The following is a 57,537-nucleotide window of genomic DNA, read 5'->3' on the forward strand; positions in this document are numbered from 1 at the left end:
GCGGCCGTGCCGACCCCGCCGGCACCGGCGTGGATCAGCACCCGCTGCCCGGCCGCCAGCCGGCCCAGATCCACCAGCCCGTAGTACGCCGTGAGCGCGACCACCGTCGCGGCGGCCCCGTCGACCTCGCTCCACCCCTCCGGCACCGGCGCCAGCAACCGGGCGTCGGCCACGGACACGGGCGCGAACGACGTGTCCAGCGTCCCCATCACCCGGTCACCGACCGCGAACCGGGTCACCCCCGGGCCGACCTCGGTGACGACACCGCTGCCCTCGCTGCCCAGCCGCGCCCCGCCCGGATACATGCCGAGCGCGATGAGCGTGTCCCGGAAGTTCATCCCGGCCGCGCGCACCGCCACCCGCACCTGACCGGCCGCGAGTCCGGCCGTTCCCTCGCTGTCGGGGACGAGCGCGAGACCGCCGAAGGAGCCGGGTTCGGTGACGTCCAGCCGCCACTGCTCATGACCGGCCGGCACGTCGAGCGCCTGCCCGGCGGCACGCTCCAGCCGACGGCCGTGCACGACGCCATCCCGGAGCGCCACCTCGGGCTCCCCGGCGGCCAGCGCCGCGTCGACACCCGCCGAGGTGAACCGGTCGACGACGTCGACGAGCACCATCCGCCCCGGCTCCTCCGCCTGCGCCGACCGCAAGAGTCCGGCGAGCGCCGCATGCGCCGTACCGGTCGCGGTGACCGGGGTACCCGGCACGGGCGCCGCCCCCCGCGTCACGACCACGAGCACCCCGGGCCGCTCCTTCGCCAGCCACTCCTGGACCAGCCCGAGCCCCCAGACGCAGGCACGCTCGGCGGCCTCGGCCTCCTCACCGGCGACAGCCTCGACAGGACACACCGCGACGACGGCGGAAGGGGACCCCTCGACCTCGTCGAAGGTCTCATGCACCGGCACGCCCTCAGGGCCACCGGCACCGACAGCCGCGTAGACACCGGCAGCCGGACGACCCTTGGCCAGCTCGGGCCAGACGACCGTCAGCAGCGAGCCGCTCGCACCGCCCGGCGCGGTCAACTGCCCCGCGCTGACCGGCCGGAAGGCCAGCTCACCGACGCTGACCACCGGCGCCCCCAGCGCATCGACGGCGTACAGCGTCAGTCCGCCGGAACCGGACCGCGCGAGCCGGACCCGCAGACTCGTGGCCCCGGTCGCGTGCAGGGCGACATCGGACCAGGAGAACGGCAGACCCGCCCCCTGACCGTCCGGAAGCAGACCGGCCGCGTGCAACGCGCCGTCCAGCAGCGCCGGATGCAGCAGGAACGCGGCACTTCCCGACTCGGTCCCGGTCTCGACCTCGGCGAACACCTCACCGCCGCGCCGCCAGGCGGCCCGCAACCCCTGGAAGAGCGGACCGTACCGGAAACCGGCCTCGGCCATCCGGGCGTAGGCCCCGTCGAGATCGACCGGCTCCGCGCCGGCCGGCGGCCACACGTCCAGGCCGAACTCCGGCTCGGGCTCGGGCCTCGGGCTGAGCACCCCGCTGCCGTGCCGGAGCCACGCCTCTCCGTCCGCGCCGTCGGGCCGCGAGTGGAAGCGCACGGCTCGCCGCCCCTCCTCGTCCGGCTCGTCCACGGCGACCTGAAGATGCACGCCACCGGACGGCGGCAGGACCAGCGGCGCCTCCAGCACGAGTTCGTCGAGCCCGGTGACCCCCGCCTGCTCACCCGCCCACAGAGCCAGCTCCACGAAGGCGGTGCCGGGCAGCAGCACCGTGTCGAACACCGTGTGATCCGCGACCCACGCCTGCTCCCGCGTCGACAACCGGCCGGTGAACAGGAACCGTTCACTCTCCGCCGGCTCCACGACCGCCCCGAGCAGCGGATGCCCGGCACGCCCGAGACCGGACGCGCCCGCGTCCCCTGCCCGCGAGACCGGCAACTCCGTCCAGTACCGGTGGTGTTGGAAGGCGTAGGTCGGCAGCTCGACGCGCCGGGGTGAACTTCCCTCGAACCAGCGGGTCCAGTTGATGGATGCGCCGTGGGTGTGGGCGTGGGCGAGGGAGAGGAGGAGGCGGTGGAGTCCGCCTTCGTCGCGGCGGAGGGTGCCGGTGGTGGTGACGGTGTGGCCGGTGTCGTCGGCGGTTTCCTGGACGGCGGTGGTCAGGACGGGGTGGGGGGTGACCTCGATGAACAGGGTGTGGCCCTGTTCGAGGAGGGCGCGGGTGGTGTCCTCGAAGCGGACGGGTTGGCGGAGGTTGCGGAACCAGTACCCGGCGTCGAGCCCTGTGGTCTCCGTCCGCCCCGCACTCACGCACGAGTAGAACGCGGTCCCCGACTCCCGGGGCGACACGTCCTTCAGCAGCTCCGCCAACTCCTCGCGTACGGCGTCGACGTGGGCGGAGTGGGAGGCGTAGTCCACGGCGATCCGCCGCGCCCGCACCCCGTCTGTTTCGGCCCAGGCGAGAAGTTCGTCGAGTGCTTCGGTGTCACCCGCGACGACGACGGAGGTGGGTCCGTTGACGGCTGCGAGGTCGATCCGGCCTTCCCAGCGGGCGAGTTCCTCGCGCACACGGTCGGCGGGGAGCTGGACGGAGACCATGCCGCCCTTCCCGGAGATCGCGAGAATCGCTTTCGACCGCAGAGCCACCACCCGCGCACCGTCCTCCAAAGACAGTGCGCCCGCGACCACAGCCGCCGCGATCTCCCCCTGCGAATGACCCACTACAGCCGCCGGTTCGACCCCGTAGGACCGCCACACCTCGGCCAGGGACACCATCACCGCCCACAGCACCGGCTGGACCACGTCCACCCGCACCAACTCACCCTGCTCCCGCAGGACATCAGTCAGCGACCAGTCCACGAACTCCGACAGCGCCGCCTCGCACTCGGCCATCCGTGCCGCGAACACCGGAGAGGAGTCGAGGAGTTCGACCGCCATCCCCGTCCACTGCGATCCCTGGCCGGGGAACACGAACACCACACCCCCCGAGCCCACCCGCCCCCGCACCACACCCGGATCAGCAGACCCCGCCGCGACAGCGGCAACCCCCCGCACCAACTCCTCCCGCCCGGCCCCCACCACCACCGCACGGCACCCCAACCCCCCACGCGACACAGCAAGAGAAGCCGCGACGTCGAGCGGGTCCAGCTCTGCGTCGAGGTGTTCCACGAGCCGCTGCGCCTGCGCCGCCAACCCCGCCTCGCTGTGCGCCGACAACACCCACGGCACCGGCAGAGCGCCCGTACCGGAGTCCGTCGTCTCCTCGGCCTCGTCCCCCTGCTCCAGCACAAGATGCGCGTTGGTGCCGCTGATCCCGAACGAGGAGACACCGACCCGACGAGGACGCCCGGTCTCCGGGAACTCCCGCGCCTCGGTCAGCAGTTCCACCGCCCCGGCCGTCCAGTCGACCTCCCTGCTCGGCTCGTCCACATGCAGCGTCTTCGGCAGCACCCCCTCCCGCAGCATCAGCACCGTCTTGATGACGGCCCCGACGCCGGCGGCGGCGATGGTGTGACCGATGTTGGACTTCAACGACCCGAGATACAGCGGCCGTTCGGCGGGCCGGTACTGTCCGTACGTCGCGAGGACGGCCTGTGCCTCGATGGGGTCCCCGAGCCGCGTCCCGGTCCCGTGCGCCTCGACCGCGTCCACCTCGTCCGGGGCGAGCCCGGCGTTCGCGAGCGCGTCGCGGATGACGCGTTGCTGGGAGGGGCCGTTGGGGGCGGTCAGGCCGTTGGAGGCGCCGTCCTGGTTGACCGCGCTGCCGCGTACGACCGCCAGCACCGGGTGTCCGTTGCGCCGCGCGTCCGAGAGGCGCTCGACCAGGAGCACCCCCACCCCTTCGCCCCACCCGGTGCCGTCGGCGGCCTCGGCGAACGCCTTGCAGCGGCCGTCGGAGGCCAGACCGCCCTGGCGCGCGAACTCCGGGAAGATGCTGGGCGTCGCCATGACGGTCACCCCGCCGCTGAGCGCCATGTCGCACTCGCCGGAGCGCAGCGCCTGCACGGCGAGGTGCAGGGAGACCAGCGAGGAGGAGCAGGCGGTGTCGACCGTCAGCGCGGGCCCTTCGAGGCCGAGCGTGTAGGCGACCCGGCCGGACATGACGCTGCTGGTCATACCGGTCAGCGACGGCGGGTCGTCGGTGTCCTGGAGCATCGTGAGGAGTCCGACGAAATCCTCCGAGCCGCCGCCGAAGTAGACGCCGGTCCGGGAGCCGCGCAGGCTCGCAGGGTCGAGCCCCGCTCGTTCCACCGCCTCCCAGGAGGTCTCCAGAAGCAGCCGCTGCTGGGGGTCCATGGCGAGCGCCTCGCGCGGGGAGATCCCGAAGAACTCGGCGTCGAAGCCCGCCGGGTCGTCGAGGAAGCCGCCTTCGAGGGTGGTGGAGGAGTTGATGCCGTCCGTGTCCGCGTACAGGTCCTCGACCGGCCAGCCTCGGTCCCGGGGCATCGGGCCGACGCCGTCCCGGCCCTCGGACACCAGCCGCCACAGGTCGTCGGGGCCGGTCACGCCGCCGGGGAAGCGGCAGGCCATGCCGACGATCGCGATCGGCTCCCGGCCCTTGCTCTCGCTCGCCGTCAGCCGCTCGCGCAGGTCGCGGGCGTCGGCGACGGCCCGCTTGAGGTAGTCGCGCAGACGGCTCTCGTTGCTGTCGGACTCCTCGACGGCGGATGTGCTGGACATGCGGGCGTCACTTCCTCGGGGCGGGGAGAAGGCAGGGGCTCGGCGGGGGTGTGCGGCGCGGGGGTTTCTAGCGGTATCCCTCGTCGACCAGCGCGAACAGGTCGTCGTCGGACAGGTCCTCGTCGACGGCCGTCTCCGGTTCCCGCAGGTTCTCCCAGAGCCGGCGCAGCCGTTCGTCGAGGAGGTCGCGTTCGGGGTCGTCGGCGGGGACCTCGGCGAGTGCCGCGGTGAGCGTGGCGAGTGCCGCGAGCGCGTCCTGAGCGCGGGAGGCCGGGGGAGGAGCGAGCCCTTCCAGCAGCAGGGCGGCGACGGCCTGCGGGGTCGGGTGGTCGAAGACGAGGGTCGCGGGGAGCCGCAGACCTGTCGCGGAGGCGAGGCTGTTGCGCAGTTCGACGGCGGTGAGGGAGTCGAAGCCCAGTTCGCGGAAGGTGCGGTGCGCGGAGACGGCTCCCGGGGTGCCGTGGCCGAGGACGGTCGCGGTGTGCCGGTTGATGAGGTCGAGCAGCAGGCGGTCGCGTTCCGCGTCGGACAGCGCCGTGAGGCGTGCGGCCAGGTCGGGCTCTGCCGTGCCGGGACCGGTGGCGGCGCGGCGCAGCAAGGGCGCGCGCACCAGCCCCCGGAACAGGGGCGGCAGGGTGCCGGCCTCGGCCTGGGCGCGCAGTGCGGCCGGTTCGAGGGCGATGGGGGCGAGGGTGTCGGTGTCGGCGCCGAGCGCGGCGTCGAAGAGGGCGAGCCCGTGTTCCGGGGTGAGCGCGCGCAGCCCCGAGCGGGCGATGCGGCGCTGGTCGGTGTCGGAGAGCGCGGCCGTCATGCCGCCGGAGGTCTCCCAGGCGCCCCAGGCCAGCGAGAGCCCCGCGTGTCCGGCGGCGCGGCGGCGGGCGGCGAGCGCGTCCAACGAGACGTTCGCGGCGGCGTAGTTGGCCTGGCCGGGGTTGCCGGTGAGCCCGGACGCGGAGGAGAACAGCACGAACAGCGCCGGGTCGTGGCCGAGTTCACGCAGCACCTCGTCGAGGTTGACGGCGGCGTCCGTCTTCGGCCGCAGCACGTGATGGAGCTGTTCCTCGGTGAGCCCGGTGGCGAGTCCGTCGTCCAGGATGCCGGCGGTGTGCACGACGGCCGTCACCGGCCGGTCGAGGCCCGCGAGGACGGCGTGGAGCGTGTCCCGGTCGGCGATGTCGCAGGCGAGCGTGGTGACGTCGGCCGCTCCGGCGTCCCGCAGCGTCCGCTCCAGCTCCGACGCGCCCGAGGCGTCGGGTCCGCGCCGGCTCAGCAGCAGCACGTGCCGGGCGCTGTGGCGTTGCACCAGGTGCCGGGCGAAGAGGCCGCCGAGGTTCCCGCTCGCGCCGGTCACGACGAACGTGCCCTCCGGGTCCGGCGCCGCGGGCATCGTCAGCACGGCCTTGCCGACCAGCTTGGCCTGGCTGAGCGCGCGGAACGCGTCCCGGGCGCGCCGCACGTCCCACGTGGTGACCGGCGGAGGTGTCAGCGCGCCCTCCGCGAACAGGGCGAGCACCGCGCGCAGCATCTCCCGCATCCGGTCCGGCGGCGCCTCGTTGAGGTCGTACGCCGCGTACGCGACCCCCGGATGCGAGGCTGCCACGGCCTGCGGTTCACGGATGTCGGTCTTCCCCATCTCCAGGAACCGTCCGCCGCCCGGCAGTAGCCGCAGCCCGGCGTCGACGAACTCCCCGGCCAGACAGTCGAGTACGACGTCCAGTCCCGTACCGCCGGTGGTGGCGAGGAAGTGGTCGGCGAAGTCGAGGGTGCGGGAGTCGGCGGTGTGGGCGTCGTCGAGCCCGGCCGCGCGCAGCACGTCCCGTTTGCCGGAGCTGGCCGTCGCGAACACCTCGGCACCGAGATGCCTCGCCAGCTGCACGGCGGCGGTCCCGACCCCGCCCGCACCCGCGTGCACGAGGACCTTCTGCCCCGGCCGCACGTCCGCGAGGTCCACGAGACCGTAGTAGGCGGTCAGATAGGCGACGGGTACGGCGGCGGCCTGCGTCCACGTCCAGCCGTCCGGCATCGGCGCGAGCCAGCGGTGGTCGGTGACGGCGACGGGCCCGAAGGCACGCGGCGCGAGCCCCACCACCCGGTCACCGGGCCGCAGTTCGGGTACGCCGGGGCCGACCTCCCGTACGACCCCGGCGAGTTCACCCCCGAGGCCGCGCAGCCCCGGAACCATCCCGAGGGCGACGACGACGTCCCGGAAGTTGACGCCCGCCGCGCGCACGTCGACGCGGACCATGCCCGGAGCGAGCGGCGCGGTGACGTCCTCGGCGGCCGGTGCCGGTGAGAGGTCGGCGATGGTGCCGCTGTCGCCGGTGCGGTCGAGGACCCAGGGGCCGTCGGCGGGCGGGAGCATCGCCGGGTGCGTGGAGAGGGGGACCAGGCGGGGGGTGTGGACGGTGCCGGCCCGCAGGGCGAGTCGGGGTTCGGGCAGTGCGGCGGCCCGCGTGACGGCGGTGGCCGACGCCGGGTCGCCGTCCCAGTCCAGCACGGTGATCCGGCCCGGGTTCTCGTGCGCGGCCGAGCCCAGCAGCCCCCATACGGCTGCGGCGGCGAGGTTCGGCGCGGGGTCGTCGTGACCGACCCGTACCGCATCGCGGACCAGCACGACCAACTGCTTCTCGTGGCCCTCGCCGATCCAGTCCCGTACGACACCGAGCGCGTGCTCGGTCGCCTGGTGCACGGCCTCGGCGTCCTCGCCGGGGGTGTCGAGGGAGACGAGGACCGCATCGGCGTCGGTCCCGTCCTCCTCGACGTCCGACAGTTCAGCCAGTTCGGGCAGGACGCCCGGGGCCTTCGACCACCGCTCGTGCGGGACGGCGGGGGAGTCCGGCAGGGCCAGCTCCTCCCATCCCGGCAGGTGCAACCCCTCGGCCGTGTCGGGAGCGCTGGGCGTGGGCGTGAGGTTCGTCGGGGCGGCGCGCACGGTCAGGGAGTTCACGGTCGCGACCGGGGTGCCGGCCGGGTCCGCGAGGGCCAGCGCGAGCGTGTCGGCGCCGGTCGGCGTGATCCGTACCCGCAGCGCCGTCGCACCGGTCGCGTGCAGGGTGACGCCGTCCCACACGAACGGCAGCCGGCCCCCCTCACTGCCCTCGGTGAGCGCGCCGCCCGCGTGGACCGCCGCGTGCAGGGCCGCGTCGAACAGCGCCGGATGCAGGGCGAACGCGTCCGCGTCACCTGACACGGCCTCCGGCAGGACGACGTCGGCGTACACGTCGTCGCCGAGCCGCCACGCCGCCCGTACACCCCGGAAGGCCGGTCCGTAGGCGAAACCCCCGGCCGCGAGGTCGTCGTACAGGGTCTCGGCGGGCAGCGCCACCGCTCCCGGCGGCGGCCATTCCGTGCCCGACTGCTGTGCGGGTGGGGCGAGTTCGGTGCCGAGGGTGCCTTCCGCGTGGACGGTCCAGGTGTCGTCGTCGGCGTGTTCGGGCTGGGAGGCGACCGTGAAGGTGCGGGCGCCCGTGTCGTCCGGTGCGGCGAGGACGGCCTGGACGCGGACGCCGCCGGACGGTGGGAGCAACAGGGGTGCCTGGAGGACGAGTTCACCGACCGTGAGCGTGGCGGCGCCGGTCGCCGAGAGGCGGGCCGCGTGCAGGGCGAGGTCGACGAAGGCGGTGCCCGGGACGAGGACCGTGCCGCCGACGGCGTGGTCGGCGAACCAGGGGTGGGTGTCCAGGCCGAGCCGTCCGGTGAGGATGTGCAGCCCCGTCCCGGCGATCGTCGTCGCTCCGGTCAGCAACGGGTGCCCGGCCGCCGCGAGTCCGGCTGCGGTACGTCCGGTTCCCGGTTTGGGGCGCAGCCAGTAGCCGCGCCGCTGGAAGGCGTACGTCGGCAGCGGGACCGTGCCCGCGCCCCGGCCGGCGTAGAACGCGGGCCAGTCGACGGTGGCGCCGCCGGTGTGCAGCGCGGCCAACGCGGCGACGAGGGACCGTACTTCGTAGTGGTCCCGGCGCTGGGCGGCGACGCTCAGGACGTCACCGGACTCCGTCAGCGCGGTCAGCGCGCCGTCCGGACCCAGCTCGAACTGGGCGGTCGTCCCCGCCTCGCGCAGGGTGCGCAGCACGTCGTGGAAGCGGACCGTGTCGCGGACCTGGCGGGCCCAGTAGTCGGGGTCGGCCCACTGGTCCGGCTCCTGGAGCCGGCCGGTCACGCTGGAGACGACCGGGACGGCCGGTGGCCGGAAGTCCAGCGTGCGCACGACGGACCGGAACTCCTCCAGCATCGGTTCCATGAGCGGCGAGTGGAAGGCGTGCGACACCCGCAGCCGCCGGGTGCGCCGGCCGATCCCGGCGAAATGCTCGGCGATCGCCTCGACCGAGGCCGTCGTCCCCGAAGCCACCACCGACCGTTCTCCGTTGACGGCGGCCAGCGCGACCGTGTCCTCCTGCCCCGCGAGCAGCGGCGCGACCTCCGCCTCGGCGGCCTCCAGCGCCACCATCGCGCCGCCCTCCGGCAACGCCTGCATCAACCGGCCGCGCGCGGCCACCAGTCGACTCGCGTCCGCGAGGGACAGCATCCCCGAGACGTGCGCGGCCGTCAGCTCGCCGATCGAGTGCCCGGCGAGCTGACGCGGGACGACACCCCAGCCGGTGACCAGCCGGTACAGCGCGACCTCCAGGGCGAACGTCGACGCCTGCGTGTACTGCGTCTCGTCGAGCAGCGCCGCCTCCGCGCTGCCGGGCCCGGCGAACATCAACTCCTTGAGCGGACGCCCGAGATGAGGGTCGAGGTGGGCGCAGACCTCGTCGAGCGCGGACGCGAACACCGGGAAGGCGTCGTGCAACTCGCGTCCCATGCCTGGACGTTGTGCGCCCTGGCCGGTGAACAGGACGGCGAGGGTGCGCTCTTCGGCGCGGCCGGTGAGGAGACCCGGGGCGGGGTCGCCGGCGGCCAGCGCCTTGAGGGCCGTCAGCAGCGTGTCCGGGGAGTCCGCGACGACGGCCGCGCGCTCTTCGAGGGCGGCGCGGGTGACGGCCGTGGAGTGCGCGACATCGAGCAACGGCATGTCGGCACCGGTGAGGTGCTCGTACAGAGCCGTCGCCTGGGCCTTCAGCGACTGCGGGTCGCGGGCCGACAGCAGGACCGGCAGCACCGGCAGCACGGGTTCGCGTGCCGCGTCCGGCTCCTGCGGGGCGGGTGCCTGCTCCAGGACGACGTGCGCGTTGGTGCCGCTCACCCCGAACGAGGAGACAGCCGCACGGCGCGGGCGGTCCACGGCGGGCCACGGACGGGCCTCGGCGAGCAGCTCCACCTGTCCCGCGCCCCACTCGACCTGCGTGCTCGGCGCGTCGACGTGCAGCGTGCGCGGCAGCCTGCCGTGCCGGATCGCCATCACCATCTTGATGATTCCGGCGGCCCCGGCGGCGGCCTGCGTGTGCGCCAGGTTCGACTTCACCGCCCCCAGCAGCAGTGGCTGCCCCTCCGGCCGCTCCTTTCCGTACGTCACCAGCAGCGCCTGCGCCTCGATCGGGTCCCCGAGCGTCGTCCCCGTACCGTGCGCCTCCACCGCGTCCACGTCGGCGGCCGTCAGCCGGGCATCGGCGAGCGCGGCCCGGATGACCCGCTGCTGCGAGGGCCCGTTGGGCGCGGTGAGCCCGTTGGACGCGCCGTCCTGGTTGACCGCGCTGCCCCGGACGACGGCCAGCACCCGGTGGCCGTTGCGCACGGCGTCGGACAGCCGCTCCAGCACCAGCAGCGCCGAACCCTCACCCCAGCCGGTGCCGTCGGCGGCGTCCGCGAACGACTTGCAGCGCCCGTCGGCCGCGAGCCCCCCTTGCCGGGAGTTCTCGATGAACGTCGACGGCGTCGACATCACCGTCACCCCGCCCGCCAGCGCCAGATCGCACTCACCGGCCCGCAGCGCGCGGCCCGCCAGATGCACCGTCACCAGCGAGGACGAGCACGCCGTGTCGACGGTCAGCGCCGGCCCCTCGAAGCCGAACGCGTACGCGACCCGGCCCGAGACGACGCTCCCGGCGACGCCGGTGCTCAGGAACCCCTGCACCTCGTCCGGCATCGTCGACAGCTCACCGGCGTAGTCGTGGTACATCAGCCCCGCGTACACCCCGGTACGGCTGCCGACCAGCGAGTCCGGAGCGATACCGGCGTGCTCCAGGGCCTCCCACGCGGTCTCCAGGAGCAGCCGCTGCTGGGGGTCCATGGCGAGCGCCTCGCGCGGGGAGATCCCGAAGAACGACGCGTCGAACTCGTCGGCGTCGTACAGGAACGCGCCCTCGCGGGCGTGGCTCGTGCCGAGGGCGTCGGGGTCCGGGGCGAACATCGCGTCCAGGTCCCAGCCGCGTCCCGTCGGCATCTCGCCGACCGCGTCCCGGCCCTCGTCGACCAGCCGCCACAGCTCGTCGGGGCCCGTCACACCGCCGGGGAAGCGGCAGCCGATCCCGACGATCGCCAGGGGTTCGCTGCCGGCGTCCTCCAACTGCTTCACCCGGCGGTGCGTCCTGCGGAGGTCACCGGTCAGACGCCGGATGTATTCGACGAGCTGTGCCGCGTCCGTCGGTGTCGCGTCCGTCGGTGCTGCGTCCGTCACAGAGAACCCCCGGGGGATCGGAGAGTCGGCGGGCTGGATGGCCCCGCCGTCCTGCGTACGAGGTCCCACCGAAGAGACTGGGCGCGCGGTCCGTGCTCGGACACCCCTGACCTGGCCCCGGGTGGTGATAGGGGTCCGGTGAGGGGGAGTGGGGCGGCTTCCTGCTGTTAGCGTCCCCGAGTACGTCCGTTACGAGCGCACCGGAGACGCAGATGACCGCCGGCACCGAGGACCGCACTCTGTGGATACGCCGCTACCACCCGGCCGACCAGGACGCCGTACGGCTCCTGTGCCTGCCGCACGCGGGCGGCTCCGCCTCCTTCTTCCACCCCGTCTCCCAGGCGCTCGCGCCCGCCGTCGAGGTGCTGGCCGTGCAGTACCCCGGCCGACAGGACCGCCGCCAGGAGGCGTTCGTGGACAACGTCCCCGAACTCGCCGACCGGCTGCTGCCGGTGCTCCTCGCCGAGGCCGAGACCGACACGGACCGCCCCCTCGCCGTCTTCGGCCACAGCATGGGCGCCTCGCTGGCCTTCGAGGTGACCGCGCGGCTCGAAGAGGCCGATGTCCCGCCCGTGATGCTCTTCGCGTCGGGCCGCCGCGCACCCTCCCGGTTCCGGGAGGAGGAGAACGTCCATACCGGTGGTGACCAGGCTCTTCTCACCGAGATGAAGCGCCTCGCCGGGACCGACAACCGCATCCTCGGCGACGAGGAGATGCTCCAGATGATCCTGCCCGCGCTGCGCAACGACTACCGCGCCGCCGAGCTGTACCGCCCCGAGCGCTACCACCTCATCAAGACCCCGGTGACAGCCCTGACCGGCGACGCCGACCCCAAGGCCACCCTCGACTCCGTCCAGGCATGGTCCGAACACACCACCGGCGAGTTCCGCATGGAGGTCTTCTCCGGCGGCCACTTCTACCTCGTCGGCCAGGCTCCGCAGGTCATCAAGGAGATCAAGGCGACGCTCGCCGCCTTCATGGGCCGCTGACCGATGCCGCCGTGAATGCCGTCGATCGACATCCCTGAGGGGCGTGACCCGGAGCGGTTCCGGTCGCATTATTGGCATGAACCCGACTGGTGGTGCGGGAACCGTGAGGTCGGGACTGTCGACGTGCCGGTCATCAGGCCCGGCACCAGGGAGGCCATCGTGACCACCGTTCCTCTCGCACACCGCACCCGCCGACGATTACTGCGCACGGCGATACTCGGCGTGCTCCTGCTCGCGGCGTCGCTCCTGACCGGCTCGCCGTCCGCGTCCGCCGCCGCACAGACCGCGCGAGCGGTCCTCGCGGACACCGGCAACGCCACGCACTTCGACGGCCTCGGAGCACCGTACGGCGGGTGCGGAGTCCCGCAGGCGAATCTGGAGTCGCAGAACTTCCTCGCACTCAACGTGTGGAACACGCCCGGCAATTACGCCGGGCAGCCCACCGCGCGTCCCATCCCCTCCGCGGGCGCCGGCAGCATGGGGCTGTTCGCCAACGGACGCAACTGCGGCCGTTGGGTCCGGGTGGCCATCGGCGACTACTGCACCGGCGTCAACGACGGCGCGGCGGGCCAGGCGTTCTGCCGGGGCGGAAGCTGGACGTCGGACCAGTACAACGGCGCGACCCTGGACATGCTGGTCGCCGACAGCTGCGGCGACACCAACGCCTGGTGCCGGGACGACCCGTACCACCTCGACCTGGCCACCCAGTCGCTCAACTCCTTCCAGCTCGGCGGCCGGCCCGTGGCGGACATGTACCCGAACCGGTGGAACAACCGGCACGTCTCCTGGTCCTTCATCCCGGCACCCGGCTACACCGGCGACATCGCGATCGGCTTCGTCCAGAACGCCGCGTCCTGGTGGCCCACCATCGACGTCACCCGCCTGCCCAACGGCATCCACGGCGTCGAGTACTACAACGGCACCGCGTGGGTGTCGGCCGCCATGGTCAGCGACCTGGGGCAGCAGTACACGATCGGCCCGAACTCCTCGGGCGGCTCGGCCTACACCGTCCGGGTCCGTGACGTCGACGACAAACTCGTCCAGGGCGGCCGGACGTACACCTTCGCGCTGCCGGGCACCTGCGCCTCCGGATGCCCCCAGCCGTACACCGGCGTCGGCTACACCACCAGCGACGGCGGGTCGTTGGACGCGCCGACGAACCTCGTGGTGACCGCCACCACCGCCACCAGCGTCTCGCTGTCCTGGAGCGCCTCGTCCGGTGCCGCCGGTTACGCGGTCTACCGCGACGGGCAGTTGGCGGGCAGCCCCACCGGGACGTCCTTCACCGACACCGGCCTGACCGCCTCGACCTCCTACAGCTACACGGTCAGGGCGCGCGACGGCGCGGGAGGCACGTCCGCCCCCTCGGTCGCCGTCCCGGCCACCACCCAGAGCTCGGGCGGCGGCGGGAACTCCGGCTGCACCGCCGCCACCCGGGTGGTCAGCTCCTGGTCCGGCGGCTTCACCGGCGAGGTGACCGTCACCAACACCACCACCTCCACCAGCAAGGGGTGGCGGGTCGCCTGGAGCTGGCCCGGCACCCAGAAGGTGACGACCGCCTGGTCCACCCAACTGACGCAGTCGGGCTCCTCGGTGACGGCATCGAACGTCGACTACAACGCCGCGATCCCGCCCGCCGGGAAGACGACGTTCGGCTTCAACGCCACCGGCGACTCCTCCGGCCTGCCCGGCAACGCCGTCTGCACACTCAGCTGACCAGCGCGACCGTACAACCGGGGCGGGAGTGCCGGACGAGCACGCCCGCCCCGCACTTGTGCCGGCCGGGCCGGGTGCGGTGGAGCACCCGGATACCCTGGGATCTGACGGCCGTCAGGAAGCGGGGGCCGAAGGCGACGGTGCCCGCCCTGAACGCGGGCACGACCGAGGGACATCGGAGGCACGGTGGCGACAGAGACCGGTTCCACGCGAGGGCCGGGACGGCCCGGCGCGGGGACACCCGCCGTACCGGAGGAGCGAAACATCCTCCGGCGTGGGCTCGAAGCGTTCGCCGAGCTGGGCTACGACCATGCCTCCGCACGCGAACTCGCCCGACGGCTGGGGGTCAGCCACAACTTCATCAACGACCGCTACGGCTCCAAAGCGGCCTTCTGGCGAGCGGTCATCGACTCCGCGCTCGGCGACCAACTGGCCGCCCTGCCCGAGAGCGACCCCTCGCTCGACGACGAGGAGAACCTGCGCCGGAGCATCACCGGCTTCTACCGCAACGCCGTGGAGACACCGGAGATCGGGCGGATCTTCGTCGACGAGTACTCCCGCGACACCGAACGGCTCGACCACCTCTACGAGCACTACATCGGTCCGGCCCTGCGGACGATGACGTCCGGCATCGAGCGGCTGGCGGCCTCCGGCCGGATGGCCCCCGTGCCGATGGACGTCCTGTTCTTCGCGGTCTTCCCGCCCGTCTCGGGCATGCTCAACCTTCCGCTGGCCGAACGCCTCGGCAGATCCAAGGAGACCTCACCGCGGGAACTCACCGAGCGGGCCGAGCTGTTGGCGTCCCTGGTGGTCAACGGACTGCTGTCCACGGGGTCGGCGGGAGCGCCGGCGGAGAGCTGACGCGCCCGCCCGGCACGCCGCGACAGGCACCGGGCGAGGCTGGCGTCCGCCCGGTCACAGCTCCAGCAGATCCCGCGTCCGCACGGGCAGCCCCGTCTCGAAGGAGCGGTTCGCGGCCAGGCCGGTGACCAGTGAGCGGGCGCCGTCGGCGGCGTCGGCGGCGCGGTGCAAGGGGTCGGGGAGACGGTCGCCGAAGAGGTCCTCCAGCATGCGGACGTCCCCGCCGCCGTGCCCCCCTTCGCCGGTCCGGACCGTGATCTCGCGGGGTTCCTCCCAGAACGGCCGCAGCAGGATCTCCGTGCGGCCCGCCGTGTCCTCGACCTCGGTGCCGTGCGGGACGGCGTCCGCGCCCCGCGCGCGCGGCCGGGTCCAGGTGGACTCCTCCACCAGCAGCTCCAGCCGCCCGGCGCTGCCGTTGAAGGCGACCCGGTAGCCCTCCCAGGGGGAGTACGCGGTGAGGTGGTAGGTGAGGGAGGCGCCGGTGGCGTACCGGACGAGGACGGCCATGTCGTCCTCGATCGTCACGCCGGGCGCGAACACGTTCTGGTCGCGGTGGTAGCCGTCCTGCGCCTCCGCGTCCAGGTACAGCGCGCTCAGCAGAGGAGAGTCGGCGAGGTGCACGGCGAAGGGGTCCTGCCGGGCGGCGGGGGAGCCGTGAGCCCGCTCGTACGCGCGCGCGAGCCCGCGCCGCCGGCCCGCCTCGGCGCCGTAGAAGAACAGCCCGCCCTGGGCGTAGACCGTCTCGGGGCGGGTCCCCAGCCACCAGTTGACCAGGTCGAAGTGGTGGGTCGCCTTGTGGACCATGAGGCCCCCGGAGTTGGCCTTCTCCCGGTGCCAGCGGCGGAAGTAGTCGGCGCCGTGGCGCAGATCGAGCAGCCATTCGAAGTGGACGGACCCGACCTCGCCGATCGCGCCCTCGGCGAGCAGCTCGCGTACGGCCGAATGCACCGGGTTGTAGCGGTAGTTGAACGCGACGCGGACCTCGCGTCCGGTCCGCCGCTGGGCGTCCAGGACGCGCCGCGCCTTGTCCGCGTCGGTCGTCATGGGCTTCTCGGTCACCACGTCGCAGCCCGCTTCGAGCGCGCGCACGATGTAGTCGTCGTGCGTGTGGTCGACGCTGCACACCACGACCACGTCGACGGACTCGCGCCGCAGCATCTCGTCGAAGTCCTCGGCGGCGTACGCCGGTACGGGAGCGCGGCCGGGGTGGGCCTCGGCGAGCCACGTGTTGTGGACCGCGACGCGGTGGGAGTTGACGTCGCAGAAGCCGGCCAGCTCGAACCGGTCGGCGTAGGGGCCGGCCAGCGCCTGGGTGAAGAGCCGGGCGCGGGAGCCCAGCCCGACCACGGCGGCTCGGCGGAGTGCCTTCCGGGACGACATGCGGTTCTCCGTTCAGCGGGGGGACACGGGCCGCCAGGCGTCCGCGGCCGTGGCGGCGAACGCCAGCGGGCCGAGGACGATCAGCAGCAGGACGGGGGACATCGTCAGCAGGACGAAGGCGGCGCCGACGGCTCCGGCGAGCAGGGCGGCGGGCAGCGGCTGGCGGGGGACGGACCGGAAGACGGCCGCCAGCGTCGTACGCCAGCGTTCCCCTTCGCGCCAGGCCGCGGCGCAGCGCAGGCCGAGCGCCGCGAGGACGGCCGCCGCGACGGCGAGGACCGGCCCCGATCCGGGGCCGTGCGCGTCGAGGGTGACGGCGTCCAGCCACAACAGGACGAGTACGCCGGTGGGGACGATCCACACGGCGGGCCCGGTGCGCAGCACCGACCGCAGCCGATCGAGGAAGCGCCGGACCGTCACCCCCTCACCGCCGTGGGCCTGGTCACGCAGTACGGCGCAGGCCGCGACGAGCGCCGGGAACACGGTCACCACCGGCAGCGAGGCCAGGAGCAGCAGGACACCGGCGAGCAGACAGTCGGCGAAGCGGGAGAACCCCGGACGGTTCACGGCGCTCAGCCCTTCAGGCCCGTGGTCTGGACGCCTTCCACCAGCAGGCGCTGGAAGGCCAGGAAGAACAGCAGCACGGGCACCAGGGTGAGCACGGACATCGCGAACATGGGTCCGAAGGCGGCGCTGCCGCTCTGGTCGACGAACATCCGCAGGCCGAGCTGGAGCGTGTACGTCTTCGGCTCCACGAGATAGATCACCTGGGAGAAGAAGTCGTTCCAGCTCCAGATGAACGAGAAGATCGTGGTCGTCACGAGCGCCGGCTTGAGCAGCGGCATGATGACGTGCCAGAACGTGCGGTAGGGGCCGCACCCGTCGATCGCCGCCGCCTGGTCGAGCTCGCGCGGCAGCGAGCGGATGAACTGGACGACGAGGAACACGAAGAACGCCTCCGTGGCGAGGAACTTCGGCAGGATCAGCGGCAGATACGTGCCGAGCATGCCCAGTTCCTGGAAGATCACGTACTGCGGGATCAGCATCAGGTGCGCCGGCAGCATCAGGGTGCCGATCATCACCGCGAAGTACAGTCCCCGGCCACGGAAACGCAGCCGGGCGAACGCGTAGGCGGCGAGCGAGCAGGACAGGACGTTCCCGGCGACCGCGCCCACCGAGACGATCAGCGAGTTGCCGAACAGCCGCCACAGCGTCAGACCGCTGACGCCCCGCACGGCGTCCGTGTAGTTGCCCGGCGTGAACACCTCCGGCACCGGACTCAGGTTCGAGATGATCTCGGTACCGGACTTGACCGACGCCGTGAGCAGCCACAGCACCGGATAGAGCAGCACCAGCCCGATCACCACGCACACGGCGTGCCACAGCACGGTCCTCAGCCGCGCGCGTCCGGCGGCGGGGGATACGGCGGTCGTCATGACGCGTCCTCCTGCGCGTAGAACACCCACAGCCGGGCGCTGCGGAAGACGGCGTAGGTGATGAGGGCGATGACGGCGAGCAGTACCCACGCCATCGCCGACGCGTAGCCCATGTGGAAGCTCGCGAACGCCTGTTGGTAGAGGTAGAGCGAGTACAGCAGCGTCGAGTCCGACGGGCCGCCGGTGCCGCCGCTGATCACGAACGCGGGGGTGAACGCCTGGAAGGAGTGGATGATCTCCAGGACCAGGTTGAAGAACAGGACCGGGGTCAGCATCGGCAGCGTGATGGACAGGAACGTGCGGACCTTGCCCGCGCCGTCCAGCGCCGCCGACTCGTACAGCTCTCTCGGGATCTGCTTCAGCCCGGCGAGGAAGACCACCATCGGGGCGCCGAACTGCCAGACGGTCAGCAGGACCAGCGGGTACAGCGCGTGGTCCGGGTTGTCCGTGAGGCCGCCGATGTGCCAGCCGAAGAACGCCAGCGAGCGGTCGGCGGCGCCGTCGGTGGCGAACAGGGCCCGCCACACGAGGGCCACGCTCACGCTCGCGCCGAGCAGGGACGGCGCGTAGAACGCGGCGCGGTACACCCCCACACCCCGGCGGGCCCGGTTCAGCAGCAGCGCGACACCGAGCGCGGCGGCCAGCTTGAGCGGGGTGCTGACCAGGGCGTACTTGAGGGTGACGGCCGCCGAGGTGAGGAAGCGGTCGTCCTCCAGCATGTACCGGTAGTTCGCGAACCCCACCCAGCGCGGGCTGGAGAACAGGTCGTAGTCGGTGAACGACAGGTACAGCGAGATCACCATGGGCCCGAGTGTCAGCACCAGCGTGCCGAGCAGCCACGGGGCGAGGAACACATGGCCCGGCAGCGCCTGGGAACGCCGGCGCTGGGCGGGCCGCGCCGAGGGGAGGGCGCCGCTCGGTCGTGGCACGGGACGGGGTGGTGCGGTCGCCTGGCTCATTCGGAGCCCTCCTCCACGGTGAGGCTGGACGGCGGTGGCAACGATTGCACGCCATGATTTCCGTCGGCAAGTACCGAGAACGTTCTGCTGAGTCCATTGACTTGACGGTTCCGGTTCCCGTAACTTCCGGGCCTGTCCGAAACAGAGTGGCAACGTTTGCACACCAGTGAAGGGCCGCGATGTCCGCACCTCGCCGTTCCCCTCGACAGACGTCGACCGCCGGCCTGTCGCGCCGCCGGCTGCTCACCGCCCTCGCCGCGCTCCCGGCGGCCGGCGCCCTCTCCGCCTGCGGATCGGACGGTTCCGCGGGCGACGGATCGGTGACCCTCGACTTCCAGTGGTGGGGGTCGGGCGACCGCAACCTCGCCACCGGGAAGGCCGTCGAACTCTTCGAGCGGCGTCACCCGGGGATCGAGGTCTCCACCTCGTTCGCCGGGTACGACGCGTACGTCCAGCGGCTCGCCACCCAGGTCGCGGCCGGAGCCGGACCCGACATCATGCAGATCGATGTGGCCTATCTGCGCACGTACGCCGATCGCGATGTCCTCGCCGACCTCGACGGCCCGGACTTCACCGCGGTCGCGCGCGCCGGAATCCCCCCGCTGTACCAGCGGACCGGACTCGTCGACGGCAGGCGGGTGGGCATGCCGATGGGCATCGCCACCACCGCACTGTTCGTCGACCCCGCACTGTGGCGCAGGGCAGGCGTGGGCATCCCCAGGATCGGCTGGACCTGGGACGACCTGCTGAACGACATCGGGCCGAAGCTCAAGCGCGCGGTACCCGGCCGGGCGCCGCTGACCGACTTCGGCGGCTACGTCGAGTGCCTGCACGTCTGGCTGGTGCAGCGCGGCAAGTCCCTCTACATCGACGACGGCTCCACCGGCTTCACCAAGGCCGACCTTCTCGCGTTCTGGCAGCTCATGGGCCGACTGCGCGACAAGGGCGTCTTCACCCCGCCACCGGTGACGGCCTCCTCCCTCACCGGCGCCTCCGGCGATCGCGCTCTGGTGCGCAAGCTGTCCACCGCCGAGTTCCAGATCACCTCCACCGCCACCTCGTACTGGCAGACCTACGGCGAGGTCGCCCCTGTCCCCTTCCCCACCGAGTCCTCCGCCGCCCCGCCCGGCATGGCCGCCGCTGCCTCGGCGGCGCTGTGCGTGCGGCGAGGCTCCGCGCACCGGCGTGAGGCCGCGACGCTCATGGACTTCCTGCTGAACGACCCCGGCGCCGCCGACCTGCTCGGCGTGGTGCGCGGCCTGCCGCCCAACCAGGCCAACCTCGACCGGCTCACCCCCGCGCTCACCGGCGGCGACCGCGCCATCCAGCGCTACCTGGCCGAGGTCGGCGGCAGGCTCGCGCCGCCCCTGCCGCCGGCCCCGCCCGGCGCGGACGAGGACAAGAACGAGTTCCGGCGGATCTACCAGGACATCATCTTCGGCAAGTCCGGTGTGCGGGCGGCGGCCGACGAGATGTGGGACAAGTTCCACACCACTGTCCCGCAGGGCTGACCGCCCGGCGCCCGGACGGTCAGCGGCTGCCGAGGGCCGCCGTGGAACCCCGGACCACCAGATGCGTCGGCAGCACCCGCTGCAACGGCCGCGCACCCTCCACCTCGGGAGTCCCGAGGGTGCGGAACAGCAGGTCCACCGCCGCGCGCGCGGCGTGCGCCTTCGGCACCGACACCGTGGTCAGCGGGGGCGCGGCCATGCCCGACAGGGCGATGTCGTCACACCCCACCACGCTCATGTCGTCCGGGACCCGCACCCCGCGCGCGGTGAAACGGCTGATCAGCCCGAAGGCGACGATGTCGTTGAAGGCGACCACGGCGGTGGCGCCGCTGGCGAGCACCATGTCCGCCGCGCCCGTGATCCCGCCGTCGAAGTGCGGGGCCACGCTGCCCACGTGCACCAGGTCGACGAGGCCGCTGTTCGCCACCGCCTCGACGCCGGCCGCCCGCTCCCGCGCCTCCCACGTACTGCGCGGACCACCCACGTAGGCGATACGGCGGTGGCCGAGCGCGTGCAGGTGGGTCAGGGCGTCCGTCATGCCCTCGGCCAGGTCGGCGGTGACGCTCGGGAAACCCGGCTCCCTGCGGTGCAGCAGCACCACCGGCCGGTCGGTGACCTCGCCGAGGGAGGCCAGCTCCTCGTCGCTCAGCTGGGACGCGGCCAGCACGATGCCGTCCACCTGCGGAGCCAGGGTGCGGATCGCGTCCATCTCCAGACCCTCGTCCCGCTCGGCGTCGCTGACGATCAGGAAGTCGCCGAGGCCGCGGGCCCGCGCCTGCGCGCCCTTGCAGATCTCCGCGAAGAACGGGTTCAGCAGATCCGGCACGATCAGGCCGACGGTGCCCGTACGGCCCGTGATCAGGCCGCGCGCGGCACGGTTGGGCTGGTAGCCGAGACGGTCGGCGGCGGCCAGGATGCGCTCCCGGGTGGCGGCCCCCACCCTGCCGTCCGTGGCCAGCGCCCGGGAGACGGTGGAGGGGGAGACCCCCGCCGCTTTCGCCACTTCTCGAATGGTCACCTGCACGCCCCGAGATTTTCACCCTGCCCCGTGCCGGGTCAACAAGCCGCCGCCCCCGCCCGTCACCTGCGGGGGCGGGGCGCGTCAGGCGTCCTTGCGCACGAGCCTGAACGCCGCCGCGCCGAGGGTCAGGACCACCCAGCCGGCGAAGACCGCGAGGCCCGCCCCCGGCGAGAGGGCGTCCGAGGACTGGTGCAGGGAGTAGATCGCGGAACCCGCGTTGCTCGGGAAGTAGGGGTTGATGGTGTCGTACACCGAGTCCGGCAGCAGCGAGGCCAGACCGGGCAGGATCAGCAGGACACCGACCAGGACCGCGATGGCCCCGGCGGACGAGCGCAGCAGCACGCCCAGCGCCACGCCGAGCACGGCGACCAGACCGAGGTAGAGGCCCGCGCCGACCAGGCTGCGCAGGACGCCGTCGTCGCCGAGGCTCAGGGCGATCTTCTCCCCGTCCAGGCCGAGCGTGCCGAGCTGGAACGCGGCGATCGCGCCGATCGTGGTGAGGACGAACGCGAGCGGGCCGATCACGGCCGCCTTGGACCACAGCACGGGCAGCCGGCGCGGCACCGCCGCGAGCGTGGAGCGGATCATGCCGGTGCTGTACTCGCCCGCCGACAGCAGCACCCCCAGGACACCCACGGCGAGCGACGCGAAGGTGACTCCGAGGAGCGCCAGGCTGACCGCGTCCTGGGTACCGGAGCCGGGTCCGTTCGGCGGGCCGCCGCCGTTGGCCACGTCGGGACTGTAGGTGGCCGAGGCGATCGCGCCGAGCGCGACGAGCAGGACCAGCGAGACCCCCAGCGTGATCCAACTGGAGCGCAGCGACCAGAACTTGGCCCACTCGGAGCGCAGCACCCGCAGGCCGGTGACCTTGTAGGGCCGGGCGGGAGCGGACGGTGCGGCGATGTCGGTGGCGGTCATCAGGCGGCCTTCCGTTCGGTGCCGACGGGAGCGCTCTGGTACTCGACGGCGTCGCGGGTGAGTTCCATGAACGCCGTCTCCAACGACACGGACTGAGGGGTGAGTTCGTACAGCGCGATGCCGTGCTGTGCGACGACGGCGCCGATCTCGCGGGCGTCGCGGCCGGAGACCAGAAGTTCCTCGTCGGCGGAGGAGGTGATGGTGACGTCCGGTCCCGCCAGCAGCGAACGCAGCTTCACGGCCTCGCCGGTGGCGACCTTGACCCCGCCGCCGCCCGCCTCGCGGGTGAAGTCGTCGACGGTGGTGTCCGCGAGGAGCCGGCCGCGCCCGATGATGACGAGGTGGTCGGCGATCAGCGCGGTCTCGCTCATCAGGTGCGAGGAGAGCATCACGGCCCGGCCCTCGTCGGCGAGGCCCCGCAACAGGTTGCGCACCCACAGCACGCCCTCGGGGTCGAGGCCGTTGACGGGTTCGTCGAGCATGACGATCCCGGGGTCGCCCAGCAGGGCGGCGGCGATCCCCAGGCGCTGGCCCATGCCGAGCGAGAAACCGCCGACCCGCTTGCCCGCCACGCTGGTGAGTCCGGCCAGCTCGATGACCTCGTCGACCCGGCGGCCCGGGATGCCGTGGGTGTGCGCGAGCGCCGTCAGATGGCTGCGCGCGCTGCGGCCGGGGTGGACGGACCTGGCCTCCAGCAGGGTGCCGATCTCGTGCAGCGGCGCCGAATGCCGGGCGTAGGACCGGCCGTTGACGGTGACCGAACCCCCGGACGGCGCGTCCAGGCCGACGATCATGCGCATGGTCGTGGACTTGCCGGCCCCGTTCGGGCCGAGGAAGCCCGTCACCTCACCGGGCTTGACGCTGAAGCTCAGCCGGTCGACGACCGTCTTGTCGCCGTACCGCTTGGTCAGCTCACGGGCTTCGATCATGGGGGAGGGCCTTTCGCCTCGGACTCGGCCACGGAACGCGTCGCGGCCTCTGTGTCCGACACTACGAAGCCGCCCGGCGACGGCCCTGGGACCTCGGGGGACACTTCACGGGCCGAGTGGTACCCCGGTACCACTCGGACCACCGTGGCCGGTACGCCTCAGGTATGACGCACCGGCAGGCGTCAACCGGCGGGGAAGTAGTGCCCGTTGTCCAGACCGGCGAGCAGGCCGGGTTGCACGGGGTCCCAGCCGAGGGTCCGGCGGGTGATGAGGCTGGACGCCGGGTAGCTCTGCGTGACGATGTTCGCGAGGAACCCGAAGTGTCCCGGCACCATCAGGACGTCCGAGGGAACGCTCACGACGGGCAGGCCCGTACGGCCGCCGATGGCCTCCGCGATCTCACGGAACGGGATGCCCCCGTCCCCGACCGCGTGCCAGTACCTGCCGGCCGCCCCCCTCTCCAGCGCCAGGCGGAACACGCAGGCGGCGTCGCGGGCGTGCACGGCGTTCCACAGGTTCGCGCCGTCCCCGGGGTAGCCGACGAACCCCTTCTCCTTCGCGAGCGCGATCAGCGTGGGGAGGAAACCGGCGCGATCGGTCGTGCTGTGCGCGATGTTGGCGATCCGCACGACCGACGAGCGCACCCCGTGCTCGGAGAGGCCGATCACAGCCCTTTCCACGACGTTGCGAACCCGCAGCGTGCCCCTGTGCTCGACGCCGCCGGGAAGAGCCGGGTCCTCCTCGGTGACCGGCCGGCCCAGGCTCCCCGGCGAGTCGATGCTCCCCGCCGCGACCAGCGGCTTCCCGGTCCCCGCCAGCGCTTCGCCGTACGCCAGCACGATCGGGAGCTCCGCGGCGGCCACGGCGTCGATCCCGCCGCTGGGAAGCAGGTCCTGTCGGTGGGCGACATGGACGACGCCGTCGGATTCGGCAGCCGCCTCCTTGAGCCCGTCGAGATCCTGGAGGTCGCCGCGACGCACCTTCGCGCCGAGCGCGGACAGCGCCGCAGCGGCCCTGTCCGACCGGGCCAGGCCGGTGACCTCGTGTCCGGCGGCGACGAGTTCGGGGATGACGTAGGAGCCGGAATGGCCGGTCCCACCGGTGACGAAAACACGCATCTCGCTGTCCTTGTGAGGTAGAGGGAGAGACTCAGCCGAGCAGGGTGACGCCGACGGAGAAGTCGGAGTGCCGGACGGAGTGGGTCATCAGCCCCAGCTCCAGCAGGGCGACGTTCTCCAGCGCCCGAGCCATCGCAAGCTCCCCGGCGTCCAGCGGACGCAGGCCCAGGCTCTCGGCGAACGCCGACACACGCGCCTTCGCCCGCGCGTCGTCCCCGGCGATGAACACGTCCAGCGGACGGCCCTCGACCGGTCCGGCCGCCAGCACTTGGGAGAACAGGGTGTTGAACGCCTTCACGACATACGCCCCGGCGGGCGCGGCCTTGGCGATCTCCTGCGCGCCGGAACTGCCGTCGGGGGTGACGAAGCCCTTGAGATCGGGGGAGACGGGGTTGGTGATGTCGATGACGACCTTGCCGCGCAGCGCGTCTCCGTACTCCCCGACCACCGTCGCCGCGGCTGCGTACGGCACGGCGAGGACGACGATGTCCCCGGCCGGGGCGGCGCCGGCCGTCCCCGCGGTGGCGCCGAGCGCGGCGGCCCATTCCCTGGTCCTGGCCGGGTCACGGCCGATGATCTCGACGGTGTTGCCACCGGCGAGTGCCCGGGTGGCCAGGGCGCCGGCCATGTTCCCCAGGCCGACAATGCTGATTCCGCGCATGCGTGTTCCTGCTTTCCGGAGCTGGACGGAATGTCATTTCCTCAGGTGCTCTGGATTTCGCCGGTTTATTCCGATGCCGAATTTCCGCATCGAATTCACCCCGGCTCCGATCCGGCACTTGTTCAGGCTGTCATTCGTCCGAGTGGGCGTCCAATACCTCTTTTCATCACGGTGATACCCTCAGGGCATCACCGGGCCGGGAGGCGCCATGGATCTGGACCTGCGCAAACTGCGCTACTTCGTCGCCGTGGCCGACCGGTTGCACTTCGGCCGTGCCGCCGAGGACCTGCGGATCGCGCAGCCGGTGCTCAGCCGGCAGATCCGCGCGTTCGAGCAGGACCTCGGCGCCTCGCTGTTCACCAGAGACCGCCACGGCGTGGCGCTGACCGAAGCGGGCCGGCAACTGCTGGCCGACGCCGGTCCGTTGCTCGCCACCGCGCACGCGGTCCGCCGCCGGGTGTCCGAGGCCGCGCGCGGCGGCCGACGGCTGGTGGTCGGTTTCCGGGCCGGCATCCCGGTCGCCCGGCGGCGCGGGCGTTCGAGGAACGGCACCCGGACGTGGTCGTGGACGTCCGGCGGATCGAATCGGACGACCAGGCCCCCATGCTGCTCGACGGCCGCATCGACGTCGGCTACGTACGGCTGCCCATCGACGGGACCGGCCTGCGCATCACCCCCCTGTACACCGAGCCGCAGGTGGTGGTGCTGCCCGCCGGCCACCGGCTGGCCGGTGAGGAGGAGGTCTCCGAGGCCGACCTGGCCGACGAACCGGTGGTCTGGCACGCCGACCCGAGCACGCGGCCCACCAGCCGCCCGCACCCCGACGCCGGGTACCTGGCGCGCGGGGTGGACGAGACGCTTGAGCATGTCGCGGCCGGCCGGGGCATCTCGTTCCTCGCCCGTTCGGCATCCGTGTTCTCCTCGCACCCGGACGTCGTCTACGTGCCCATTCCGGATCTGGCGCCCGACCAGGTGTGCCTCGCGGTGGCCGCATCGCGGAACTCGCCGGTGGTCGACGATTTCGTCACCGCGGCCCGTGAAACCGCCGAGATCACGGCGGAATGCGGGAACCACGAAATGTGGCAGCTCGCGGGAGAGGCGCTTTCGAAGCGCGGTTGAGTAGTTCGGCTATTACTCAGACGGGAAGTTCGACGACGCCGAGAGCGAAGTCCAGGTTCCCCACCCCGTGGCTGGCGAGCCCCACCGTGACCACGCCCGCTCCCTCCAGCCAGTGCGCCATGCTCAGGCCGCCGACGTCCAGCGGGCGCAGCCCGAGGCTCTCGATGAACGCCCCCACACGTGCCTTCGCCTGCGCGTCGTCCCCGGCGATGAAGACATCGGGCCGGCCCTTCTCCAGGACGTGACGGAAGATGGTGTTGAACGCCTTCACCACGGAGGCGCCGGCCGGGGCCACCTCGGCGACCTCCTGCGCGATCGAGGTCCCCTCGCGGTGGGCCAGCCCGTCGAACGGAGTTGAAGGGGTTGCTGATGTCGACGACGACCTTGCCCGCGAGAGCGTCCCCGAACTGGGCGACGGCCGGCACGACACCGTCGTACAGCAGGGCCACGACGACGATGTCCCCGGCCGGGGCGGTGCCCCACTCTCCCGTCGTGGCGCCGTCGCCGAGGGTCTTGGCCAGGGCGGCGGCCTTGGCCCGGTCGCGGCCCAGGACCTCGACGGTGTTGCCGCCCGCCAGCGCCCGCGCGCCGATGGTGCGGGCCATGTTGCCGGTGCCGATGATGCTGATGCTGCTCATGAGATGTCCCGTCCTGGTGGTGTGGTCCGGTTCAGACGGCGGTGGTGCCGCCGTCGGCGACGAGTTCCATGCCGTTGACGTAGCTGGAGTCGTCGGAGGCGAGGAAGAGGGCGGCGGTGGCGATCTCGTCGGGGCGGCCCATCCGGCCGCGGGGGATGAGGGACTCGAACTGGCGCCGGGCGGCCTCGTCGAAGAGTTCCTCCTGCTTGGCGGTGGCGACCTGGCCGGGCGTCAGGACGTTGACGCGGATGCGGCGGTCCTTGAGCTCGTTGAGCCAGATACGGGCCCACGCCTGCTGGACGGCCTTGCTGCCGGCGTAGACGCTCCAGCCGGGGAAGGCGCCGAGCGAGGCGTTGGAGCCGGTCATGAGGATGGAGCCGCCGTCGTTGAGGAGCGGGAGGGCCTTCTGGACGGTGAACAGGGTGCCGCGAGCGTTGAGCCCGAACCAGGTGTCGAACTGGGCCTCGGTGATCTCGCCGAGCGGCGCGGGCTCACCCCCGCCCGCGCTGGCCCACAGCACGTCGAGACTGCCTTTCTCCCGCTTGACCGTGTCGTACAGGCGGTCCAGGTCGGCCAGGTCCGCGGCGTCGCCCCGGACGCCGGTGACATTGCGGCCGATCCGCCGCACGGCCTCGTCCAGGGCCTCCTGACGGCGGCCGGTGATGAAGACGTACGCCCCCTCGTCGACGAACAGCTTCGCGCCGGCCAGCGCCATGCCGGTGGTGGCGCCGGTGATGACCGCGACCTTGCCGTCGAGCTTGCCCATGGTCTCTCCCTCGGATCGATGGCGCCGTGCACGCCTGGGACGACGGTGTTATGTACACCGCCTGGTGTCCATAACGTACGGGGCTCGGCGGCCGGGGCGCAAGCTATGTACACCGGTCGTTACCCGTCCGGGTATGATGGCCCCATGACGGAGTTGGAGAAGGGCCCCACCGGCAGTCGGCGTGGCCGGGGTGCCCGCGAGCGCATCCTCGGCGCGTCCCAGCGGCTGTTCCGCGAACAGGGCATCAACCGCACCGGCATGGACCAGCTCTGCGCGGCGGCCGAGGTGTCCAAGCGGACGGCGTACCAGCACTTCGGCGGCAAGGACGAACTCGTCGCCGAGTACCTGCGTCGGTTCGACCCCACGGTTCTGTCCGGCGTGTTCGACCGCCCCGACCTCACGCCCCGCCAGCGGCTCCTCGCCGCCTTCGACGTGCCCCCCACCACCCCCCTCTGCCCCTACATCGCCGCCGCCGTCGAACTCCACGACCCCCAGCACCCCGCGTCCCGGTACGCCCGCGACTACAAAACGGCCGTCGCCGCACGGCTCACCGACACCGCCCGCGAAGCCGGCGCCGCCGACCCCGAAAAACTCGGCGAACAGCTCGCGCTGCTCCTCGACGGCGCCGCGGCCCGCACCCGCGTCATCGACGCCGACTCCTTCCCCACCGCCGCCGCCATCGCCGCCGTCCTCATCGACAACGCCCTCCCCGCCGGGGGCGGCGACGACCGGGGGCGGGGGGAACTGCCGGGTTGACCGACCGCCGCTCACCGGCGTGCGCGGGTACTTCTGCCGGACAGCCCGAAGGGCCCCTCCTGAGGAAGGGCCCTTCGGTGTGGCGGTGGGGATTACTCCTGTGCGTGCCGGATGGCGTCCAGCACGATGTGGGCGACGTGGTCGTCCGTGAGGGCGTACTGGATCTCCCTGGCCTGACGGTTCGCCGTCACGATGCGGGAGGTGCGCAGGACGCGCAGGTGCTGCGAGACCAGCGGCTGGCTCACGCCGAGCGAGTCGACCAGCTCGTGGACGTACTTCCCGCCCTGCGACAGCTCGCGCACGATGCCGACGCGGACGGGGGAGGCGAGCGCCTTGAGCAGGTCGCTGGCCGCCTGTAGGGCCCGTACCGGCTCGTCGTCGGGCGAGGCCGGGGGCGGGGGAGTCGTCACATGCGGACATTAGCATGTGGTAATAGGTTGACCTCCGACCCGAAATCCCCCTGAGGATCACCTCGGGGATCAGTGGTCGTCCCAGTGCTCCTCGTGCGCGGCGTGACGGTGGCCGTCGTGCACGTAGTCGACGTGGTCCCCGTGCGGCACGGCCACATGACCGCAGCCCTCGCCGTGCGCGTGGTCGTGGTCCTCGTGGACCCCGTGACCGGCGGTGGCGCACTCGTCGACATGGCCGTCGTGGGTGCGGTGCAGGTGGCCGTCGTGGACGTAGTCCGTGTGGTCGCCGTGCGGAACGGCGACGTGCCCGCAGCCCTCGGCGTGCGTGTGCGCGTGGTCGTCGTGGACGTGGTGCTCGGTGACGGTGCTCATGTGCTCGTGCTCCTGGATGTGCTGGATCTACGGCCTGCGGGCGGGTTCGCCGCGGGCCGTGCATGCTGAAGTGAATATATAGCAATCCTTGCATGTGTGGGTAAGGGGAGGTTGAGAAGAGCGGCCCCGCAGCTGACCGGCTGCGGGGCGGACTTCAGATCCCGAGGACGAGTTCCGGGCTGCGGGAGCGTGAGCAGCAGATGGTGATCTGGTTGTTCGCGGCGCGTTCCTCATCGGTCTGTACTTCGTCGCGGTGGTCGGGTTCTCCGGCGAGGACGGGGGTGAGGCAGGCGCCGCACATGCCTTGTTCGCAGGAGAGTTCGACGTCTACGCCGTTGGCGGTGAGGACTTCGGCGATGGTCGTTTCGGCGGGTACGGGGTAGCTGTCGCCGGTGCTGGCGACGCGCACGCGGAATGCGCCGTCGGTGACCGGGTCGGGCTCGCGGGCGGCCGGGGTGAAGCGTTCGAGGTGGAGCTGGCCAGGGTGCCAGCCAGCCGCTGTCGCGGCCTCGGTGACGTGGCGCATGAACCCGTCGGGGCCGCAGACGTAGACGAGCGCGGCGGGGTCGGCCGTACACAGTTCGGCGGGCAGGCCGGTGCGGATGCTGTCTCCGTCGGCGCTGTCGTGCGGGTGGACGCGGTCGTTGAAGGGGGAGGCGCGGAGGCGTTCGCGCAGCGGTGCGTCGGCGGTCGTGTAGTGGTGGAGGGTGAAGTCGGCTCCGCGCCGGGCCAGTTCCTCGGCCATGGAGAGGAGCGGGGTGATGCCGATGCCGCCCGCGACGAGGACGTACCGCTGTGCGGGGAGGAGGGGGAAGAGGTTGCGGGGTGTGGAGACGCGCAGTCGCCCGCCGACGGTGATGTCGCGGTGCATGGCGGTGGAGCCGCCGCGGCCGGTGTCGTCCCGGCGTACACAGATCAGGTAACGGCCGTATTCGTCGGGGGAGTTGAGGAGTGAATACTGGCGGATCAGGGTCGGGCCGAGGTACACGTCGATGTGTGCGCCGGGCTCGAAGGCGGGGAGCGGGGTGGCGGGGTCGGCGGCGCGGAGTTCGTAGAGGCGGCTGGTGCCGGCCGCCGAGGCGAGGGTGATCGCGTGGACGACGGTGTCGTGGGTGCTCATGGGAACGGGCCGCCCTATGCCGTGAAGAAGTGGCTCAGGCCCAGTTCGCGCAGGCCGCGACGGTAGGCGATGGAACTGCGGTCGGCGGGGATGTGGACTTCGAGTTTCGGGTCGAGGGGGAGGTTCTCGGGTTTCTGGATCTCGACGATGGCGCGGTCCTCCTCGAAGACCGTGCGGTTGAAGTCGTATACGGCCTGGACGGGCTGGTCGGTGTCGAAGTTGCGGGCGATGGGGGCGAACATGCGGGTCTGGCGGGCGGAGACGGGGGAGGCGGCGTTCATGATGTCGAGCAGCGCGCCGTCGGGGAAGTGCACGACGAGGGTGGCCGTGAACGGCAGGTGGACGTCGAAGCGGCGCAGCCACTGGAAGCCGGGCGGAGCCTCCTTGGTGCCGCGCGGGTAGTTGCTGACGGTGCTCCAGTAGTCGACGGAGAAGCCGTGCCGGTGGCGGACGGGGATGTAGTCGGGGACCTCGACGTTGTCGGGGTCGCCGAAGGACTCCAGGTGGACGAAGCCGAAGTGGGCGACGTCGAGGAAGCCCTCGACCTGGCGGCCGGCGAAGGCGGCGATGTCGATCCAGGGGCAGTTGATCTGCTGGAAGCCGTCGTCGTCCCAGTGCGCCATCGCCGGGATGGCCGGCTCCGCGCCGGGCTCCGGGCGCAGGCATGTCCAGACCAGGCCGTAGCGTTCGACGGCCGGGTAGCTGCGCAGGTTGAGGCGGGTGGGGATCTTCGAGGCGGGGTGCGCGGGTACGTCCGTGCAGCGACCGCCCTCGCCGAAGCGCAGGCCGTGGTAGGCGCAGCGGATGCCGGTGCCGTCGCCGGCGGCGTACCCCTTGCTGAGCGGGACGCCGCGATGGGGGCAGATGTCATTGGCGACGACGATGCGGCCGTCCGCCCGGTAGACGACGAGGGGTTCGTCGAGGAGGCGTACGGAGACGGGTTCGGCGCCGATCTCGGTGGAGAGCGCGACCGGGTACCAGTGCTGGGCGAGGATCGCCCAGTCGTCGGGGTCGAAGGTGCACTCGCGGGGCAGGACGACGGGGGCCTGGGCGGAGTTGCGGGCAGGCAGGGGTGCGACCGTGGTCATGGGGAGAAGGGGTCCTTCGCAGGAGAACGAGCCGGGCGTCGGGAGGGTGGGGTGAGTCGCCTGGCCGCGCCGTCTCAGACGCGGGCGGCCTCGCGGTCCCTCGGTACGCCGTGCGCGACACGGCCTCGCGTCCACGCCGACTGATGGACACGGCAGCGGAGATCGGCGTGGAGTCCTCGTGCGAGGGTCATGACGCCACCTCCTCTGTGTCCGGCTTCCTGCGGTCCTGGCAGCGACGGTGACGCATCGCCATATCGCGGCCGTTCCGCCGTTGTTAACAGTGGATGTCCCGTCGTCGCGGATGACGGCGGACGTCCGGCCGCCGCAAAAGCAACACGGCTGTTCGTCCGGGGAAATAAGGGCGAAACAGATTCAACAAAAAGTTTGACCGCTGTTCCGGTCGACGAGGCTCCGCGCCCCTGCCCTGGCCGCCGTCTTCCCTCCTCCCTGATTTCCTCCCCAAACTCCGCCTCCGGAGGCACGCCTTGTCCCAGGCTCCAGACGCGTCCGCGTCGCCGTCCACCGCCGTGACCGGCCGGCATCCGGTCGACGAGGTCCTGCCGCCCGCCCGGCTCGGCCTGCTCGGTCTCCAGCACGTGCTGGTGATGTACACCGGCTGCGTCACCGTCCCGCTGGTGTTCGGCGCGGCGGCGAAGCTCGACACGTCCACCATCGGACTGCTCATCAACGCCGACCTGCTGGTCGCCGGGTTCATCACCCTTGTTCAGGCGCTCGGCATCGGCAAGGTGTTGGGCGTACGCCTCCCGGTCGTCGCGGGCGCGACCTTCACCGCCGTCACCCCGATGATCCTGATCGCGGGCGAGTACGGGATGCAGGCGGTGTACGGCTCGATGATCGCCGCCGGTGTCTTCGGCCTGCTCGTGGCGGTGCCGTTCGCCCGAGCGGTGCGCTTCTTCCCGCCACTGGTCAGCGGATCGGTCATCACGGTGATCGGGCTGTCGCTGATCGGTGTCGCCGCCGGCTTGATCGCGGGCAACGACTCCACCGCGAAGGACTACGCCGCCCCCGGCCACCTCGCGCTGGCGGGCGGCATCGTGCTGCTGATCGTCCTCGTCAACCGCTTCACCAGCGGCTTCCTCTCCCAGCTCGGTGTCCTGCTGGGGCTGATCGTCGGCACCCTCGTCGCCGTGCCCATGGGGCTGACGGACTTCTCCTCGGTCGGCGGCGCGGACTGGTTCGGGCTCGCCTCCCCCTTCCACTTCGGTGCGCCGCACTTCCCGGTCGCGGCCGTGATCTCCATGTGTGTGGTGATGCTGGTGACGTTCACCGAGTCGACCGCCGACATGCTCGCCGTCGGCGAGATGACCGGCCGTCCGCTCTCCCGCAAGGACCTGGCGCGCGGTCTGGCGGCCGACGGGGTCTCAGGGGTCTTCGGCGGGATCATGAACGGTTTCCTGGACACCGTGTTCGCCCAGAACGTCGGCCTGGTCGGCATGACCAAGGTCCGCAGCCGCTACGTCGCCGCCGTCGCCGGGGGCATCCTCGTCGTCCTCGCGCTCATACCCAAGCTCGGCGAGATCGTCGCCTCGCTGCCGGGACCGGTGATCGGCGGCGCCGGACTGGTCATGTTCGCCACCGTCACCTCGGTCGGCATCAGCACCCTGCGCAAGGTCGAGTTCGAGGGCACCAGCAACCTGCTGATCGTCGCCGTCGCGATCGGGGTGGGCATGCTCCCCGTCGTCGCGCCGTCCTTCTACCACGCGTTCCCGACCTGGGTGCAGATCATCGGCGGCAGCGCGATCACCAGCGCGACCGTCGCCGCGTTCCTGCTGAACCTGCTGTTCAACCACACCCCTGGCCGCGCGAAGGCAGGCCGGGAGCCGGGCCCGGCCGAGGCGGCGGTCCCGGACACCGTGCCGGCCGCTTGAGGCGGCGGTACGGCGTCACAGGCTCCGGGCACCGCCCGTTCCGGAGCCTTCGGCGTGGGCCGGCCCGGCCGGCAGCCCTTCGAGCGCGGCGGTGTCGAGGATCTCGACGCCGATGCCCGCGAGTTCGGTGAGGGCCGAGTCCGTCACCCGCGAGACCGCGTCCCGTACGAGGGCCACCCGGAAGTCCCGCTCCGACGCCTGCATGATGCTGGCCCGCGGGCAGTTGGGGAGATTGCACCCGGCGAACACCAAGGTGTCCACGCCGAGTTCACCCAGCAGCTCCTCCAGGCAGGTGCGGTAGAAAGCACCCCAGCGAGGCTTGAACACCGCGTGGTCGTACGGCCCGAGCCGCTGCGGGCGACCCGACAGCAGCAGGCCGGGGTCCAGAGCGGGTGCCCCTTCGGGCAGGAGCCCGGCGGCGAGCTCACTGCCCCGCGTACCGGGCGCGACGATCCGGACCCCCGACTCCAGCAGCCGGCGCCGTACCGGATCGGCGTTGCCGCCGCCTTCCTCGTACAGCCGCACGACGTGCACCACGGGCCGGCCCGCCGCACGGAACGACGCCGCTGTCCGCCGCAGCGCGGGGAGGATCTCCGTGGTGCCCGGCACACCGTACGGGGCGTCGGAGAGGAAGTCGCGCTGCACGTCGATGGTGATGAGCGCGGAGGACTCGAAGTGCGGTGCGGTGTAGGGGTTCTGGAGGCCGGGCTCTGCCGTGGTCATCTGCGCGGGCACCTCTCGTGGGAGTGGCCGGGGGAGGACACCGGCAACGATCACTCATGATGCCGAACTCCGATGACGGGTGCACGCGTTCCCGGGCTCCAGGGCGCTAGCTCTCCTGGGCGGGACCGTCGCCGGGTGCCTCCTGGTGGGAGTAGCGCTGTTCCTTCCACGGGTCGGCGAGGTTGTGGTAGCCGCGCTCCTCCCAGAAACCGCGCCGGTCCTCGGTGAGGTACTCGATGGCACGCAGCCACTTGGGGCTCTTGTAGCCGTAGAGGTGGGGGACGACCAGGCGCAGCGGGAATCCGTGCTCGGCGGTGAGGGGCTCGCCGTCGTGGTGGGTGGCCAGGAGCGTCTCGGGGGCGGTGAAGTCGGCGAGGCGGAGGTTGGCCGCGTAGCCGTACTCCGCCCAGGCCATGACGTGGGTGACGTCCGGCGCGGGCGGGACCAGCTCGGTGACGGCGGTGGCGGGGATGCCGTACCACTCGTGATCGGTCGAGGTGGGGCCGGTGGCGCAGTGCAGGTCGGCGGTCACGGTGGTGTGCGGGAGCGCGGTGAGGTCGTCGAAGACCCAGGTCCGGTCGGCGCCGGAGGCGGTCGCGCCGTGGACGCGCAGATTCCAGCGCTCGGGGCGGAAGCGGGGGACCGGGCCGTAGTGCGAGACGGGCCAGCCCCGCACCAGACGCTGGCCCGGCGGGATGCGGCGGGGCGGCGCGCCCGGGCGGTTGCCTGTCACGTCCTGCACGCTCCCTGCCTCGGTGTTCTCTCCGAGCAGCGTACGGCGCCCCCGCCCGCGCGGCGCATCGGGCCCGCGCCCCGCCTCACACGGCCGCGAGCGAGACCTCCGTCGACTTGAACAGCGCGGTGACCGCGGAGCCCTCCGTCAGGCCGAGGTCGGTGACCGCGTCCTTGGTGATCGCGGCGGTGAGTTCGGCGCCGTCGACCGCGACCCGGACCGAGGCCATCGCGGCGCCCGTCGAGACCTCGCGCACCGTGCCCGCGAGCCGGTTGCGGATGGACAGGCCCTCCACCGGGCCGATGGCCAGGGACACCTCGGTCGCCTTCACCAGGGTGCGGACGGCGGAGCCCGCGGCGAGGCCGAGGTCCTTGACGGCGTCGAGGGTGATCGCGGCGGTGACGTCCTGGCCGCCGTCGAGGTGGACCCTGACCGTGGCCATGACCTCCCCGGGGGTGACGGCCGTGACGGTGCCGGGGAGCTGGTTGCGGATGCTCAGGTTCATGGGGGACGCCTCGCGGGGTTCGGGGTGTTTGTGGATCTTCGGTCCACCGTAGACCGGCACGGGTCCCTTCCATGCGCACGTCATCGCAACCGCGAGGCAAATGGCCCAACGCGCCTCGCGGATCGGGCTCTTCGATCCGCTCAGGCGGGATACGCGTGGGTCTGCGCCGCCTTCACCGCCGCCCAGACCTCTGCCCCCGGATGCAGGTCGAGCTCGGCGGCGGCGACGGTGGTGAGGTCGGCCGCGAGCGGGAGTCCGCCGGTGAGGGCGGCACGGATCTGGTCGCCGTGGGCCTCCAGCCCGGCGACCTCGCAGCGCCACAGGTTGCGGGCGCTGGAGCCGGTGGGGCGCTCGCGGTGGAGAGTGACGGCGCTGGGCGGGAAGGCGACGAAGACCGGGCCGGTGAGGTCCTCCGTGGTCGTCACCTCGGCCCCGCCGCCGACGCGCACGGTGTGCCCCTCGGCCTCGCCCCGGTACAGGTTGAGACCGACCAGGTGGGCGATGTAGTCCGTACGCGGGCGGCGGGCGATGTCGGCCGGGGTGCCCTCCTGGACGATGCGGCCGTCCTCGATGACGATCAGACGGTCGGCCAGGACCATCGCGTCCAGCGGATCGTGGGTGACGAGTACGGCGACGGCCTCGAACTCGGCGAGGTGACGGCGGAGTTGGGTGCGGACGTCGAGACGGGTGCGGGCGTCCAGCGCCGCCAGGGGCTCGTCGAGGAGCAGCAGACGGGGGTGGGTGGCCAACGCCCGTGCGAGCGCGACGCGTTGGGCCTGCCCGCCGGAGAGGCGGCGGGGTTTCGCGGCCGTGTGCCCGGACAGGCCCATGCGTTCCAGCCACACGGCGGCCTGGGCACGGGCCTCCGCCTTGCCGACGCCGTGGCAGCGGGGGCCGAAGGCCACGTTGTCCAGGGCGGAGAGGTGGGGGAAGAGCAGGTAGTCCTGGAAGACGACCCCGACCGGCCGCGACTCCGGCGGCGTGCGGTCCAACTCCGCGCCGTCCAGCCGCAGATGGCCGTCGGTGAGCGGGACGAGTCCGGCGAGGGCGCGCAGGGCGGTCGTCTTGCCGGCGCCGTTGGGGCCGAGGAGCGCGACCACGTCACCGGGCGCCGCCGTGAGCGCCACGTCGAGGCGGAAGGCGCCGCGCTCGACGACGAGACGGGCGTCGAGCCCGTCCGCGGAGGGGCCGGCCTGGACGTCGTAGGCCATGTCGGAGGTCTTCCCGGTGTCGGTCATGAGGCGGTCATCCAGCGGTCGCGCAGCCCCGCCAGCACGGCGACCGACACGGCGAGCAGGACCAGGCTGAGGGCGATCGCGGTCTGGGGGTCGTTCTGGAGGGCGAGGTAGACGGCGAGCGGCATGGTCTGGGTACGGCCGGGGAAGTTGCCGGCGAAGGTGATCGTGGCGCCGAACTCGCCGAGCGCGCGAGCCCAGGCCAGCACCGCGCCGGCGGCGATACCGGGGGCGATCAGGGGGAGGGTGACCCGGCGGAACGCGGTGAACCGGGACGCGCCGAGCGTGGCGGCGGCCTCCTCGAAGCGGGGGTCGGCCGCGCGCAGGGTGCCCTCGACGCTGATCACCAGGAACGGCATCGCCACGAACGCCTCCGCGACCACGACCCCAGTGGTGGTGAACGGAAGAGTGATCCCGAACCAGGAGTCCAGCCACTGGCCGACGACGCCGTTGCGGCCCAGCGCCATCAGGAGGGCGACACCGCCGACGACCGGGGGCAGCACCAGCGGCAGCGTCACCAGGGCCCGTACGAGGCCGCGGCCGGGGAAGTCCACCCGGGCCAGCAGCCAGGCCAGCGGCACCCCGAGCACCAGGCTCACGGCGGTGGCCGCCGTCGCACAGAGCAGGGAGAGCTTGAGGGCCTGCCACACCTCGGAGCTGGTCAGCAGGTCGGGCATGCTGGACCAGGGGGCCCTGATCAGCAGGGCGACGAGCGGCAGGGTGAGGAACACCAGCCCGATCAGGGCGGGCACGAGCAGGGGCAGCGGCGCACCGCCCTTGAGGGCGCGGCGGCGCCGCGGACCACCGGTGAGGGTGTCCGCGGCGCCGGCCCGGTCGGTGGGAGACGGGGTCACGGGTTCAGGAACCCGGCGGCGGTCAGGACCTTCTGGCCCTCGGCGGACTGCACGAACGCGATGAACGCCTTGGCGGTCTCGGTGTTCTTGGACTCCTTGAGCAGGGTGATGGGGTAGTCGTTGACGGCGCCGGCGGACTCGGGAAACTCCACGCCCTCCACCTTGCTGCCCGCGGCCTTCACGTCGGTCTTGTACACGACCGCCGCGTCGGCCTCCTTCAGCACCACCTTGTTGAGGGCGGACTTGACGTCCTCCTCGTACGAGACCGGGGTGAGCTTCAGCTTGCTCGCGGTCAGCGCCTTCTCGGCGGCGGCGCCGCACGGCACCGTCTTGTCGCACAGGACGACCTTCAGATCCTTGTTCGTCAGATCCTTCAGCGAGGCGATCTTGTCCGGGTTGCCGGGCAGGGTGGCGATCTCCAGCTGGTTGCGCACGAACGTGGCCGGGGCGGTGGCGTTGCCGCCCGCGTCCGTGACGACCTTCATCGTCTTCGGGCTGGCGGAGGCGAAGACGTCGGCGGGGGCGCCGCCGGTGATGGACGCGGCGAGGGAGTCGCTGCCGCCGAAGCTGAAGGTGACCTTGGCGCCGGGGTGCGCCGACTCGAACTCCTTGCCCAGGGTCGTGAAGCTCTCCTTGAGCGAGGCCGCGGCGAACACGGTGATGTCACCGGAGACCTTCGACGAGGCGGAGGCCGACGCCGAGGGGTCCGACTTCCCGGAGCCGGAGTCCGAGTCGTCGGAGGACGAACAGGCGCTCAGGGCCAGCAGCGCGGCGGCTCCCACAGCGGCCAGCCGCACGGGCCGACGGGTGCGCACAGAACGGGTCATCACGGGTCCACTCCTCAAGGTCCTGACGGACTCGACTACGGTCTTTCGACGACCACGTTGGTCGATTTGATCACGGCCACCGCCGGAACCCCGGGTTCCAGCTTCAGCTCCTCAGCCGACTCGCGGCTGACCAGCGCCACCACCCGGAACGGCCCGGCCTGGATCTCCACCTGCGCGGACACGTCCCCGAGGACCACCTCGGTGACGATGCCGGAGAAGCGGTTGCGGGCCGAGGAGCCGGTGGACTCCCGTTCGGCCCGGTGCGCCTCGCGGGCGTAGGCCGCGAGTGCCGGCCCCGGGATGATCCGACGGCCCTGCTCGTCGCGTTCGGCGACCAGTCTCCCGCCGTCGACCAGACGCCGCACGGTGTCGGGACTCACGCCCAGTAAGGCGGCGGCGTCCCCGATCCGGTAGGTGTGCATGCATCGATGATAAGCCGCATATGCAAGGCGAATGCCTCCTGAAGCATGGCATGAGCCGGAATCGTGATCTACCTGGCTGGCATGTGCGTTTGCGCGTGAGGGCGGTCCGGGTACGGTCACCCGGGAGGTGGTAGCCCGTGAGCCAGAGCCTCGCAGCTGCCCGTACGACCGCCGGATTCGCGGCGGAACTCGTCCTCACCGGCGACCTGGACCGACCGTCCCGGCTCACCGTGCCCGACCTGCTCGCCTGGCCCCAGCACGCGGCCGACGTCGCCTTCGAGTGCGCGTCCAGCGGCGTCCAGCGCCACCGCTTCACCGGCCCGCTCCTGCACGACGTCCTCACCGCCGCGGGCCCGTCCTTCGACCCGGCCCGCCGCAAGGACCGCCTCCGCTTCCTGATCGCCGTACGCGGCGCCGACGGCCACCGCACCCTCCTGTCCTGGGCCGAGATCGACCCCGACTTCGGCCGCGCCCCCGTCCTCCTCGCCGCCACCCTCGACGCCACCCCGCTGGACCACGCGGGCGCCCAACTCGTCCTCCCCCAGGACCGCTGCGGCGCCCGCTACGTCAGCGGCATCGAGGCGATCCACGTGGACGGCGGCTACACCGCGTGGACCTGACGGGGCTCCACAGGGAACCCGCCCCCCGAACCTCACACCCCGCCCGGAACGGACGTGAACGGCCCGTGCCACAGCGGCAACCCCGCGTGCGGCGCGCCGTAAAACGGCACCGCCACGGTGGTCGGCATGACCGCCCTCGCCACCGCGCCCGCGCCGCCCGTCTCCTGCCGCGACCTGCCGTGGGCGAGCGCACGCGAACGCGCCCACGCGGCCCCGGCGCCGCTGCCCGTCCAGCAGGTGACGCTCGCCGAAGCCGCCGGGCTGGCCCTGGCCGACGTGCTGCGCACCCCGCAGCCGATGCCGGGCTTCGACACCGCCGCGATGGACGGCTACGCGGTCGGCTCCGGGGCTGGGCCCTGGCAGGTGCGAGGCGTGGTGCGTGCGGGCGGCACCTGGACCGGCGGACCGCTGGCCGCGGGCGAGGCGGTCGAGATCTCGACCGGCGCGGCCGTGCCCGTCGGAGCACGGGCGGTGATTCCGCTGGAACACGTCGACCGGTCCGGCACGCTCGTACGGGGCCCGTACCTGTCCGACGGCAAGCACATCCGCCGCGCGGGCGAAGACGCTCCGGCCGGTTCGCTCCTGGCTCCGGCAGGCACCCGCATCGGCCCCGCCCTGCTCGGCCTGGCCGCGGCAGCCGGCCACGACACGCTTCCCGTACGGCCCCGCCCCAGGGTCCGGACCCTGGTCACCGGCGACGAACTCACCCACGCCGGCCACCCCGGACCCGGCCGGGTGCGCGACGCCCTCGGGCCGCTCCTCCCACCCCTGATCGAGGCGATGGGCGGCGAGAGCACGGACGTCCGGCACGTGCCGGACCGGCCCGTCGGCTCCCTCACCACGGCCGTCCACCGCCACCCGTACGACCGCGCGGACGTGACCGTGGTGACGGGCTCCACCTCCGTCGGCGCCACCGACCAGCTACGGATGCTGCTGGCCGACGCGGACGCCCGCTGGGTGGTCGACGCGGTCGTCTGCCGCCCCGGCCACCCCCAACTACTGGCTCAACTCCCGGACGGGCACTGGGTCGTGGGCCTGCCCGGCAACCCGTACGCCGCACTGGCCGCCGCCCACACTCTGCTCGCCCCGCTCCTGGCCGGACTCACCGGCCGCCCCCTGCCCGCGCTGCCCCGCATCCCGCTCACCGGCGACATCCGCACCGCGCCGGGCCGCACCCGGCTGATCCCTGTCACCTGGGACGGCGCCACCGCCCGCCCGGCCGGCGGCCACCGCCCCGCCTTCCTGCACGGCGCCGCCCTCGCGGACGCCCTCGCCGCCGTACCGCCCGACTGGCGGCCCGGACAGCCGGTCCCCCTGCTCCTCCTCGCGGGGTGACACGGAAACCGCGACGCAACCTCCGGGACACGAACCTCTGCCAGGCTGCCCTCTGATTTCGCAGGTGGAGAACCCCACGAGAGGGAAGAGGAGGCCGCCGTGCCCGTGTGTTCCGTACACAGCACCGACCTCCGGCGCGGCGCCCGCCGGTGCGCGTGGAGCAGCGGGCGCGTCGCTCACGGCCGACGAGCGGGCTGACTCCTCAGCCAGGCCCCGCCCGCCCCGCCCCGCTCGTCTTGTGAGGAACACCATGCCTTCCGCCCTGCCCACCCGCTTCGGTGTCCAGCTCCCCGACTGGGTGACGTCCGAACTCGCCGACGTCCCCGACACCCTGCCCACCGACGAGGACCGCGTCCGCCTCGTCAACCGGCTCGCCGCCCGCAACCACGAGGAAGGCACCGGCGGACCCTTCGCCGCCCTCGTCGTCGAGACCGGGACCGGCCGCATCCGCTCGGCCGGCGTCAACCTGGTCCTGGCCTCGGGCCTGTCCTCCACCCACGCCGAGGTCGTCGCGCTCTCCCTCGCCCAGGCGGGCCACGGCACCTGGGACCTGGGCGCCCCCGGCGGACCCGCGCTCGAACTCGTCGTCAACTGGCGCACCTGCGTGATGTGTTACGGCGCCGCGATGTGGTCCGGCGTACGACGCCTCCTCATCGCCGGGCACGGCTCCGAGGTCGAGGACCTGACCGGCTTCGACGAAGGCCCCATGCGCGACGACTGGATCGAGGAGTTCGGCCGGCGCGGCATCGAGATCGTCACCGACGTCCTGCGGGACGAGGCCATAGAGGTCCTGCGCGCGTACGGCGAACGCCCGGACGCCGTGGTCTACAACGCGCGGGGACGCGGCTCGATCAACACGCCCGCATGACCGGCGGCGCGAACACGACGTGACCGGACAAGGCTGAACCGGGGTGTGCGGGCCGGCCGCGGCGATGTCTCCCGCCGTCGGCCGCACGCTCCCACGGACAGCGCAGGCCCAGCCCTCTGGAGCCTCCGGAGTTAACCTCGGCAAGCGCATGGCCGGAGCACCGCTGTACGTCGCCACCCCCTGACCGCCGGCCGTGCGACCGACCCACGGAGGCCGCGCGTGCTGCTGCGCCAGCTGGAGTACCTCGTCGCACTCGCCCGAGAACGCCACTTCGCCCGCGCGGCGGCGGCCTGCTACGTCTCGCAGCCCTCGCTGTCCGCCGCGATGAAGAGGCTCGAACACGAGCTGGACGTGCCGATCGTGCGACGCGGCAGACGCTACGAGGGACTCACCCCCGAAGGAGAGGTCGTCCTGGCGTGGGCCCACCGGATTCTCGCCGAACGCGACGCCCTGCGGCAGGAGTTGTCCGCACTGAGAGGCGGACTGACCGGCACCCTGCGGCTCGGGGTCGTACCGACCGCACTGCCGGTCGCCTCCCTGCTGACCACTCCGTTCTGCGAACACCATCCACGCGCCGCCGTGGCCCTGGAGTCGCTGTCGTCGGAGGAGATCCGGCACGGACTGACGGAGTTCGAACTGGACGCGGCGATGACCTATCTGGACGACGACACCCTGCGCCAGGTACGCCGCTTCCCGCTCTACGAGGAGAGGTACGTCCTCCTCACCCCCCTCGACGGACCGCTCGGCGACTGCGAGGCCGCGAGCTGGTCCCAGGCCGCCACGCTGCCGCTGTGCCTGCTCAACTCCCGGATGCGCAACCGGCGCATCATCGACGAGTGCTTCGCCGCCGACGGCGCCACGGCCGCACCCGCGATCGAGTCGGACAGCGTCGCCGGGCTCTACGCGCACCTGCCCGGCGGACGCTGGTCCTGCGTCATCTCGCACGCGTGGCTGCACCTGTTCGGCGTCCCCGACGGAATGCGGGTGGTGCCGTTGAAGGGACCCGCGCACGGGCCCCGGGTCGGACTGGTGGTCGCCCGCACCGAACCCACCCCGGTCCTCACGGACGCACTGGTGAGGGTGGCCCGCGAGGCCGGCGTCCGCGACGCCCTGGACGAGCTGCTCCACTCCTACCTGGGCGGCCCCGGCTGATAGACGCGGTCTATCCCATCATCAAGAGGAACGCTTTGACCAGGGACGACGACCCCGAGGATCGTGAACGGCACCTTCCCGCGACGCCAGTTGAGGAGCCGTGACATGGCCAAGGTGCTCTGTGTCCTGTACGACGACCCCACCGACGGATACCCCACCGAGTACGCGCGCGACGACCTCCCCGTCATCGGCCACTACCCCGGCGGCCAGAGCACCCCGACCCCCGAGGCCGTCGACTTCACGCCGGGCCACCTCCTCGGCAGCGTCTCCGGCGAACTCGGCCTGCGTACCTTCCTGGAGAAGGCCGGTCACACCCTCGTCGTCACCTCCGACAAGGACGGCGCCGGATCGGCCTTCGACCGCGAGCTGGCCGACGCGGACGTCGTGATCTCGCAGCCGTTCTGGCCCGCCTACCTCACCCCGGAGCGCATCGCCGCCGCGCCGAACCTCAAACTGGCGATCACCGCGGGCATCGGCTCCGACCACGTCGACCTCGACGCGGCGGTCGCGCACGGGGTGACGGTCGCCGAGGTGACGTACTCCAACAGCATCAGCGTCGCCGAACACGTCGTCATGATGACGCTCTCCCTGGTCCGCAACTACCTGCCCGCCCATCAGGTCGTCCTCGACGGCGGCTGGAACATCGCCGACTGCGTGGCCCGCTCGTACGACCTGGAGGGCATGCATGTCGGCACCGTCGCCGCCGGCCGCATCGGACTCGCCGTCCTGCGGCGCCTCGCCCCCTTCGACGTGAAACTCCACTACACCGACCGCTACCGGCTGTCCGAGGACATCGAGCGCGAACTCGGCCTCACCTGGCACGACAGCGCGGCCGACATGGTCCCGCACTGCGACGTCGTCACCATCAACGCACCCCTCCACCCCGAGACCGAGGGCCTGTTCGGCGACGAACTGCTCGCCACCATGAAGCGCGGCGCGTACCTCATCAACACGGCGCGGGCGAAGATCGTCGACCGGGACGCCGTCGACCGCGCCCTTCGCGGCGGGCAGCTCGCGGGCTACGCGGGCGACGTCTGGTACCCGCAGCCCGCCCCCGCCGACCACCCCTGGCGCACCATGCCCCACCACGGCATGACCCCCCACATCTCCGGCTCCTCCCTCTCCGCCCAGGCCCGCTACGCGGCGGGCACCCGGGAGATCCTGGAGTCCTGGCTGTCCGGCCGCCCGATCCGCGACGAATACCTCATCGTCGACAGCGGCGCGCTGGCCGGGACCGGTGCGCACTCCTACTCCGTCAACAAGTGACCTACGGAGGCCACCGGGCGGCACGCCGGTGGCCTCCACGCGAGAGGCGCGAGGCGGTGGCGGGCGTCCACGGCCGACCGGCCGACGGCGCGCGTGTCACATGGGCTGTCCACGACTGCCCTACTCGGCGGACGCCCTCAACGCCGTCGCCGTCTCCCTGATCGTCGGATGCCGGTACAGCTCCCGCAGTCGCAGGGCCGGGAGCCCCTGTTCCCGTAGTGCGGCGGTGATCCGGACGGCGAACAGGGAGTTGCCGCCGAGTTCGAAGAAGTCGTCGTCCGGGCCGACGGGTGTGCCGAGGACGTCGCTCCAGATGCGGGTCAGGCGGGCGGTGAGATCGTCGGCTCCGGGTGCCGGCGGCGCCGGGACCTGCCGGGTGCGTGGTGCGGGCAGCTTCGCCGTGTCCAGCTTGCCGTTGGCCGTCAGGGGGAGGGCGTCGAGGGCGGTGACGGTGGCCGGGAGCATGTGCTCGGGGAGGATTTCCGCCGCCCGCCTTCGGACCGCGTGGGGGTCGCTGCCTGGGGTCAGTACGACGTGGGCGTGGATGCGGGCGCTTGCGGGGTCGTCGGGGTTGTGGTGGTGGACGGTGACGGCGGCGGTGTGTACGTGGGGGTCTTCGAGGAGGACGCCTCGGATTTCGTCGAGTTCGATGCGGAAGCCGCGGATTTTGACCTGGGTGTCGATGCGGCCGAGGTGGTCGAGGTGGCCGTCGGGGCGCAGTCGGCCGAGGTCGCCGCTGTGGTAGAGGGTGCCGGTGGTGGTGTGGGGGTCGGGGACGAAGCGCTGGGTGGTGAGGTCGGGGCGGCCGAGGTAGCCGTGGGCGACGCCCTTGCCGCCGACGCAGATCTCGCCCGCGACGCCGGGCGGGAGGAGACGGCCGGCGGGGTCGAGGACGTAGAGGTGCCAGCCGGGCAGCGCGGGGCCGACCGAGCGGGTGCCGGTGAGGGCCTGGGCGCGGGTGAGAGTCTGCTCGGTGACGTGGACGGTCGTCTCGGTGATCCCGTACATGTTGACCAGCCGGCAGGTGGTGGCGGGGTGCCGGTCCATCCACGGCAGCAGTCCCCGGGTGTCGAGGGGTTCGCCTCCGAAGACGACCAGCCGCACCCCGACCTCCCCGTGCTCCACGCTGAGCAGCTGCCCGAAGGCGGAGGGGGTCTGGCTCAGCACGGTGACCTTCTCGGAGACGAGCAGGTCGCGGAAGGTGTCGGGTTCGCGGGAGACCGGGTGGGGGACGACGACGAGGCGTCCGCCGGTCAGGAGGCATCCCCAGATCTCCCACACGGAGAAGTCGAACGCGGCGGAGTGGAACCACGTCCACACGTCCTCGCCACCAAGCCCGTATTCCTCCCGGGTCGCGTCGATGAGGGCGATGACGTTGCGGTGGGGGACGACGACCCCCTTCGGGCGTCCGGTCGAACCGGACGTGTAGATCACGTACGCCGGAGCATCGGCCGTCACCTCCGGCAGCGGCTGGGACTCCCCGTCGCTGAGGAGTTCGTCCGGCGTGACCGGCGCGCACCCCTCCACCTCCGGGAACTCCAGCGCACGTGTCACCACCACGCCCAGCCCCGCGTCCCTCGTGGTGTGGGCGATCCGTTCCGCCGGGTACGCGGGATCGAGCGGAACGTACGTCGCTCCGGCCTTCAGGACCGCCAGGAGGGTGACGACCAACTCGGCCGTGCGCTCCAGACAGACGCCGACCCGGTCACCCACGGCGACACCGTGCGCGACGAGTCCCCTGGCCAATAGGTCGGCCCTCACGTCCAGTTGACGGTACGTCAGTACCTCGGCGCCGTCGCTCAGCGCCTCCCGGTCCGGCGTCCGCGCGACGATCCTCGCGAACGCCTCCGTCATACTCATCGGCTCACTCGTCACCGTACGTGCGGGACGGCCCAGTGCGATCACGCGCTCGCGTTCCTCGGCGTCGAACAACTCGACCTCGTCCAAGGGGACTTCGTCGAGGATCTGCCGGTGCACGTACGCGAGATGCCGGACGAACTGAGCCGCGATCTCCGGGGACACGTGACTCGCGAGGTGATCGGCGCGCAGGTGCCAACCGCCGTCGGGGGAGGGGGAGACGGAGAGGGTGAGGGGGAAGGGCGGGGCCAGGCAGGGGACGTACTCGGCACCCTGGGGGAGCGAGGTGTCCGTGAACAACAGGCCCGCCAGGACCGGGCCTTGGGACTCGACCGGCTTCGACTCCCCGGCGGGGACGGTGAACGTGCCGTGATCCGTGCCGATCACCGGGTCGGACGCGCTGTCGTAACGGCGCAGGGTGAGGGCGAGGGCGGTGAGCCAACTCGGCTCGTCACCAGGGAGATCAGGGAGGCCGGGGGCACCGAGGGGGACGGTCACGGGCGTCGCGACGGCCGCCGGATCTCCCAACCCCCAGACCGGAGGCCCCTGGAGATCCACCGGTGACACCGCCTCCTCCGGGGGCTCACCGGTGACCGCCCCGATCAGCGCCGCGAGCCCCGGACGCGGAGCCACGGTGATCAGGTCGGCGCGGCCGTCGGCGTACCGCAGCAGGACACGCCGTGGACGCCGCGCCGGCCGTGCGAGTTCGAGGGCGCGGCGGCGTGCGGCGAGGGGGTGGTCGGAGGGGACGGGAACGTCCTCGGTCCAGGCGTCCGTGTCGGCGGGGGGTGACGGGATGCGCAGGGCGTGGCAGCGCTGGGCGAGGGACACGGTGCGGCAACTCCTTGGCGATGGAAGGGGGTTAGGTGGTGATGAACCACCGGCACGAACTGTCGGTATGAGCTACCGGCACGAGTTACCGGTATGGACTACCGGCACGTGGCCTCAGCGGGCGCTGAAGCCACCGTCGACGGTCAGAACGGTCCCGGTGATCTGCCGGGACTCGTCGGAGGCGAGGAAGACGACGGCGGCGGCGACGTCCTCGGGTTCGACGAGCGCGTTCATCGGCTGTGCCTCCACGAACGTCTTCTCGTGGTCGTGGACCGGCACCTCCAACGCCCGCGCGATCTCCGCCAGCATCCGCCCCTCCACCCGCGCGTCGTCCCGCACCGATCCGGGACAGACCGCGTTGACGCGGACCTTCGTCGGCGCGTAGTCGAGCGCGGCGGCCTTCGTGAGGCCGACGACGGCGTGCTTGGCGGCGACGTACCCGGCGAAGTGCCGGTACCCCACCAGCCCGGCGGTGGAGGAGACGTTGACGATGCTCCCCGACCGCCGCGCGCTCATGGCCTTGCCGACCTCACGCACGACCCGCCACGCCCCCGACAGGTCCACATCGATGATCAGCGCCCACTCGTCCTCGTCGATCTCGTGCACCGGCTTCCCCGAAGGCGCCGCGATCCCCGCGTTGTTGACGGCGACGTCGATGCCCCCGAACCGGTCGCAGGCCAGCACCACCGCCTCCCGCACGGCGAGCAGGTCACGGATGTCGGCCTCGACCGTCAGCACCGCCGCCCCCGCCTCCCGGCACAGCTCGGCCGTGTGCTCCAACTGCCCCCGCGTACCCAGCGGATACGGCACCCCCGGCAGATCCGCACACACGTCCAGCAGCGTCAGATCCGCCCCCTCCGCCGCACACGCCACCGCGATCGCCCGCCCCAGCCCCCGCGCCGCCCCCGTCACCAACACCGACTTGCCGTCGAGACGCATCGCAGCCCCCTTCACAGCACGGTCGACGCGATGAGCCGGACCAGGGCCGGTGCCGCGTCGACCAGGTACATGTGGCCGCCGGGCACCTCGACGTGCTCGAAGTCGCGGCCCGCGACCTTGGTCCACGCCTCGGCGTCGTCGTAGGTGACCAGGTCGTCGTCCTCGCCGCGCACGACGGTCAGCGGGGCGTCGAGGGGACGGTCGGTGCCCGGGGTGTAGCTTTCGTGCATCTCGACGTCGGCACGTAGCGTGGGCAAGATCATGTCGCGCATCTCAGGGTCGTCGAGGGCGGGGTGGCGGTAGCCGGCGAACTCGGCGACGCGGTCGAGGAACTCGTCGTCGGAGAGGCCGGTGGCGTGCCGGTCGCGTCCGTCGGCGGGTTCGGGGGAGCCGCTGGCGAAGAGGTGGACGACTTCGACTCCGGGGCTCTCGACGAGGCGGTGGGCCAGTTCGTAGGCGAGGATCGCGCCGAGACTGTGCCCGAAGAGCGCGAACCGGCCGCCGTCAGGGGCCAGTTGGTCCATCAGGCCGTCGACGGCCGCGGAGACGTTCCGGTAGGGCTCGTCGTCGATGAGGCGTTCCCGGCCGGGGAGTTGGAGGGGGACGATCTCAAGTCCCTCGCCGGCGAGAGCGGTCCAGGGCCGGTAGAAGGAGGCCCCGGCGCCCGCGTAGGGCAGGCACAGGAGGCGGATCGGGGTGTCGGTCATGGGTGAGGGTCTCCTCGGAGGGGCCGGACAAGGTCGGAAGGGCCGGAAAGGGTCGGAGGGGCCGGACAAGGGTCGGGGGTCAGGCGAGCACGCCGGCCAGTTCGGCGGCTTCCACGGCGGTGCGCAGCGCGCCCGCCGCGCGGTCGGGTGCGGGGAGGCCGGGGCCCACGGGCAGGACGTTGAGGGTGGTGACGCCCGCCTCGGCGAACGCGGCGACGCGCTCCGCGATGCGTTCGCGCGGCCCGAGCAGGGCGACGGCATCGAGGAACTCCAGCGGGACGGCGGCCATCGCCCCGGGGTAGTCCCCCTTCAGGAACCGCTCCTGGACGGCGCGCGCCCCCTCCCCGAACCCCATCCGTTCGGCCAGCAGCGTGTAGTGGTTGTCGTCCCGCCCGCCCATCCCCCCGAGGTACAGGGCGGCGTACCCCCGTACCCGCCGGGCGCAGGCCCGCCAGTCGTCCCCGGTCACCAGCGGGACCGTGGGGGCGATGTCGAAGCCGTCGAGCGTACGCCCGGCCCGCGTCAACCCGGTGCGCAGGGAGTCCAGTTGGCGGCCGGCGTGCTCAGGGGTGAAGAACACGGGAAGCCAGCCGTCGGCGATCTCCCCGGCCAGTTCGAGGTTCTTCGGGCCGAGCGCCGCGAGGTACACGGGAATCCGCTCGCGAGGCGGCCGGACGGTGAGCGTCAGGGCCTTGCCTGGGCCGTCGGGCAGAGGCAGCGTGAAGTGCTTCCCCCGCTGTTCCAGCGGCTCGCGGCGCAGCGCCTTGCGCACCAGCCCGACGTACTCGCGGGTCCGCCCCAGCGGGGAGCCGAACCTGACGCCGTGCCAGCCCTCGGAGACCTGGGGGCCCGAGACGCCGAGGCCGAGGCGGAGCCGGCCACCCGAGAGGGTGTCGAGGGTGGCGGCGGTCATGGCGGTCGTCGCGGGGGTGCGGGCGGGGATCTGGAGGACGGCGGTGCCGACGTCGATCCGGCTGGTGCGGGCGGCGATGTACGACAGAACGGTGACGGCGTCGGAGCCGTACGCCTCGGAGACCCAGACCGCCGCGTAGCCCAGGTCCTCGGCGAGGGCGGCGAGGGGGAGGTTCGTGGCGTCGTTGGCGCCGGTCCAGTAGCCGAGGTTGAGGCCGAGCCGCAGCTTGTTCATGGGGGGCTCCTGTCGGTCAGCGGCTCGTGCGGGCGCGGTAGCGCCAGGTGGCGAGGGCGGCGCAGACTGCGGTCAGCAGCAGCGAGCTCGTGACGGTGTAGAGGACGGGGTGGGCGGCGGGCCAGTCGTGCTGGAGGGCGAAGCCGGGCGGGGGCGCGTTGCCGAAGAGCTGCCGCAGCGCGCCCGCCACGGAGGTGATCGGGTTCCAGGCGGCGATGGTGGGCAGCGGTCCGGGGAGGGTGGCGCCGGAGACGAAGCCGGAGGAGATGAAGGTGGCCGGGAAGAGCCAGATCAGGCCGAGTCCGGCGGCCACCTGGACGTTCGGGGCGATGAGGGCGACGAGGATGCCGATCCAGGACATGGCGTAGGAGAAGAGGAGGACGAGGCCGAATCCGGCGGCGACCTCGGCGGGGCCGGCGTTCGGGCGCCAGCCCATCAGGAGCCCGCACAGGGTGGTGACGGCGATGCTGACGGCTGAGGTGGCGAGGTCGGAGAGGGTCCGGCCGAGGAGCAGCGCGATCCGGGACATGGGCAGGGTACGGAACCGGTCGACCATGCCCTCCTCCAGATCGCGGGCGAGGCCGACGGTGGTGTAGGTGGTGGTGAAGGCGGCGGTCTGGGCGATGAGTCCGGCGACCAGGTAGGAGCGGTAGGCGCCGCCGCCGAGGCTGTTGCCGAAGACGTAGCCGATCAGCATCGCGTAGACGACGGGTTCGACGAGCGAGGAGACCAGGAGGCCGGGGCTGCGGCGGACGTGCAGCAGGTTGCGGACGGCGAGGTCGGTGCTCTCGGCCGCGATCCGGACCGGCGGAGTGCGTCGTACGGCGAACGTCTGGAAGGTCAACTCGCCGCCTCCTGCGGGGTTTTGTGGCGCCGGGAGCCGGTGAGGGAGAGGAACACGTCGTCGAGGGTGGCGCGGCTCAGGCCGATCTCCAGGGGCTCGACCCCGTCGGCGTCCAGTTCGGCGAGGGCGCGGCCGAGGGTGGTGCGGCCGTCGGCGGCGGTCGCCTCGATACGGCGGGCGCGGTGGTCCACGGCGGGAACGGTGCCGGTGGCGCGGGCGACGGCGCGGGCCGCCGTGTCGAGCTGGCCGGCGTCGGCGACGTGCAGGACGAGGCGCTGTCCGGCGGCGGCCTTGAGTTCGTCGCTGGTGCCCTCGGCGACGACCCGGCCGTGGTCGATGACCGTGATGCGGTCGGCGAGCCGGTCGGCCTCCTCCAGGTACTGAGTGGTGAGCAGCACGGTGGTGCCGCCGGAGGCGAGTTCGGCGACGGCGTCCCAGGTGTCCAGGCGGCTCTCGGGGTCGAGGCCGGTGGTGGGTTCGTCGAGGACGACGACGGGGGGCGCGCCGACGAGTGCGGCGGCCAGGTCGAGGCGTCTGCGCATACCGCCGGAGTAGGTGCCGGCCGGGCGGTCGGCGGCGTCGGTGAGGCGGAATCTGGCCAGGAGTTCACCGGCCGTGGCCCGTGCGGTGCGGCGGGCGGCGCCGCGCAGCCGGGCCACGAGAAAGAGGTTCTCGCGGCCGGTCAGGGCGGCGTCGACGGTGGCGTACTGGCCGGCCACCCCGAGGGAGGAGCGCACATTTTCGGCCTCGTCCAGCACATTCCAGCCATTCACGAGGACGCTTCCTGAATCCTGTCTGAGAAGGGTCGTGAGAATTCTTACCAGGGTGGTTTTCCCGGCACCGTTCGGGCCCAGCAGCCCCCTCACCTCGCCCGGGGCGACCTCCAGATCGAGGCCGTTCAGCGCCGGTTTTCCACGGAATCCCTTACGGACGTCCTGAACCAGGACAGCCGACGCTGCGTGGGGGTGCATGGCTGAGCAACTCGTCTCTGGTGGGGGTGACTTGAATGTGGTCGGGATCGTTTATACGCCTGGCGGCGGGGTTGGGAACCCCCCGAAATGTTCAAGATCTTTTGGCTTCGCCTTGACCTTTATCGGTCCGTGATTTGACCTCCAGTCATCTTTCGGGGCGTACCTTCTGCACCGTGCGAGAATTACTGACTTCGCTCAGAGAACGAGCCGCTCGTGATCCGCAGGAAACAGCCGCATTTTTTGTTTCCGGCTCCACCGACCTCGATATATCGACCCGCAGTTACGCGGAACTCGATCTCCATTCCCGGCGCATCGCCTCCTGGCTCCAGGAGCGCTTCTCCCCAGGCGACCGGGCCCTCCTCGCCTACTCACCCGGCCTGGAGTTCGTGACCGCGTTCTTCGCCTGCGTCTACGCGGGGATGATCGCGGTCCCCGCCCCCGTCCCGGCCCGTTCCGGCCACCAGCACCGCAGACTCGCCGCCATCGCCCGGGACGCGGGCGTACGCGTGGTCCTCACGCAGGAGGAGGACCGGCGGACGCTGGAGAAGTGGTCCGCCGACGCCGGCCTCCCGGACCTGCTCGTGCACCCCACCGACGGCGGCGCCGGCGATCCGGACGCCTGGCGCGCACCGGCCGTCACCCCCGGCAGCATCGCCCTCCTCCAGTACACGTCCGGTTCGACCGGCGACCCCAAGGGCGTCATGGTCAGCCACGGCAACCTGACGCTGAACGGCGAGTGCATCGCCGACGCGCTCGGTCTCGGCCCGGACGCCCGCTACGGCGGCTGGATTCCGCTGTACCACGACATGGGTCTGATCGGGGTCATGCTCCCCGGCATCCTCCTCGGGCGCGGCTACGTCCAGCTGGACTCCCTGTCCTTCCTGCGCAACCCCTTCCAGTGGCTGCGCATGATGGACGAGCTGGACATCGCGATGACCGCCTCACCGGACTTCGGCTACGACATCTGCGTCCGCCGCGTCACCGACGAGCAGCTCGCCACGCTGGACCTGTCCCGGCTGCGGGCCGCCGTGAACGGCTCCGAACCGGTCCGGTCCGTCACCCTGGACCGGTTCCAGGAGCGGTTCGGCCCGGCGGGGTTCCGGGCCGAGACGATGGTCCCCATGTACGGGCTCGCCGAGGCGACCCTGATGGCCTCCGGCACCGGCGGCCGGGTCCCGCTGCGCACCCCCGTCGGGGTGGCCGCCCTGGAGCGCGGGCTTCTCGCCCCGGCCGGGGAGGGCGAGGAGGCCCGCACACTCACCGGGTGCGGCACCGACAGCGGTTCCGAGACGGTGATCGTCGACCCCGAGACCCGTGAGGTGCTGTCCGACGGGCGGATCGGCGAGATCTGGCTCACCGGCCCCTGTGTCGCCCACGGCTACTGGGAGAACGCGACCGCGACGGACGCCGCCTTCCGGGCCCGCACCGCCGACGGCCAGGGCCCCTACCTGCGCACCGGCGACCTCGGAGGCTGGCTCGACGGCGACCTGTACGTCACGGGCCGCCGCAAGGACGTCCTCGTCGTCCACGGACGCAACCTCTATCCGCACGACATCGAGGACGAACTCCGCGAGTGCCACGAGGAGTTGGACGGGCTACTGAGCGCGGTGTTCATGGTCGGCGGGACCGACGGCGTCGACGCCGAACCCGTGGTCGTCGTTGTGCAGGAGACCCGGGAACAGGCCGGCTCCGACGAACTGCCGGCGCTGGCCGCGACGGTCAAGCAGTTCGTGGCCCGCGAGTTCGGGGTACCTGTCGGCGGGGTCGCCCTGGTCAGGCCGCGCTCGGTCCGCCGGACCACCAGCGGCAAGATCCAGCGGGCCGCGATGCGAGAGCTGTACGTCACCGGGCAGCTCGGGCCCGTGCTGCTCAGCGAGGACCCGCTGCTGACGGCCGCGCTCGCCGGACGGCGCCGGGAGGGGGCCCGATGACGACGGCGACCGCGCTGGAGGCGCTGCTCACCGGGTCCGACGCCTTCGAGCCCGCTGAACTCGCCGCGCTCGACGAGCGGGAAGAGTTCCCGGCCCGGGCGGCACGCGCCCTCGACGAGGCGGGGCTCGCCGCGCACTACATCCTGTCGCGGGGCAGCGAGACCCCGAACGGCGAGACCCCGAACGGCGAGACCCCGAACGGCAACACCCCGAACGGCAACAGCTCGGACCGCAACGCCTCGGACGGGGTCACCTCGGACGGGGACACCCCGCACGGCGGCCTCCCCGAGACCGTCCGCCTGCTGCGCGCCGTCGCCCGCCGCGATCTCACCGTCGCCATCGCCCACGGCAAGACGTTCCTCGGCTCGGTCCCGGTCTGGATCGCCGGCACCCCGGAACAGTCCGCCGCCCTCGCCGGCCGGGTCCTCGCGGGCGACACCGTCTGCTGGGGGCTGACCGAACGCGGCCACGGCGCCGACCTGCTCGCGGGCGAGTTCTCCGCGACGGCGCTGGACGGGGACGGGCTGGCCGGAGACGGGCGGAACGGGGACGGGCGGAACGGGGGCGAGCTGGGTGGCGGCTGGCGGCTCGACGGCGAGAAGTGGCTCATCAACAACGCCACCCGATCCGCACTCGCCTGCGTCCTGGCCCGCACGGACCCGGCTGGCGGCGCGCGCGGCTTCAGCCTCTTCCTCGTCGACAAGAAGGCGCTGCCCGAAGGGAGTTGGCGCCCCCTGCCGAAGGTCCGCACACACGGCATCCGGGGCGCGGACATCAGCGGCTTCGCCCTCGACCGCGCCGAGATCCCCGCCGGCGCGCTGATCGGCGAGGAAGGCGGCGGCCTCCCGGTCGTCCTCAAATCCCTCCAACTGACACGTATCACGTGCGTCTCCCTCTCCCTCGGCGCCACCGACCACGCGCTGCGCCTGGCCCGGGAGTTCGCGGCCGGCCGAGAGCTGTACGGCCGCCGCCTGTCCGCCGTACCCCATGTCCGGCGGGCCCTCGGCCGGGCCGCCGCCCAGGCGCTGACCGCCGAGGCGGTGACCCTGCTGTCCACCCGCTCGGTCCACACCCTGCCGGGTGAACTGAGCGTCGTCTCCGCGCTGACGAAGGCGTTCGTGCCGTCACTGGTCCAGCGCACGCTGACCGGGATCGGCGAACTCCTCGGCGTACGCGGCTTCCTCACCTCGCCGCCCGGCGGGGGGTTCGCGAAGCTGGAGCGCGACCACCGGATCGTCTCGATCTTCGACGGCAGCACAACCGTCAACCGCGCCGCACTCATCAGCCAACTCCCACGACTGGGCCGCCAGTTGGCCAAGGGCCGGACCGACGCGGAAGGGCTACGGACGGCCGCCGACCTCACCGCCCCCCTCCCCGCCTTCGACCCGGCCCGCCTCGCCCTGCTGTCGCCCACCGGATGCAGCGCGGTCCAGGCCCTCCCCGAGGCCGTCGAACGAGCCGCCCTCCCCTTCCCCTCCCGGCTCCTCGACGGACTCGCCACGGACGCCTCCGCGCTCGTCCCGGCGACGGGCGGCCTGCCCAGCACGGCCTTCGCCCTCGCCGAACGCTACGAACACGCCTACGCGGCGGCGGCCTGCCTCCTGCTCTGGCTGGAGAACCCGCCCCTGCGCACGGGCCGCCTCGGCAAGGACGCCCTCTGGCTCCGCGCCTGCCTCGCCGCCCTGGCGGACGAGGACGACACCGAGGCGTACGACGCCCTCGCGGACGTCCTTCTCGACCGCTCTGCCCCGGAGTTCACCCTCCTGGAGGCCACCGTATGACCGCCCACCCCCTCGCCCCGGCCCGCGCCGACGACCTCGACCGGCTCCTCGGCCCCCTCTTCGACGACACCAACCCCACCGGCGCCACCGAGATCCTCGCCGCCGACGAACGCGCCGAGATGCTCGCCGCCGGCGAGAAGGCCCTCCACACCTACGGCCTCAACGCGGAGTTCGTGCCCGAGGCGCTCGGCGGACGCCTCACCCGTGCCGACCACCTCGCCGAGGTGCTGCGCACCGTCTATCGGCGCGACCCCGCGCTCGGCCTCGGCCACGGGGTCAGCTCCCTCATCGCGGGCGTCACCCTGTGGACGGCCGGCGACACCCGGCAGACCCGGCACGCGGCGGACCTGCTGCTCGACGGACGCCGGATCGCCATCGCCTTCCACGAACTGGCCCACGGCAACGACATGGCGGGCATGGAGTTCGCCGCCACCCCCGCCGGGGACGGACTGCTGCTCAGCGGGCGCAAGGAGGTCGTCACCAACATCGGACGCGCGGACGCGCTGGTCGTGCTCGCCCGCACCGACCCCCGCCCCGGCGCACGCTCCCACTCCCTGGTCCTGCTCGACCGGACCGCCGCCGACCGGGCCCACGTCGTCGACCTGCCCCGGTTCGCGACCGCCGGCATGCGCGGCGTCCAGCTCGGCGGCCTGTCCTTCGACCAACTCCCGGTCTCCCGAGACGCGTTGCTCGGCCCGGCCGGCTCCGGCCTGGAGAACGCCCTCAAGGCGCTCCAGACGACCCGCACGGTCCTGCCCGCGATGGCGACCGGCACCCTCGACACCGGGCTGCGGATCGCCGTACGGCACCTCACCGAGCGCCGGCTGTACGGCGGGGCGGCCGTCGATCTCCCGTACGTCCGCTCCACGCTGGCCGGTGTCTTCGCCGACCTGCTGCGCGCGGAGGCCCTGTCGGCGGTCGGGGCACGTGCCCTGCACCTGCTGCCCCGGTCGGCGAGTGTGTACGCGTCGGCGGTGAAGTTCGAGGTGTCCCGGCTGCTTCTGGAGGCGATGGACCGGCTGGCGGAGCTCCTGGGCGCCCACTTCTACCTCCGTGAGGGCCCGACCGGACTGTTCCAGAAGCTGCTGCGCGACCTCGCCCCCGTCGGCTTCGGCCACATCGCCCGCGCCGCCTGCCAGATGAGCCTGCTCGCCCAACTCCCGCTGCTGGGCCGCAGATCCTGGACCCGGCCCGGCGCGGACCCGGCCCCGGACGGCCTGTTCGCCCTCACCGGAGACCTGCCGCCGCTGCCGTTCGGCGCACTCGCCCTGCACGCCTCGGGCCGCGACCCGCTGGCCGGCTCCCTGCACGCCCTCGCCGACGCGCCCTGGGACCCGGGCCACGCCGGCTTGCGTGAGGCGGCGCGGACTGACAGCGCCGAACTCGCCGCGCTGGGCGCCCTGTGCGCCACACTGTCGCCCGTCGACCTCGGAGTGGACGCCCGGCCCGAGCACTACGACCTCGTCACCTGCTACACCCGCCTCCTCACCCGCACGGCCTGCCTGCACGTCTGGCGCCACTCCGAGCCCGGCACCTTCCTCGCCGACCCCGCCTGGGCGCGCGCCGCGCTGTGCCGATCGGACGCCGGACCGCTGCCGGTCCCGGTCGAGGACGCCCTCGTCACCGAACTGACGCACCGCCACCGCGCGGGCCTCTCCTACGGGCTGACCGCCCGCCCGGTGTCCTGAGCACCCACCCTCTCCTTCCTTCTTCCGTACCGTCCCCACAGGAAATGAGACCCCCCATGACCGCTGACGTGCACGCCTGGCTGACCGACCGGGTGGCGACCTACCTGCGACGCTCGCCGGAGGGTCTGGACACGTCCGTGCCGCTGGCCGACTACGGCCTGGACTCGCTGACGGCGCTGGCCATCACCGCCGACATCGAGGACGAGTTCGACGTCACCGTCGACGACGCGCTGACCTGGGACCACCCCACGATCGACGCGCTCGCCGAGGTCGTCGGCAACCTGGTCGAACAGGGGGCCTGAACCTGATGAACGTCTCCGCCGAGCACCAGGGCCTGCCGCTGACGGCGGCCCAGCACGGGGTGTGGGTCGCCCAGCGGCTCGACACCGGCAGCCCGCTGTACACCTGCGGCGTCCGCTTCGACGTCCCCGGCACGGTGGACCCTGTCCTCATGGCCCGCGCCGTGGAGCTGACGGTCGCCGAGACCGAGGCGCTGCGGGTCCGCTTCCACGACGACGGCGAGCGCGTCGAGCAGTACGTCGACGCGTCCGTGCGAGGCGAGCTGGAGCACCTGGACCTCGCCCCCTCCGCCGCGCGGGCCTGGACCGACGCCCGGCAGGCGCTGCCGATCCCGCTGGACGGGGAGCGCCTGTTCGACCACACCCTGCTGCGGCTCGGTGAGAACCGGTACTGGCTGTACTTCCGGTACCACCACATCCTCCTGGACGGCTACGGACAGGTCCTGCACTGCCGGCGCCTCCTGGAGACGTACACCGCGCTCGCGGCCGGCGAGCAGCCCGCGCCCCGCACCTTCAGGAGCCTCGCCGAGGTGCTGGGCGAGCACACGGCGTACCGGGGTTCGGCCCGTGCCCGGCGCGACGGGGAGTACTGGCAGCGGGAGTTCGCCGACCGGCCGGCCGCCACCGAGCTGGGCTCCGGCGCCGACGGCCTCGCGCCGAGCCTGCCCAGCGTCAGGGGACACCTCGACGTGGACCTCGGTCAGCGCTGGTCGGTACCGGTCATCGCGGCGACGGCCGCCTACACGCACCGGGTCACGGGCGCCCACGACGTCGTCGTACGGGTCTTCATGGCAGCCCGGCTCAGCCCGCACGCGCTGGCGACCCCGGCGATGCTGGTCAACGAAGTGCCGCTGCGGGTGCGGGTGGACGGGGCCACGACCTTCGCCGACCTCCTGGAGCGGGTGTCGGCGCGGCTCACCGAGGCGACCCGGCACCAGCGTCATCCGCAGGAGGAGCTGCGCCGGGAGCTGTCCGGCGCTGCTCCGGGCGGCCCCTCGGTGAACGTGCTGTCGTTCGCCGCCGCCCGGCTGCCCTGCGGCCCGGTCCTCGCCGAGGCGCACCAGCTGGCGTCCGGCCCGGTCCGCGACCTCGCGCTGCACGCCTACGGCGACCCGGAGTCCGGCACCGGCGTCGAGTTGATGCTGAACGCCCACCCGGGCCGCT

The 57,537-nt window shown here is 72.5% G+C and carries 46 protein-coding genes and 2 pseudogenes (1 of these 48 only partly in view); 17 read left to right on the forward strand and 31 right to left on the reverse strand.

Features of this window, described 5'->3' with window-relative positions; translation table 11 throughout:
• A partial coding sequence (locus tag ABZX85_RS42065) for an acyltransferase domain-containing protein (protein ID WP_355881711.1) occupies window positions 1-4,628 on the reverse strand: 4,628 nt, incomplete at its 3' end.
• 67 nt (window positions 4,629-4,695) lie between these two features.
• Complete coding sequence (locus tag ABZX85_RS42070; RefSeq protein ID WP_355881714.1) at window positions 4,696-11,181, reverse strand: type I polyketide synthase; 6,486 nt, start codon at window positions 11,179-11,181, stop codon at window positions 4,696-4,698.
• A 212-nt stretch (window positions 11,182-11,393) separates the two neighbouring features.
• Between ABZX85_RS42070 and ABZX85_RS42075 the strand changes: the two genes are divergently transcribed.
• Entirely contained in the window at window positions 11,394-12,170 is a 777-nt protein-coding gene (locus ABZX85_RS42075) for an alpha/beta fold hydrolase (protein WP_355881717.1), read from the forward strand.
• A gap of 159 nt (window positions 12,171-12,329) precedes the next feature.
• The gene (locus tag ABZX85_RS42080) at window positions 12,330-13,886 is read left to right on the forward strand and encodes a cellulose binding domain-containing protein (RefSeq protein WP_355881720.1); all 1,557 of its coding nucleotides are present in this window, start codon (window positions 12,330-12,332) and stop codon (window positions 13,884-13,886) included.
• On the opposite strand, the gene ABZX85_RS42085 is transcribed toward ABZX85_RS42080, so the two are convergent.
• A complete protein-coding gene (locus tag ABZX85_RS42085; protein ID WP_355881723.1) occupies window positions 13,879-14,049 on the reverse strand; it encodes a hypothetical protein in 171 nt (56 codons plus the stop codon). The two genes, ABZX85_RS42080 and ABZX85_RS42085, sit on opposite strands and share 8 nt — an antisense overlap.
• 23 nt (window positions 14,050-14,072) lie before the next feature.
• Between ABZX85_RS42085 and ABZX85_RS42090 the strand changes: the two genes are divergently transcribed.
• A complete protein-coding gene (locus ABZX85_RS42090; protein WP_355881725.1) occupies window positions 14,073-14,747 on the forward strand; it encodes a TetR/AcrR family transcriptional regulator in 675 nt (224 codons plus the stop codon).
• Window positions 14,748-14,801: 54 nt separating this feature from the next.
• Here the strand turns inward: ABZX85_RS42090 and ABZX85_RS42095 are convergent, their stop codons facing one another.
• Genes ABZX85_RS42095 through ABZX85_RS42110 form a run of 4 tightly spaced genes read right to left on the reverse strand, consistent with a single transcriptional unit; the run spans window position 14,802 to window position 18,522 of the window.
• The gene (locus ABZX85_RS42095; RefSeq protein WP_355881728.1) at window positions 14,802-16,127 is read right to left on the reverse strand and encodes a Gfo/Idh/MocA family oxidoreductase; all 1,326 of its coding nucleotides are present in this window, start codon (window positions 16,125-16,127) and stop codon (window positions 14,802-14,804) included.
• 12 nt (window positions 16,128-16,139) lie between these two features.
• Window positions 16,140-16,694 carry a DUF624 domain-containing protein gene (locus tag ABZX85_RS42100; RefSeq protein WP_355881731.1) on the reverse strand — a complete coding sequence of 185 codons (555 nt, stop codon included), beginning with the start codon at window positions 16,692-16,694 and terminating at the stop codon, window positions 16,140-16,142.
• Between the two features lie 5 nt (window positions 16,695-16,699).
• Window positions 16,700-17,563: a carbohydrate ABC transporter permease gene (locus tag ABZX85_RS42105; RefSeq protein ID WP_355881734.1), complete on the reverse strand. Its 864-nt coding sequence runs from the start codon at window positions 17,561-17,563 to the stop codon at window positions 16,700-16,702.
• On the reverse strand, window positions 17,560-18,522 hold the full coding sequence (locus ABZX85_RS42110) for a sugar ABC transporter permease (RefSeq protein ID WP_355881737.1): 963 nt from the start codon (window positions 18,520-18,522) through the stop codon (window positions 17,560-17,562). The genes ABZX85_RS42105 and ABZX85_RS42110 overlap by 4 nt, the downstream gene beginning before the upstream one ends.
• A 179-nt stretch (window positions 18,523-18,701) precedes the next feature.
• Here ABZX85_RS42110 and ABZX85_RS42115 point away from each other — a divergent pair, with 179 nt between their 5' ends.
• The gene (locus ABZX85_RS42115; RefSeq protein WP_355881739.1) at window positions 18,702-20,033 is read left to right on the forward strand and encodes an ABC transporter substrate-binding protein; all 1,332 of its coding nucleotides are present in this window, start codon (window positions 18,702-18,704) and stop codon (window positions 20,031-20,033) included.
• 19 nt (window positions 20,034-20,052) lie between these two features.
• On the opposite strand, the gene ABZX85_RS42120 is transcribed toward ABZX85_RS42115, so the two are convergent.
• The 5 genes from ABZX85_RS42120 to ABZX85_RS42140 form a co-directional block, all read right to left on the reverse strand.
• Window positions 20,053-21,036, reverse strand: a complete 984-nt coding sequence (locus ABZX85_RS42120) for a LacI family DNA-binding transcriptional regulator (RefSeq protein WP_355881742.1) — start codon at window positions 21,034-21,036, stop codon at window positions 20,053-20,055.
• A 99-nt stretch (window positions 21,037-21,135) separates the two neighbouring features.
• Window positions 21,136-21,972, reverse strand: coding sequence for an ABC transporter permease (locus ABZX85_RS42125; protein ID WP_355881745.1), 837 nt, complete (start codon window positions 21,970-21,972; stop codon window positions 21,136-21,138).
• The gene (locus ABZX85_RS42130; RefSeq protein ID WP_355881748.1) at window positions 21,972-22,901 is read right to left on the reverse strand and encodes an ATP-binding cassette domain-containing protein; all 930 of its coding nucleotides are present in this window, start codon (window positions 22,899-22,901) and stop codon (window positions 21,972-21,974) included. Before ABZX85_RS42130 ends, ABZX85_RS42125 begins: the two co-directional genes overlap by 1 nt.
• Before the next feature lie 182 nt (window positions 22,902-23,083).
• A complete protein-coding gene (locus ABZX85_RS42135; RefSeq protein ID WP_355881751.1) occupies window positions 23,084-24,019 on the reverse strand; it encodes an SDR family oxidoreductase in 936 nt (311 codons plus the stop codon).
• Between the two features lie 31 nt (window positions 24,020-24,050).
• On the reverse strand, window positions 24,051-24,680 hold the full coding sequence (locus ABZX85_RS42140; RefSeq protein ID WP_355881754.1) for an NAD(P)-binding domain-containing protein: 630 nt from the start codon (window positions 24,678-24,680) through the stop codon (window positions 24,051-24,053).
• Between the two features lie 208 nt (window positions 24,681-24,888).
• On the opposite strand from ABZX85_RS42140, the pseudogene ABZX85_RS42145 reads away from it, so the two are divergent.
• Window positions 24,889-25,799 (forward strand): annotated as a pseudogene (locus ABZX85_RS42145) (LysR substrate-binding domain-containing protein).
• Between the two features lie 16 nt (window positions 25,800-25,815).
• On the opposite strand, the pseudogene ABZX85_RS42150 reads toward ABZX85_RS42145, so the two are convergent.
• Window positions 25,816-26,437, reverse strand: a pseudogene (locus tag ABZX85_RS42150) (NAD(P)-binding domain-containing protein).
• Between the two features lie 31 nt (window positions 26,438-26,468).
• Window positions 26,469-27,203: an SDR family oxidoreductase gene (locus ABZX85_RS42155; protein WP_355881757.1), complete on the reverse strand. Its 735-nt coding sequence runs from the start codon at window positions 27,201-27,203 to the stop codon at window positions 26,469-26,471.
• A gap of 144 nt (window positions 27,204-27,347) precedes the next feature.
• Between ABZX85_RS42155 and ABZX85_RS42160 the strand changes: the two genes are divergently transcribed.
• Window positions 27,348-27,959: a TetR/AcrR family transcriptional regulator gene (locus ABZX85_RS42160; RefSeq protein ID WP_355881760.1), complete on the forward strand. Its 612-nt coding sequence runs from the start codon at window positions 27,348-27,350 to the stop codon at window positions 27,957-27,959.
• Window positions 27,960-28,051: 92 nt separating this feature from the next.
• Here the strand turns inward: ABZX85_RS42160 and ABZX85_RS42165 are convergent, their stop codons facing one another.
• The 4 genes from ABZX85_RS42165 to ABZX85_RS42180 form a co-directional block, all read right to left on the reverse strand.
• Window positions 28,052-28,369 carry a metalloregulator ArsR/SmtB family transcription factor gene (locus ABZX85_RS42165; protein WP_355881763.1) on the reverse strand — a complete coding sequence of 106 codons (318 nt, stop codon included), beginning with the start codon at window positions 28,367-28,369 and terminating at the stop codon, window positions 28,052-28,054.
• A 69-nt stretch (window positions 28,370-28,438) separates the two neighbouring features.
• On the reverse strand, window positions 28,439-28,741 hold the full coding sequence (locus ABZX85_RS42170; protein WP_355881765.1) for a hypothetical protein: 303 nt from the start codon (window positions 28,739-28,741) through the stop codon (window positions 28,439-28,441).
• A 154-nt stretch (window positions 28,742-28,895) separates the two neighbouring features.
• Window positions 28,896-29,861, reverse strand: a complete 966-nt coding sequence (locus tag ABZX85_RS42175) for a PDR/VanB family oxidoreductase (protein WP_355881768.1) — start codon at window positions 29,859-29,861, stop codon at window positions 28,896-28,898.
• A gap of 14 nt (window positions 29,862-29,875) precedes the next feature.
• Complete coding sequence (locus tag ABZX85_RS42180; protein WP_355881771.1) at window positions 29,876-30,949, reverse strand: aromatic ring-hydroxylating dioxygenase subunit alpha; 1,074 nt, start codon at window positions 30,947-30,949, stop codon at window positions 29,876-29,878.
• A 485-nt stretch (window positions 30,950-31,434) separates the two neighbouring features.
• On the opposite strand from ABZX85_RS42180, the gene ABZX85_RS42185 reads away from it, so the two are divergent.
• Window positions 31,435-32,838, forward strand: coding sequence for a nucleobase:cation symporter-2 family protein (locus ABZX85_RS42185; protein ID WP_355881774.1), 1,404 nt, complete (start codon window positions 31,435-31,437; stop codon window positions 32,836-32,838).
• 15 nt (window positions 32,839-32,853) lie between these two features.
• On the opposite strand, the gene ABZX85_RS42190 is transcribed toward ABZX85_RS42185, so the two are convergent.
• From ABZX85_RS42190 to ABZX85_RS42220, 7 genes are all read right to left on the reverse strand, one after another.
• Window positions 32,854-33,561 carry a cysteine hydrolase gene (locus ABZX85_RS42190; protein ID WP_355881777.1) on the reverse strand — a complete coding sequence of 236 codons (708 nt, stop codon included), beginning with the start codon at window positions 33,559-33,561 and terminating at the stop codon, window positions 32,854-32,856.
• A 106-nt stretch (window positions 33,562-33,667) separates the two neighbouring features.
• Window positions 33,668-34,294, reverse strand: a complete 627-nt coding sequence (locus ABZX85_RS42195) for a molybdopterin-dependent oxidoreductase (RefSeq protein ID WP_355881780.1) — start codon at window positions 34,292-34,294, stop codon at window positions 33,668-33,670.
• Between the two features lie 85 nt (window positions 34,295-34,379).
• On the reverse strand, window positions 34,380-34,799 hold the full coding sequence (locus tag ABZX85_RS42200) for a TOBE domain-containing protein (RefSeq protein WP_355881962.1): 420 nt from the start codon (window positions 34,797-34,799) through the stop codon (window positions 34,380-34,382).
• Window positions 34,800-34,939: 140 nt separating this feature from the next.
• On the reverse strand, window positions 34,940-36,037 hold the full coding sequence (locus ABZX85_RS42205; RefSeq protein ID WP_355881783.1) for an ABC transporter ATP-binding protein: 1,098 nt from the start codon (window positions 36,035-36,037) through the stop codon (window positions 34,940-34,942).
• Entirely contained in the window at window positions 36,034-36,888 is an 855-nt protein-coding gene (gene modB, locus ABZX85_RS42210) for a molybdate ABC transporter permease subunit (RefSeq protein WP_355881786.1), read from the reverse strand. Before modB ends, ABZX85_RS42205 begins: the two co-directional genes overlap by 4 nt.
• Window positions 36,885-37,715, reverse strand: a complete 831-nt coding sequence (modA, locus tag ABZX85_RS42215; protein WP_355881789.1) for a molybdate ABC transporter substrate-binding protein — start codon at window positions 37,713-37,715, stop codon at window positions 36,885-36,887. The genes modB and modA overlap by 4 nt, the downstream gene beginning before the upstream one ends.
• A gap of 35 nt (window positions 37,716-37,750) precedes the next feature.
• The gene (locus ABZX85_RS42220; RefSeq protein ID WP_355881790.1) at window positions 37,751-38,137 is read right to left on the reverse strand and encodes a TOBE domain-containing protein; all 387 of its coding nucleotides are present in this window, start codon (window positions 38,135-38,137) and stop codon (window positions 37,751-37,753) included.
• Between the two features lie 137 nt (window positions 38,138-38,274).
• Here ABZX85_RS42220 and ABZX85_RS42225 point away from each other — a divergent pair, with 137 nt between their 5' ends.
• The 5 genes from ABZX85_RS42225 (at window position 38,275) to ABZX85_RS42245 (ending at window position 43,378) form a co-directional block, all read left to right on the forward strand.
• A complete protein-coding gene (locus tag ABZX85_RS42225; protein ID WP_355881792.1) occupies window positions 38,275-38,757 on the forward strand; it encodes a molybdopterin-dependent oxidoreductase in 483 nt (160 codons plus the stop codon).
• Window positions 38,758-38,883: 126 nt separating this feature from the next.
• Complete coding sequence (locus ABZX85_RS42230) at window positions 38,884-40,092, forward strand: molybdopterin-binding protein (protein ID WP_355881795.1); 1,209 nt, start codon at window positions 38,884-38,886, stop codon at window positions 40,090-40,092.
• A 250-nt stretch (window positions 40,093-40,342) separates the two neighbouring features.
• The gene (locus ABZX85_RS42235; RefSeq protein ID WP_355881798.1) at window positions 40,343-40,960 is read left to right on the forward strand and encodes a nucleoside deaminase; all 618 of its coding nucleotides are present in this window, start codon (window positions 40,343-40,345) and stop codon (window positions 40,958-40,960) included.
• 219 nt (window positions 40,961-41,179) lie between these two features.
• Complete coding sequence (locus ABZX85_RS42240; protein ID WP_355881801.1) at window positions 41,180-42,112, forward strand: LysR family transcriptional regulator; 933 nt, start codon at window positions 41,180-41,182, stop codon at window positions 42,110-42,112.
• A gap of 105 nt (window positions 42,113-42,217) precedes the next feature.
• Complete coding sequence (locus ABZX85_RS42245) at window positions 42,218-43,378, forward strand: NAD-dependent formate dehydrogenase (RefSeq protein ID WP_355881804.1); 1,161 nt, start codon at window positions 42,218-42,220, stop codon at window positions 43,376-43,378.
• 120 nt (window positions 43,379-43,498) lie between these two features.
• Here the strand turns inward: ABZX85_RS42245 and ABZX85_RS42250 are convergent, their stop codons facing one another.
• The 6 genes from ABZX85_RS42250 to ABZX85_RS42275 all read right to left on the reverse strand — a co-directional run bounded on the left by ABZX85_RS42250 (window position 43,499) and on the right by ABZX85_RS42275 (window position 50,674).
• Window positions 43,499-45,232 (reverse strand): amino acid adenylation domain-containing protein, encoded by a 1,734-nt coding sequence (locus ABZX85_RS42250; protein ID WP_355881965.1) that lies wholly within the window; start codon window positions 45,230-45,232, stop codon window positions 43,499-43,501.
• A gap of 948 nt (window positions 45,233-46,180) precedes the next feature.
• Window positions 46,181-47,005: an SDR family oxidoreductase gene (locus ABZX85_RS42255; RefSeq protein ID WP_355881807.1), complete on the reverse strand. Its 825-nt coding sequence runs from the start codon at window positions 47,003-47,005 to the stop codon at window positions 46,181-46,183.
• Between the two features lie 11 nt (window positions 47,006-47,016).
• Window positions 47,017-47,712, reverse strand: a complete 696-nt coding sequence (locus ABZX85_RS42260) for an alpha/beta fold hydrolase (protein ID WP_355881810.1) — start codon at window positions 47,710-47,712, stop codon at window positions 47,017-47,019.
• Window positions 47,713-47,791: 79 nt separating this feature from the next.
• On the reverse strand, window positions 47,792-48,850 hold the full coding sequence (locus tag ABZX85_RS42265) for an LLM class F420-dependent oxidoreductase (protein ID WP_355881967.1): 1,059 nt from the start codon (window positions 48,848-48,850) through the stop codon (window positions 47,792-47,794).
• A 25-nt stretch (window positions 48,851-48,875) separates the two neighbouring features.
• A complete protein-coding gene (locus tag ABZX85_RS42270) occupies window positions 48,876-49,703 on the reverse strand; it encodes an ABC transporter permease (protein ID WP_355881813.1) in 828 nt (275 codons plus the stop codon).
• Window positions 49,700-50,674, reverse strand: a complete 975-nt coding sequence (locus ABZX85_RS42275) for an ATP-binding cassette domain-containing protein (protein ID WP_355881816.1) — start codon at window positions 50,672-50,674, stop codon at window positions 49,700-49,702. The genes ABZX85_RS42270 and ABZX85_RS42275 overlap by 4 nt, the downstream gene beginning before the upstream one ends.
• A gap of 173 nt (window positions 50,675-50,847) precedes the next feature.
• Between ABZX85_RS42275 and ABZX85_RS42280 the strand changes: the two genes are divergently transcribed.
• The 5 genes in view from ABZX85_RS42280 to ABZX85_RS42300 are tightly spaced (at most 56 nt apart) and all read left to right on the forward strand, a layout consistent with a single transcriptional unit that may run on beyond the window.
• Window positions 50,848-52,605 carry a fatty acyl-AMP ligase gene (locus ABZX85_RS42280; protein WP_355881819.1) on the forward strand — a complete coding sequence of 586 codons (1,758 nt, stop codon included), beginning with the start codon at window positions 50,848-50,850 and terminating at the stop codon, window positions 52,603-52,605.
• Window positions 52,602-54,386 carry an acyl-CoA dehydrogenase gene (locus tag ABZX85_RS42285; protein ID WP_355881821.1) on the forward strand — a complete coding sequence of 595 codons (1,785 nt, stop codon included), beginning with the start codon at window positions 52,602-52,604 and terminating at the stop codon, window positions 54,384-54,386. The genes ABZX85_RS42280 and ABZX85_RS42285 overlap by 4 nt, the downstream gene beginning before the upstream one ends.
• On the forward strand, window positions 54,383-56,074 hold the full coding sequence (locus ABZX85_RS42290) for an acyl-CoA dehydrogenase (RefSeq protein ID WP_355881824.1): 1,692 nt from the start codon (window positions 54,383-54,385) through the stop codon (window positions 56,072-56,074). The genes ABZX85_RS42285 and ABZX85_RS42290 overlap by 4 nt, the downstream gene beginning before the upstream one ends.
• A 56-nt stretch (window positions 56,075-56,130) precedes the next feature.
• A complete protein-coding gene (locus tag ABZX85_RS42295) occupies window positions 56,131-56,376 on the forward strand; it encodes an acyl carrier protein (protein ID WP_355881827.1) in 246 nt (81 codons plus the stop codon).
• 5 nt (window positions 56,377-56,381) lie between these two features.
• Window positions 56,382-57,537 carry the 5' end (the start) of an amino acid adenylation domain-containing protein gene (locus ABZX85_RS42300; protein ID WP_355881830.1) on the forward strand. 15,134 nt of this gene lie beyond the right edge of the window, so 1,156 of the gene's 16,290 nt are visible here — the first part of the coding sequence; its start codon is at window positions 56,382-56,384; its stop codon lies beyond the right edge, outside the window.

This window comes from Streptomyces sp. NPDC004539, from assembly GCF_040610055.1.
Lineage (GTDB): Bacteria > Actinomycetota > Actinomycetes > Streptomycetales > Streptomycetaceae > Streptomyces.

Excerpts from the sequence above, each read along its gene's own strand:
- ABZX85_RS42075 (WP_355881717.1), top strand. The coding sequence starts at position 11,394 with ATGACCGCCGGCACCGAGGACCGCACTCTGTGGATACGCCGCTACCAC.
- ABZX85_RS42095 (WP_355881728.1), bottom strand. The coding sequence starts at position 16,127 with ATGTCGTCCCGGAAGGCACTCCGCCGAGCCGCCGTGGTCGGGCTGGGC.
- ABZX85_RS42105 (WP_355881734.1), bottom strand. The coding sequence starts at position 17,563 with ATGACGACCGCCGTATCCCCCGCCGCCGGACGCGCGCGGCTGAGGACC.
- ABZX85_RS42110 (WP_355881737.1), bottom strand. The coding sequence starts at position 18,522 with ATGAGCCAGGCGACCGCACCACCCCGTCCCGTGCCACGACCGAGCGGC.
- ABZX85_RS42115 (WP_355881739.1), top strand. The coding sequence starts at position 18,702 with ATGTCCGCACCTCGCCGTTCCCCTCGACAGACGTCGACCGCCGGCCTG.
- ABZX85_RS42125 (WP_355881745.1), bottom strand. The coding sequence starts at position 21,972 with ATGACCGCCACCGACATCGCCGCACCGTCCGCTCCCGCCCGGCCCTAC.
- ABZX85_RS42130 (WP_355881748.1), bottom strand. The coding sequence starts at position 22,901 with ATGATCGAAGCCCGTGAGCTGACCAAGCGGTACGGCGACAAGACGGTC.
- ABZX85_RS42135 (WP_355881751.1), bottom strand. The coding sequence starts at position 24,019 with ATGCGTGTTTTCGTCACCGGTGGGACCGGCCATTCCGGCTCCTACGTC.
- ABZX85_RS42140 (WP_355881754.1), bottom strand. The coding sequence starts at position 24,680 with ATGCGCGGAATCAGCATTGTCGGCCTGGGGAACATGGCCGGCGCCCTG.
- ABZX85_RS42155 (WP_355881757.1), bottom strand. The coding sequence starts at position 27,203 with ATGGGCAAGCTCGACGGCAAGGTCGCGGTCATCACCGGCGCCACCACC.
- ABZX85_RS42160 (WP_355881760.1), top strand. The coding sequence starts at position 27,348 with ATGACGGAGTTGGAGAAGGGCCCCACCGGCAGTCGGCGTGGCCGGGGT.
- ABZX85_RS42170 (WP_355881765.1), bottom strand. The coding sequence starts at position 28,741 with ATGAGCACCGTCACCGAGCACCACGTCCACGACGACCACGCGCACACG.
- ABZX85_RS42175 (WP_355881768.1), bottom strand. The coding sequence starts at position 29,861 with ATGAGCACCCACGACACCGTCGTCCACGCGATCACCCTCGCCTCGGCG.
- ABZX85_RS42180 (WP_355881771.1), bottom strand. The coding sequence starts at position 30,949 with ATGACCACGGTCGCACCCCTGCCTGCCCGCAACTCCGCCCAGGCCCCC.
- ABZX85_RS42190 (WP_355881777.1), bottom strand. The coding sequence starts at position 33,561 with ATGACCACGGCAGAGCCCGGCCTCCAGAACCCCTACACCGCACCGCAC.
- ABZX85_RS42200 (WP_355881962.1), bottom strand. The coding sequence starts at position 34,799 with ATGAACCTGAGCATCCGCAACCAGCTCCCCGGCACCGTCACGGCCGTC.
- ABZX85_RS42205 (WP_355881783.1), bottom strand. The coding sequence starts at position 36,037 with ATGACCGACACCGGGAAGACCTCCGACATGGCCTACGACGTCCAGGCC.
- modA (WP_355881789.1), bottom strand. The coding sequence starts at position 37,715 with ATGACCCGTTCTGTGCGCACCCGTCGGCCCGTGCGGCTGGCCGCTGTG.
- ABZX85_RS42220 (WP_355881790.1), bottom strand. The coding sequence starts at position 38,137 with ATGCACACCTACCGGATCGGGGACGCCGCCGCCTTACTGGGCGTGAGT.
- ABZX85_RS42230 (WP_355881795.1), top strand. The coding sequence starts at position 38,884 with ATGACCGCCCTCGCCACCGCGCCCGCGCCGCCCGTCTCCTGCCGCGAC.
- ABZX85_RS42235 (WP_355881798.1), top strand. The coding sequence starts at position 40,343 with ATGCCTTCCGCCCTGCCCACCCGCTTCGGTGTCCAGCTCCCCGACTGG.
- ABZX85_RS42245 (WP_355881804.1), top strand. The coding sequence starts at position 42,218 with ATGGCCAAGGTGCTCTGTGTCCTGTACGACGACCCCACCGACGGATAC.
- ABZX85_RS42250 (WP_355881965.1), bottom strand. The coding sequence starts at position 45,232 with ATGACGGAGGCGTTCGCGAGGATCGTCGCGCGGACGCCGGACCGGGAG.
- ABZX85_RS42255 (WP_355881807.1), bottom strand. The coding sequence starts at position 47,005 with ATGCGTCTCGACGGCAAGTCGGTGTTGGTGACGGGGGCGGCGCGGGGG.
- ABZX85_RS42260 (WP_355881810.1), bottom strand. The coding sequence starts at position 47,712 with ATGACCGACACCCCGATCCGCCTCCTGTGCCTGCCCTACGCGGGCGCC.
- ABZX85_RS42275 (WP_355881816.1), bottom strand. The coding sequence starts at position 50,674 with ATGCACCCCCACGCAGCGTCGGCTGTCCTGGTTCAGGACGTCCGTAAG.
- ABZX85_RS42285 (WP_355881821.1), top strand. The coding sequence starts at position 52,602 with ATGACGACGGCGACCGCGCTGGAGGCGCTGCTCACCGGGTCCGACGCC.
- ABZX85_RS42290 (WP_355881824.1), top strand. The coding sequence starts at position 54,383 with ATGACCGCCCACCCCCTCGCCCCGGCCCGCGCCGACGACCTCGACCGG.
- ABZX85_RS42295 (WP_355881827.1), top strand. The coding sequence starts at position 56,131 with ATGACCGCTGACGTGCACGCCTGGCTGACCGACCGGGTGGCGACCTAC.